35 protein-coding genes (1 of these 35 running past the window's edge) are annotated in these 57,671 nt (G+C 62.0%); 13 read left to right on the forward strand and 22 right to left on the reverse strand.

Annotated elements, in window-relative coordinates:
* The coding region (locus EA473_RS12075; RefSeq protein ID WP_124195916.1) for an aldehyde dehydrogenase family protein at nucleotides 1-513 on the forward strand (513 nt) is incomplete at its 5' end.
* A 399-nt stretch (nucleotides 514-912) separates the two neighbouring features.
* Here EA473_RS12075 and EA473_RS12080 read toward each other — a convergent pair.
* Genes EA473_RS12080 through EA473_RS12095 form a run of 4 tightly spaced genes read right to left on the reverse strand, consistent with a single transcriptional unit; the run spans nucleotide 913 to nucleotide 7,154 of the window.
* Nucleotides 913-3,150 carry an ABC transporter ATP-binding protein gene (locus EA473_RS12080; protein ID WP_124195917.1) on the reverse strand — a complete coding sequence of 746 codons (2,238 nt, stop codon included), beginning with the start codon at nucleotides 3,148-3,150 and terminating at the stop codon, nucleotides 913-915.
* A 3-nt stretch (nucleotides 3,151-3,153) separates the two neighbouring features.
* Nucleotides 3,154-4,182, reverse strand: coding sequence for an ABC transporter permease (locus EA473_RS12085; protein ID WP_124195918.1), 1,029 nt, complete (start codon nucleotides 4,180-4,182; stop codon nucleotides 3,154-3,156).
* Nucleotides 4,183-4,221: 39 nt separating this feature from the next.
* On the reverse strand, nucleotides 4,222-5,235 hold the full coding sequence (locus EA473_RS12090) for an ABC transporter permease (RefSeq protein ID WP_124195919.1): 1,014 nt from the start codon (nucleotides 5,233-5,235) through the stop codon (nucleotides 4,222-4,224).
* 53 nt (nucleotides 5,236-5,288) lie between these two features.
* A complete protein-coding gene (locus EA473_RS12095) occupies nucleotides 5,289-7,154 on the reverse strand; it encodes an ABC transporter substrate-binding protein (protein ID WP_165875273.1) in 1,866 nt (621 codons plus the stop codon).
* Nucleotides 7,155-7,498: 344 nt separating this feature from the next.
* Here EA473_RS12095 and EA473_RS12100 point away from each other — a divergent pair, with 344 nt between their 5' ends.
* Together EA473_RS12100 and EA473_RS12105 are read left to right on the forward strand one after the other, a co-directional pair.
* Nucleotides 7,499-8,419 carry an NAD-dependent epimerase/dehydratase family protein gene (locus tag EA473_RS12100; protein ID WP_124195921.1) on the forward strand — a complete coding sequence of 307 codons (921 nt, stop codon included), beginning with the start codon at nucleotides 7,499-7,501 and terminating at the stop codon, nucleotides 8,417-8,419.
* Nucleotides 8,420-8,555: 136 nt separating this feature from the next.
* Nucleotides 8,556-9,734, forward strand: a complete 1,179-nt coding sequence (locus EA473_RS12105) for an aminotransferase class I/II-fold pyridoxal phosphate-dependent enzyme (protein WP_124195922.1) — start codon at nucleotides 8,556-8,558, stop codon at nucleotides 9,732-9,734.
* Nucleotides 9,735-10,019: 285 nt separating this feature from the next.
* Here EA473_RS12105 and EA473_RS12110 read toward each other — a convergent pair whose 3' ends face one another.
* Both EA473_RS12110 and EA473_RS12115 read right to left on the reverse strand, forming a co-directional pair.
* Complete coding sequence (locus EA473_RS12110; protein ID WP_124195923.1) at nucleotides 10,020-11,213, reverse strand: Gfo/Idh/MocA family protein; 1,194 nt, start codon at nucleotides 11,211-11,213, stop codon at nucleotides 10,020-10,022.
* Nucleotides 11,214-12,607: 1,394 nt separating this feature from the next.
* Nucleotides 12,608-13,402: an IclR family transcriptional regulator gene (locus EA473_RS12115; protein ID WP_124195924.1), complete on the reverse strand. Its 795-nt coding sequence runs from the start codon at nucleotides 13,400-13,402 to the stop codon at nucleotides 12,608-12,610.
* A 162-nt stretch (nucleotides 13,403-13,564) separates the two neighbouring features.
* Between EA473_RS12115 and EA473_RS12120 the strand changes: the two genes are divergently transcribed.
* Nucleotides 13,565-15,271, forward strand: coding sequence for a thiamine pyrophosphate-binding protein (locus tag EA473_RS12120; protein ID WP_124195925.1), 1,707 nt, complete (start codon nucleotides 13,565-13,567; stop codon nucleotides 15,269-15,271).
* Here the strand turns inward: EA473_RS12120 and EA473_RS12125 are convergent, their stop codons facing one another.
* Nucleotides 15,272-15,865 (reverse strand): HD domain-containing protein, encoded by a 594-nt coding sequence (locus EA473_RS12125; protein WP_124195926.1) that lies wholly within the window; start codon nucleotides 15,863-15,865, stop codon nucleotides 15,272-15,274. It lies immediately after the preceding gene.
* Nucleotides 15,866-16,040: 175 nt separating this feature from the next.
* On the opposite strand from EA473_RS12125, the gene EA473_RS12130 reads away from it, so the two are divergent.
* Nucleotides 16,041-17,063: a TAXI family TRAP transporter solute-binding subunit gene (locus tag EA473_RS12130; RefSeq protein ID WP_243645244.1), complete on the forward strand. Its 1,023-nt coding sequence runs from the start codon at nucleotides 16,041-16,043 to the stop codon at nucleotides 17,061-17,063.
* Between the two features lie 67 nt (nucleotides 17,064-17,130).
* Nucleotides 17,131-19,107 (forward strand): TRAP transporter permease, encoded by a 1,977-nt coding sequence (locus EA473_RS12135; protein ID WP_124195927.1) that lies wholly within the window; start codon nucleotides 17,131-17,133, stop codon nucleotides 19,105-19,107.
* An 87-nt stretch (nucleotides 19,108-19,194) separates the two neighbouring features.
* On the opposite strand, the gene EA473_RS12140 is transcribed toward EA473_RS12135, so the two are convergent.
* Nucleotides 19,195-21,234: an AMP-binding protein gene (locus tag EA473_RS12140; protein WP_124195928.1), complete on the reverse strand. Its 2,040-nt coding sequence runs from the start codon at nucleotides 21,232-21,234 to the stop codon at nucleotides 19,195-19,197.
* A 735-nt stretch (nucleotides 21,235-21,969) separates the two neighbouring features.
* Between EA473_RS12140 and EA473_RS22790 the strand changes: the two genes are divergently transcribed.
* Both EA473_RS22790 and EA473_RS12150 read left to right on the forward strand, forming a co-directional pair.
* Nucleotides 21,970-22,275 carry an AbrB/MazE/SpoVT family DNA-binding domain-containing protein gene (locus EA473_RS22790; protein ID WP_124195929.1) on the forward strand — a complete coding sequence of 102 codons (306 nt, stop codon included), beginning with the start codon at nucleotides 21,970-21,972 and terminating at the stop codon, nucleotides 22,273-22,275.
* Nucleotides 22,272-22,709 (forward strand): PIN domain-containing protein, encoded by a 438-nt coding sequence (locus tag EA473_RS12150; RefSeq protein ID WP_124195930.1) that lies wholly within the window; start codon nucleotides 22,272-22,274, stop codon nucleotides 22,707-22,709. The genes EA473_RS22790 and EA473_RS12150 overlap by 4 nt, the downstream gene beginning before the upstream one ends.
* A gap of 15 nt (nucleotides 22,710-22,724) precedes the next feature.
* Here the strand turns inward: EA473_RS12150 and EA473_RS22560 are convergent, their stop codons facing one another.
* Genes EA473_RS22560 through EA473_RS12175 form a run of 5 tightly spaced genes read right to left on the reverse strand, consistent with a single transcriptional unit; the run spans nucleotide 22,725 to nucleotide 40,275 of the window.
* On the reverse strand, nucleotides 22,725-25,247 hold the full coding sequence (locus EA473_RS22560) for a lamin tail domain-containing protein (protein ID WP_207890175.1): 2,523 nt from the start codon (nucleotides 25,245-25,247) through the stop codon (nucleotides 22,725-22,727).
* Nucleotides 25,247-31,846: an Ig-like domain-containing protein gene (locus tag EA473_RS12160; RefSeq protein WP_124195931.1), complete on the reverse strand. Its 6,600-nt coding sequence runs from the start codon at nucleotides 31,844-31,846 to the stop codon at nucleotides 25,247-25,249. The genes EA473_RS22560 and EA473_RS12160 overlap by 1 nt, the downstream gene beginning before the upstream one ends.
* Nucleotides 31,847-31,904: 58 nt before the next feature.
* The gene (locus EA473_RS12165) at nucleotides 31,905-35,525 is read right to left on the reverse strand and encodes a hypothetical protein (protein ID WP_124195932.1); all 3,621 of its coding nucleotides are present in this window, start codon (nucleotides 35,523-35,525) and stop codon (nucleotides 31,905-31,907) included.
* Nucleotides 35,522-39,043, reverse strand: a complete 3,522-nt coding sequence (locus EA473_RS12170; protein WP_124195933.1) for a DUF6603 domain-containing protein — start codon at nucleotides 39,041-39,043, stop codon at nucleotides 35,522-35,524. Before EA473_RS12170 ends, EA473_RS12165 begins: the two co-directional genes overlap by 4 nt.
* Nucleotides 39,040-40,275, reverse strand: a complete 1,236-nt coding sequence (locus tag EA473_RS12175) for a hypothetical protein (protein WP_124195934.1) — start codon at nucleotides 40,273-40,275, stop codon at nucleotides 39,040-39,042. The genes EA473_RS12170 and EA473_RS12175 overlap by 4 nt, the downstream gene beginning before the upstream one ends.
* 289 nt (nucleotides 40,276-40,564) lie before the next feature.
* On the opposite strand from EA473_RS12175, the gene EA473_RS12180 reads away from it, so the two are divergent.
* Complete coding sequence (locus EA473_RS12180; protein WP_124195935.1) at nucleotides 40,565-41,539, forward strand: deoxyhypusine synthase; 975 nt, start codon at nucleotides 40,565-40,567, stop codon at nucleotides 41,537-41,539.
* 1,203 nt (nucleotides 41,540-42,742) lie between these two features.
* On the opposite strand, the gene EA473_RS12185 is transcribed toward EA473_RS12180, so the two are convergent.
* From EA473_RS12185 to EA473_RS12195, 3 genes are all read right to left on the reverse strand, one after another.
* Nucleotides 42,743-43,744 carry an ornithine cyclodeaminase family protein gene (locus tag EA473_RS12185; RefSeq protein WP_124196016.1) on the reverse strand — a complete coding sequence of 334 codons (1,002 nt, stop codon included), beginning with the start codon at nucleotides 43,742-43,744 and terminating at the stop codon, nucleotides 42,743-42,745.
* 446 nt (nucleotides 43,745-44,190) lie between these two features.
* On the reverse strand, nucleotides 44,191-46,494 hold the full coding sequence (locus tag EA473_RS12190; protein ID WP_124195936.1) for a N,N-dimethylformamidase beta subunit family domain-containing protein: 2,304 nt from the start codon (nucleotides 46,492-46,494) through the stop codon (nucleotides 44,191-44,193).
* On the reverse strand, nucleotides 46,491-46,856 hold the full coding sequence (locus EA473_RS12195) for a hypothetical protein (protein WP_124195937.1): 366 nt from the start codon (nucleotides 46,854-46,856) through the stop codon (nucleotides 46,491-46,493). The genes EA473_RS12190 and EA473_RS12195 overlap by 4 nt, the downstream gene beginning before the upstream one ends.
* A 154-nt stretch (nucleotides 46,857-47,010) precedes the next feature.
* Here EA473_RS12195 and EA473_RS12200 point away from each other — a divergent pair, with 154 nt between their 5' ends.
* Nucleotides 47,011-47,766, forward strand: coding sequence for an IclR family transcriptional regulator (locus EA473_RS12200; protein WP_165875274.1), 756 nt, complete (start codon nucleotides 47,011-47,013; stop codon nucleotides 47,764-47,766).
* A gap of 26 nt (nucleotides 47,767-47,792) precedes the next feature.
* On the opposite strand, the gene EA473_RS12205 is transcribed toward EA473_RS12200, so the two are convergent.
* Nucleotides 47,793-49,097 carry an amidohydrolase gene (locus tag EA473_RS12205; RefSeq protein WP_124195939.1) on the reverse strand — a complete coding sequence of 435 codons (1,305 nt, stop codon included), beginning with the start codon at nucleotides 49,095-49,097 and terminating at the stop codon, nucleotides 47,793-47,795.
* 86 nt (nucleotides 49,098-49,183) lie between these two features.
* Nucleotides 49,184-50,524: an aminotransferase family protein gene (locus EA473_RS12210; RefSeq protein ID WP_124195940.1), complete on the reverse strand. Its 1,341-nt coding sequence runs from the start codon at nucleotides 50,522-50,524 to the stop codon at nucleotides 49,184-49,186.
* 238 nt (nucleotides 50,525-50,762) lie between these two features.
* Here EA473_RS12210 and EA473_RS12215 point away from each other — a divergent pair, with 238 nt between their 5' ends.
* A complete protein-coding gene (locus EA473_RS12215; protein ID WP_124195941.1) occupies nucleotides 50,763-51,935 on the forward strand; it encodes an NAD(P)/FAD-dependent oxidoreductase in 1,173 nt (390 codons plus the stop codon).
* A gap of 33 nt (nucleotides 51,936-51,968) precedes the next feature.
* Here the strand turns inward: EA473_RS12215 and EA473_RS12220 are convergent, their stop codons facing one another.
* The 4 genes from EA473_RS12220 to EA473_RS12235 all read right to left on the reverse strand — a co-directional run bounded on the left by EA473_RS12220 (nucleotide 51,969) and on the right by EA473_RS12235 (nucleotide 55,509).
* Nucleotides 51,969-52,667: a cysteine hydrolase family protein gene (locus EA473_RS12220; RefSeq protein ID WP_165875275.1), complete on the reverse strand. Its 699-nt coding sequence runs from the start codon at nucleotides 52,665-52,667 to the stop codon at nucleotides 51,969-51,971.
* A 70-nt stretch (nucleotides 52,668-52,737) separates the two neighbouring features.
* Complete coding sequence (locus EA473_RS12225; RefSeq protein ID WP_124195943.1) at nucleotides 52,738-53,868, reverse strand: dipeptidase; 1,131 nt, start codon at nucleotides 53,866-53,868, stop codon at nucleotides 52,738-52,740.
* A 47-nt stretch (nucleotides 53,869-53,915) separates the two neighbouring features.
* Entirely contained in the window at nucleotides 53,916-55,100 is a 1,185-nt protein-coding gene (locus EA473_RS12230) for a threonine synthase (RefSeq protein ID WP_124195944.1), read from the reverse strand.
* A 61-nt stretch (nucleotides 55,101-55,161) separates the two neighbouring features.
* Nucleotides 55,162-55,509, reverse strand: a complete 348-nt coding sequence (locus tag EA473_RS12235) for a nuclear transport factor 2 family protein (protein WP_124195945.1) — start codon at nucleotides 55,507-55,509, stop codon at nucleotides 55,162-55,164.
* 91 nt (nucleotides 55,510-55,600) lie between these two features.
* Between EA473_RS12235 and EA473_RS12240 the strand changes: the two genes are divergently transcribed.
* Both EA473_RS12240 and EA473_RS12245 read left to right on the forward strand, forming a co-directional pair.
* Complete coding sequence (locus EA473_RS12240; protein WP_124195946.1) at nucleotides 55,601-56,314, forward strand: cyclase family protein; 714 nt, start codon at nucleotides 55,601-55,603, stop codon at nucleotides 56,312-56,314.
* 147 nt (nucleotides 56,315-56,461) lie between these two features.
* Nucleotides 56,462-57,671, forward strand: partial view of a hydantoinase B/oxoprolinase family protein gene (locus tag EA473_RS12245; RefSeq protein ID WP_124195947.1) — the 5' portion only. 614 nt of this gene lie beyond the right edge of the window; 1,210 of the gene's 1,824 nt are visible here — the first part of the coding sequence; its start codon is at nucleotides 56,462-56,464; its stop codon lies off the right edge, out of view.

Here is a 57,671-nt window from a genome sequence, read left to right on the forward strand (position 1 = left end):
CACAACGACCTCGCGCGGAAAGAGGGGGCGGAGGTGCTGGTCGACCGATTCGAACTCGAGAACGAGGAAATCCCGGACGACCACGAGGAGGGCCACTGGGTCGGTCCGTTCGTCTACGAGATCGCGTACGACACCGACCTGCGCTGCCTGAAAGAGGAGTGTTTCGGCCCCCACGTCGCCTTGCTCGAGTACGACGGCGACGTCGAACGCGCCCTCGAGATCCACAACGACACCCCCTACGGACTCGCGGGTGCGATCATCTCCGAGAACTACCGCCAGATCAACCAGTTCCGTGATCACGCCGAACTGGGGCTGGCGTACGCGAACCTGCCGTGTATCGGCGCGGAGGTCCAGTTACCGTTCGGCGGGGTCAAGAAATCGGGCAACGGCTACCCGAGCGCTCGAGAGGCGATCGAAGCCGTCACCGAGCGAACCGCCTGGACGATGAACAACTCCACAGAGATCGAGATGGCCCAGGGACTGTCCGCCGACATCGTCACTCGAGAGGAGTAGGACGGACTCCATTCCGATTTGCCGGCCCGGCCGGTCTTCGGTCGCTCCGAAGCTGCCTGACGGCAGACGTCCGAACCGAACCTCACGGCTCCGAACCTCATACAGCCGATCACCGGTTCTCCCGATCGATTACTCACGTGACGCCGAGCCACGACTGGCGACGTCGTCACCAGTTGTCGCGTTCTTTTCGTCGACCGTCGTGGCTGTTCGATAGCTCGCGCTGTTTCGGTATCGAAAGCTACGCCGGAGGGTGGTGGTTCACGTCTGCGAACTGCGAGAAACTGACGACGCGGCGTCCGGTGGTACGACCCTCGACCGCGTGTCGGGAAAGCCCGTACCGATCTACCGGTTCAACCGCAAGCCGTCTGCGGTCGGTCCGGCAGTGCAGAAAAGTCCGTATCAGTCGTCGGACTCGATTTCGGCGGCGTCGCTGCCGTCGGCGAACAGATCCGTACTCTCTCCGTCGTCGATCGGTTCGCTCTCCCAGTACTCGTGGCTCTGGTCGTACTCGCGGAAACAGGCGACCCTGTGTTCGTCGTCGCTTGCGTGTTCGTCGAGCGACGGCTGCTGGCGTGCGCAGGCTTCGCGCGCTTCGGGACACCGGGTGTGGAACCGACACCCGCTCGGCGGATCGACGGGATCCGGAATGTCGATGCTACTGATCGGTGGTTCCTCGACGTCCTGGTCGACCTCGAGGTCGGCCGTCGACCACTTCAACACCTTCGTGTACGGGTGTTTCGGGTTCGCGATGATCTCCTCTGCTGGCCCGATCTCGACGATTTCGCCGAGATACATCACGCCGATTCGACCGCCGGCGTTCCCCGCGAAGTACCGTGCGTTCGAGAGGTTGTGGGAGATAAACAGGTACGACGTGTCGAAGACGTCCTGAAGCTCGAGCATCAGGTCCATCACTTCGACGCGCAGGGAGACGTCGAGCGCGCTGACAGCTTCATCGGCCAGGATGAGATCGGGGTTCATCAACAGTGCGCGAATCAACGCGACGCGCTGTTGTTCGCCGCCCGAGAGCTGATGGGGGTATCGACCGGCGTAATCTTCCGGTGGCGACATTCCCACGTACTCGAGCATACTGAACACCCGTTCTTTACGGTCTTCGGCGTCCATTCCCGTGTTCCAGTGTTTGAGTGGAGCCTCGAGACTCGCCTGCACCTTGCGGTTCGGGTTCAGCGAACCGCCGGGATCCTGGTGGACCATCTGGAGCGATCGGCGAATCGCTTCGAACGGCGTCTCGACGTCACCGACGCCGTCTTTTGCGTCCCAGACGTCCTGCTCTCGATACGTCACGGAGCCGCCGGTGGGACGCTGAGCCGCGATCGAGGTTTTCCCGAGCGTCGTCTTCCCACAGCCGCTCTCGCCGACGAGCGCGACGACGTCGTTTTCGTAGACGTCGAGGGACACGTCGTCGACGGCGTGGACGAGGTCGGGGTCGTCGAAGATCGAGAGCAATCCGCCGTCGGCTTCCTGTTCGAAGTGGACGTCGACGTCTGTAAGCGAGACGACCGGATCGGCGGACTGTTTCCCGACGATCTCTGCGTGTTCTGTCTCTCCATCGGTCGTCAGCGAGAGGACGTCGCTGGCTTGCTCCCAGTGGAAACACGCGGCGACGTGGTCGTCGCTGTCGTCGACCGCGTGATAGGCCGGGTTAGACGCGCGACAGACGTCGTCGGCGAGCGGACAGCGCGGGTGGTACGAACAGCCCTCCGGAACGTCGACCGGATCCGGGGCCATCCCCTCGATCGGTTGCATCTCCTGTAGCGGTGTATCCAGATTTGGAACCGCTTTCAGCAGCGACCGCGTGTACGGATGGGTCGGGTTCCGAATAATCTCGTCGGCAGGTCCGACCTCCGCGAACTCGAATGCGTACATCACGGCGAGTCTGTCCGCGAGCCCGGCGACCAGCGGCAGGTCGTGGGTGATGAAGACGACCGTCAGATCGTACTTCTCCTGGAGGTCGTTCAACAGGCTGAGAATCGACCGCTGCATCAACAGGTCCAGCGCGGCCGTCGGCTCGTCCATTACCAACACGTTCGGCTCGAGTACCAGCGACAGCGCGATCAGCGCGCGCTGTTGCATGCCGCCGGAGAGTTCGTGGGGGTAGGCGTCGAGGACCCGGTCGGGCTCGAGGTACAGGTCCTCCAGCAACTCGCGGGCGTGTGCCATCCCCTGGGCCATGTCGTAGTTGTGTGCTTCGATGGTCTCCTCGAAGTGATCCCGGATCGTCGTCGTCGGGTTGAACGAACTCTGGGCCCCCTGGAACACCATCGAGATCTCTTCCCATCGCAGTTCGCGCAGCTGTTCGGGCGAGAGATCGAGGACGTCGACCGATCGGTCCGGATCGGGGTGGTAGGTGATATCTCCCGAAAGCGTCCCCGGATCGACGACGGCGTCGAGCAGCGCCGAGGCGAACATCGATTTCCCGCTTCCCGATTCGCCGACGACGCCGAGAATTTCGTTTCGCTGTACGTCGAGATTCACCTGATCGAGGACGCGCGATTCGCCCCGATCCATGTCGAACGTGACGGACGCGTCGCGCATCTCGAGGATGGGGTCGTCGACCTGGATCGCCGATACGTCTGCTTTCGTTGCCTCCGACCTGCCCGTGAAACTGTTATCAGACATAATTTACCCCTGAATGTGTGTCGAGACCTTTCCGCTGTTTTCGTCGGCGTCGTCGCTCGAGTTCGCTCCGGCGTTGTTCTCGTGGCGAGCCCGAACGCGTGGGTTGAACAACCGGTCCGTCCCCTGTGCGAACAGGATGAACCCGAACGAGAGGAGGACGATCGCCGCCATCGGGACGAGCAGCCAGTGGGCGGCTCTGAGCGTATACAGCGCGCCCCCGGTCGTGTACGCGAGGTTCATCATCACGCCCCAGTTGTGGTTCGTAAACGGCAGAATACCGAGGAAGTAAAGCCCCACGGAGGTGAACACGACCGTCCGGGCCGAGTTCACGAAGTTGACGAGGATGTACGGCATCAACCCGGGAACGATGTCTTTGACCAGAATCGTCCGGGTCGGCAGCCCCATCAGGCGCGAGGCTTCGACGAACGATTCCTCTCGCATCGTCAGCACCTGCGACCGGATCGCTCGAGCGAGTCCCGCCCACGCGTTGAGTGTGAGGATGATTCCGATAACCCACGGCTCCCGTGGCTCGAGAATCACGGCGATGACGATCACCAGCGGGAGTCCGGGGATCGTCAGCAGGATGTCGGTAAACATCATCAACAGCTTGTCGGTTCGTCCTCCTTTGTAGCCGGAGAACGTGCCGACGATGGTCGCCATCACGGTCGTAAACAACGCCCCTGCGACGATCATCTCGAGCATCGGCGGCGTCGCGTGAACGACCTGAGCGAAGAGGTCGTTGCCCATACTGTCGGTTCCGAGCGGATACGACGGGTCGGTAAACGGGGGGATGAGCCGTTCGCCCTCTCCGATTTGGGGGGCGTCGACCAGCCACACGCCGACGGTCCCCATCAGGACGTACAGGAGCATGATGAGCGTGCCGACGCGAGCGCGCCAGTCGCTCCACAGGATCCGTGCGGGGACGAGGATCCACTCGTCGATAGTCGCCCGGATCCGTTCACCTCTGGTTACCTCGCTCGAGGAGACGGTTTCGAACGGAACGTCGTCGGGCGTTCTATCGTCGGCTGTCATCGTCTCCACCTCGTCGCTGATCCGTCGCCAGCAGCGATCTCAGTACGACTCACGATTACCTCCTTGTCCAGCACGTGGATCGATCTTTCCATATGTGAGGTCGGCGACGAAGATTCCGAGGACGACCGCGATAGTGATGATGAGAAACGCACCCATCATCAGCGGATAGTCCGACGCGGAGATAGCGCGGAACATGTAGTAGCCGACGCCGGGGTACGCGAAAATCTCTTCCATGATGATCGAGCCGCCGAACATGAAGCCGATGGAGATCATCATTCCGGTGTACATCGGCAAGATCGCGTTCCGTCCGACGTACTGCAGCGCGATTTCACTCGGCGGGATTCCGCGAAGTCGGGCGACGCGAATGTAGTCCTCGCCGAGGACGCGGATACTGTTCCCTCGCATCGTAAGCGCCTGAATTCCGAACCCGGTTACGACGAACGACGCGATCGGTAACGCGGCGTGATAGATCGCACTCGCGATGAACCCGAGGTTGAGCCCGACCGTGACGTCGCCACCGACGAGCCCGCCGATGGGGAACCAGTCTAGCTGGTAGCCGAGTGCGTACACGAGTATAATCGCCAGCACGTAGTACGGGATGGAATTCAGGAATATCGAAATCAGTGTCAGGCCGACGTCGAATCGACTTCCTTCGACGTACGCGGTGAGCGCACCGAGGGAGATGCCGATACCGAAAGTCAGGACGAGCGAGACCGACATGACGAACACCGTCCACGGAACCGCCGCCGCCATGATTTCGGAGACGGGGGTGCTGTAGTACATCGAGGTACCCAGATCACCCTGGGCGACCGAGGTGATGTAGTTGAAGTACTGAACGTACAGCGGTTCGTCCGGTCTGACGTTCGTGTACGCCTCGACCAGCGTGTTTATCTGTTCCATATCGACGGAGCCGCTTTGCTGGGCGAGTTGCGAACGGACGTAGGAGGTCGGTCCGCCGGGAATTTGTCTGATGAGGACGAACGTGATCGTAATGACTGCGAAGACGGTAAAGATGGCCTGCGCAGTTCGTTGGACGTAGTAGCTATTTATCATATATTTCCCATCTGTCTTCTGTGACCACACGAAAACGCCGGATCATGTGTCCCTCAGAGACGACCGCGTGGCCAGCCGCGCAGGAACAGCTCTTCGTGAGCCGTCTCCATTTTCTGGTCGTACGCCTCGAGGTCGAGCCACTCCCAGTCGGACGTGTTGATGAACGCCTGGCCGTATCGGGACCAGATCGGGATCTGTGGCACCGTCTGGTTGTACACCCACGCGAGCTCTCTGGTTATCTCCTGGACTCGCTCGTCGTCACCCGCCGTCGAGAGTTCGTCGAGACGGTCGATGACGTCGATCGATTCGACGTCGCCGCTCGTCTCTCCGACCGGCATCGGCACGTCGACGGTGTCGGGATGGTTCGTCGTCTGGAAGTCCCGGGGTGCGTCGTAGAAGGGCTTTTGATACATGACGTACGGCGTCATCCCGCCGCCCCAGTAGCCGGTGCCGACGTCGTAGTCGCCGTCCCAGAGGTCGTCGAAGAACGTCGTCGACTCCTGGGTGATGACCTCCACGTCGATCCCGAAGTCGGTGAGTTGCTCCTCGATCGACTGTCCGGCTCGCACGAACTCCGAAAAGCTGCTGATGACCTTGAAGTCCATCGAGAGCGGTTCGCCGGAACTGTCGACCCACATGTCGTTCGAATCGCGTTCGTAGCCTGCTGACTCGAGCTCCGCTGCGGCTTCGTCCGTGCGCTGCTCGTCGTAGCCGTAGTCGGTCAGCGTTCCGATGAACTCGTCGTCGAGGAACGCCTCGACACCGATGTTGATGCCGTGGAGGTCCTGCTGTGGCTCGCGGAGCCGGCCCCACTCCCCTTCGACGTACCCACCGGCCTGCGTCGCGGCGTCCCGATCGAGTGCGTACGCAATCGCACGGCGGACGGGCGGATCTCGCCACACCTCGTGGTCGTAGTTGAACGTCACTGCCAGGTGGATGAGGAAGATGTTCTGGAACATCTTGTCGAACGTGTCCGTCTCCAGGATCTCCTCTGCCGTTTCCTGGGGCGTCCCGCCGGCCATCATGTCAACTCGCTCGCTGAGTGCCGACTGCCACGAGGCACCTTGATCCGCGTGCGGGAGGACCTGGAGACCGTCGATGTCGATCTCGTCGGCGAGTGGATGTCCGTCGTGTGGTCGGTAGATAAACTCCTGCTGGCTACGCTCTTCGAGCGCATACGGTGAGGTCCCGACGGGCTCCTCGAGGTTCCAGCCGGCGAGATCGCCGACGATCTCGTTGATTTCGTCCTCGGTCGTCGCGTCTTCGACCTGCTCGAGCCACTCCGCGTAGATGTCCCGTTTGGTATCGAGGTTGATCGCCGTGAGTTCGTGGGTGAAAACCGAGGGGTTGACGTCCTGGCTGAGCGTGAACTCGACTGCATCACCCGTATCTTCGATCGAGTCGATGTACTGATCGATCGCGTTCCCGAACGCCATGTCGAGCCGAAGCTTGGTGTAGATGTCCTCCGACGTGATGGCATCGCCGTCGTGCCATGTCCGATCGGTCGGCGGCGTCACCGTCACTGTTGCGCCTTCGACCGGCTCGTCGATGGTCCAGTCGCCGATCGCTCTTGGCATCCACGATTCCACGCCGTCGTCGATGAACCGTCTCGTTTCGAAAGCGGCGAAGTCCTCGAATATACCAAGCCCGTGGAACGTCTCGATGTTGTACGGGTTAAACTGCAGGTTCATGGGATCCGCTGTCCCGACCCAGCCGGAGATTCCGAACAGGTCTTCGTCATCGCCTCCACCGTTCCCTCCCTGATCTGGCGCTCCAGCTTCCCCGTTTTCGTCGAAGTCCGAACACCCGGCGATTCCCACAGCACCTGCGACACCCGTAGCCTGAACGAAGCGGCGACGCGAGATCGCTTTCGCTCGCTTCTCGTTCCGATTGCTGCCTGTTGACCTAGTAAACCGCATGGCTCCTGATTGATAATACACCATTATAAATATAGGGGGTACCAGAAATATCCGACTCGAGTCCCCGTCGCAAGGGGAAACGTTCGTTCGAACCGCGAGCGACCGTTTGCGCGATCAAATCACTCCCCGATACTACATCGCTTCCACGAATGGCACGGCTCACTGCCGGTTTCGTTCTCTTTTGCAGTCGATCTGCGGTTACCGTCTTCGCAGTTTCCGTCTTCGACTCTCGCTTCGTTGCGTCTGCACGGGCGAATCAACTAGATCACATCAAATTACCGTCAACAATTGGTGGTTACTAAATGTATAAGCGTCCAGGTAGGCGTAGTGATCGACGTGTGTCTATGGAGACTGTACTAGTCACTGGAGCCTGCGGCCAGATCGGTTCCGAACTGACCGCGACGCTGCGCGAACGATATCCCGGGGTGACCGTCGTGTCGAGCGACGTCAGGTCCGATTCGACTCTCGCCCAGCCGTACGAACGTCTCGACGTAACCGACCAATCTCGTCTCGAGTCGGTTATCCGCGAGTACGACGTCGACACGGTGTTTCACCTGGCGGCGATCCTCTCGGCGACCGGAGAAGACGATCCTCAGACCGCCTTCGACGTCAACGCCGGCGGTCTGTACGCCGTCCTCGAGGCCGGACGCAGGGAGAACGTCGACCAGGTAATCGTTCCGAGTTCGATCGCCGTCTTTGGCCCACAGACACCTGCCAACCCGGGGGAGAAGACGGTCCTGTCGCCATCGACGATGTACGGCATCACGAAAGTGTTGACCGAGCGGCTAGGTGAGTACTACGCCAGTCGGTACGGCCTCGACGTCCGGGGGCTTCGCCTTCCCGGATTGATCAGCTACGAAACGCCGCCAGGCGGCGGGACGACCGACTACGCGGTCGACGCGTTTTACGCCGCAGCGGCCGGGGAGGAATACACCTGTTTCGTCCGCCCGGACACCAGACTGCCGATGATGTACATGCCCGACGCCATTTCGGCGCTGATCGACCTCGCGACGGCCGACGAGGCGGACCTCCGATATCGGTGTGAGTACAACGTCTCCGCGCTGAGCTTTACCGCCCGCGAACTCGTCGATCGCATCGAAGACCGGGTTCCCGAGTTCGAGGCGTACTTCGACCCGGACGACCGCCAGCGAATCGCGGACTCCTGGCCCGACGCCGTCGACGACTCCGCAGCCCGGGCCGACTGGGGATGGGAGCCCGAGTATGGCCTCGAGGCCGTCGTCGACGACATGCTCGCGAACCTTTGATGATGAGCGAGCCGGACCGAAACCTCCTGTTTCGGCAACCCAGATCGATCCGCCGACCCGGGGATTCATGTCGGTACGGCGAGAGCCCTCGACTAACGCACCGAACTGAGACCGGACGAACATTCCCACCAGACAGATGACCCAGAACACAGACTACCTCCGTGAGAAGTACAGAGAGATGGACGACCGCGGCGAGACGTGGCCGCTCAATCAGCTGGAGACGGCGACGCAGGCCCGACCGACCGTCGAGGGACGGGAGGTGATCATGCTGGCCTCGAACAACTACCTCGACCTCGCGAACGATCCGCGACTGCAGGAAGCCGCGATCGATGCGATCGAGCGCTTCGGCGTGGGTGCCGGTTCGGACTGGTCGATCGCGGGCTACACCATCCTGCAAGACGAGTTACACGAGACGATCGCGTCGTTCAAAGGCACCGAAGCCGGCCTCTCGTATCAGACCGGATTCGCCGTCAACGCGGGGCTGTTACCGCAGCTTCTCGAGGCCGGTGACGTCTACGTCTCGGACGAACTCAACCACGGCAGTATCATCGACGGAATCAGACTCTCGCCGGCGGACTCGCTGGTCTACGACCACTCCGATATGGCCGACCTCGAGGACACGCTGCGGACCGCCCGGGAGGAGTACGAGCGGATCATCGTCGTCACCGACGGCGTGTTCTCCATGGACGGCGACGTGGCGAAACTCGACGAGATTCAGACGCTGGCCGAGGAGTACGACGCGATGACCTACGTCGACGACTGCCACGGCGAAGGCGTCCTCGGCGAGGGACACGGCATCACCGCCGAGTTCGGCCTCGAGGACGACGTGGACTTCCAGATGGGGAGTTTCTCGAAGGCCTGTGGCGGGTTCGGCGGGATGTTGGCCGGCGACCAGCACGTGATCGACTTCGCGTACAACACCTCGCGGACCTGGCTGTTGAGCGCGGGCTACCCACCAGCGATCGCCGCGGCGAACAAACGCGCCCTCGAGATCGTCGACGACGAACCCAGCCGGGTGCGGGAACTGTGGGAGAAACGCGACTACTTCGCCTCGGAACTCGAGTCGATCGGGTTCGATACCGGGAACAGCGAGACGCCGATCGTGCCGGCGATGGTCGGGGAGAGTACGGCGGCACAGAAACTGGCCGAGCGGCTGTTCGAGGAAGGGGTGTTCGCACTGGCGATCGTCTATCCGATGGTGGCGCGGGGCAAAGCGCGGATTCGCAATCAGATCAACGTCGGGCTGACCGACGAGGATCTGAACGAGGCGCTTCGGGTGTACGAGGACGTTGGCCGAGAACTCGACCTCGTCTAACGCCGTCCCATCACTGTCACGATTGCAGCGATAGTAGCCGCCTGGTGGCGCACAATAGGCAATACGCTCGCTCTTTCTCGCGAACGCACTCTTATCGGCCGTAGGCGCCTCGACGGCGGCGACCGAAAATCGACTCGAGTCGTCGCCCGTCACGCAGCGCAGTCGCTCGTCGTTCCGACCGCGTTCGGTCGGTCGCGGGGTCGTCTCATACGGATTGCCGTCACTGTGTACCGGCGCAACCGGGCACAGTCTCGCGGTCGCTCCGGTAACGACTGCCAGTCCGTATCAGTTCCAGTCGTCGTCGATCGCTGCGGGACGTTCGAAGTCGTAGTTGTCGTCGATGTGGATGACCTCGCTCGTCTCGACGGCGGCTTCTGCGGCCAGCGAGATTGCATCTGCACATTTCGCGTCCTCGACCGTTGCCGGCGGTTCTGCTTTCCCCTGGAGACATCTGAGGAATCGTTTCGCCTGGATCAGATCGGCCCCGCCGTGTCCGCCGCCGGGGCTCTCGACGTTGATCCGGCTCCGTGAATCCTGGCGATACAGGTCGATCGTCGCCTGTTGGCTTGTCACGCTGTTGCTGTCCGTCGTTCCGTCGGGCGACCGAAGGATCCCTTCGGACCCTTTGAACTCGTACAGCCGCGTCCGCTGTCGGAACGGCGTGTACATACAGAGATCGAGGATCGCTTTCGTTCCGTCATCGTACTCGACGAGGACGTTCCCGTGGTCGAGCACGTCGCTGTCCTCGTCGAAGACGTGTTGTCCGCCGAACGCGGCGACCCGGCGCGGATCGGACTCCGCGAACCAGTTGAACAGATCGAAGTCGTGACAGTTCTTATCGAGCAGCGTGCCGCCGCTTACCTCCTTCGAGAAGGAGTACTTCGCGTGGAAGTGGCCGCGACTCTCGATGCAGGTGATCGTTCCGAGGTCGCCGATCGACCCCTCGGACACCATCTCTTTGAGCTTCATGTAAAACGGCGCGGAGCGAAGGTTAAACGCGACGTAGTAGAGTGCGTCCGACGATTCGACCGCCTCGATGATCCGATCGTGTTCCTCGAGCGTGATCGCGATCGGCTTCTCACAGAGGACGTTGACGTCCGCTTCCAGCAGCCTGATGCTTTGCTCTGCGTGGACGTCGTTCGGACTCGAGACGACGACGCCGTCGTACTCGCCCTCGAGGAACGAGTCGAAGTCGTTGTACGTCTCCGGTTCGTCACCGTGTTCACGACAGCGCTCGACGGCGTCGGCTCGAGCGTCCGAGTCAGGATCGAAAACTCCCGTTATCGACACGTCGAGATCCGAGACGTCCTCGACCCACGACGGATTCGATTCGGCGTGGTCGTCGTACGTCCACTGTGGGTACTCGATCGCGTTATCGCAGTCGAAGTAGTTCCACTCCGAGACCGTATACAGGCTCGAGAGGTGCGATGCAGCGCGAAACCCGGCACCGACTAGTCCGATGCTGAACGTTTCTGGCACGAATGAGGGTAGACAGTCCTGGTATTAATATATTCCTCCCGCGACAATATGGCCACGGTCGACCGGTGGGCCTCTCCTGAAGTCCGACTCGAACGCCGCCTTTGGGTTAGGGCCGCTCGTCGTCTCTCGTCAGTCGAACCTTTGAGCGTCCCAAAGGACAGGGGTAGACCCCTTTTTGACACACGAGCGACGGTTGGACGGCCGCGTACGGCGGTTCGAACCCCTACCCGGCCGTGACAGTACGATGGTTCGTCGTTCGAACGCCCGTCGAGCGTGCCCGAACCCAGGTACGTGAGCCGTATCGGCTGGTTCGCTCGATCGATTGCCGGCCCGGACGCATTGCGTCTCGATGGGGTGGTCAGACCGCCAGGGATACCGATTACTATCCTGAATTATCGGCAGAAATTGAATTTGAAGAGCTCAAATCTATCTTGGCTGGTGAAAAAGGACCGGTCGATCGGGTCGTGGGCCCCGCTGGAGTGCGCTGCCGACTGTTTCACACCATCGAAACGTGTGATCCCCTCTCGAGGAACGCGCCCTCGAGATATCGAGGACAGGTCGACTGGGGGAGTCGCCGAATGTACTGGACACCCAATCGGCTGATTGTGGTGGAATTCGCCTCGTTGGAGCCTGTACGCCTCTGGTACTGCCGGACGGCCGTGTGGTAGGGGTTGGCGTAACCGGTATCGTGGATCGGCAGAATCCGGTCGCAGATCGGCGGTCGGTGACTCCAACAGTCCCCCTGAGTGGGACCGAGTCGACTCCGTGAGGGCGTCGTCGAACCGATCGCTCGTCGCGTCACACGAGCGGTCGACGGGCCGAAGTGGATCGGGACGGTTCGATACTGGCGATCGGTCTCGAGCGATCTATCCCTGATCGCCGCCCACCTCGACGCGAGGGGGTCGTGGGTCCGGTGCATCTGTCCCCCTGCTTTCGTTTTGGAACGCCGCTTCGGCCACGACGAGGCGGACGAAGCGGAATCACCTGGGGAAACAGTTACAAATGAAAACCAGTGGAATTTGACTGTTTCAAATTGTGGCGAGAACTCGAATCTACGCGGCTGATACCGTCGATAGGAACGGCGTGTCGAAGTCTGTGACCTGCCGATACCTGGTCGTGTGTCGCCTGTTGCGTGTCGCCCGCTCGGTCCGTGCCTCACACGGTTTGCTATAAATCATTACCGGCGCACCCGCGATCCGGGCGACGGGTGCGCCGGTACACAGTTACAGTAACCCGTATCAGTCACCGTGCCGGCGGCGTTCGTGGACGAGTGCAACTGGAAGTGCGCCGCCTGTGTGCCAGCCAGCACGCCACACAATTACGCCGGTACGAGTGTAAAAGGATGCTTACTCGTGCCTTCCCAGCGACTGACCGGGATTCGAGCATTACGAACGTTACTCGAGGGGATACTCGTCCTGTCCGCCGGCGTACTCCATGTTGATCTCGATTTCGTTTACCGTCTCGATCAGGAGTTCGGCGATGTCGGACTCCATCTCTTCCGGTTGCAGCCGTGCGACAGGGGCTGAGATGCTGATCGCCCCCAGTGCGTACCCCGACTGATCGGTGATCGCTGCCCCGACCGCGTTGAGACCGACTACCGACTCCTCTTCGTTAAATGCAACCCCTCGCCGGCGTGTTTTTTCGAGCTCTTCGAACAGTTCGTCCGGGTCGGTTATCGTCTGATCGGTGATCTCGGGGAGTCCGTGGACCTCGATTATTCGTTCGACCTCTTCTCGAGGCCGGTTGGCGAGGATGGACTTTCCAGCGGCGTGCTGGTGCAGATACGTCAACTGCCCCGGTCGAGCGTACGTCTGGACCGGACTGGTGCCGGACTCGCCGTACAGGTGGACGCCACGGCCGTTCTGTTCGACGATACACCACGCTTTCTCGCCGGTTTTCTCGGCCAGATCGGCGACTCGATCGCAGGTGTAGCGGTATATCGGGTTGGCGTTTCGCGTCGCGATTCCAACGTCCAGAAACCTGAGCCCGACGCGATACTGAGCGCCGTCGCGGACGACCCACCCCTGTTCCGTGAGCGTCATCAGGTGGCGGTGGACGGTGCTCTTCGCCAGGTCGAGTTCCGAGGCGAGCTCCGTGACGGTCGCTTCTGTCAGATCGCGGAGCGTGAGAACGATCTCGAACGCGGTCTGGACCGTCTTTACCGGCCGGGTTGGCGCGTCGTGATCCATACCCCTGCTCGTGGCTCCACCGACAAAAGGTTGTTCGAAGCGCTCGAACGACACTCGACGACCGACGACCTGGACTCCGACGAGTTCGATCGACAGAACAATTACGGATCGGAGTGACAGTAGTATCTGCCCACTTACGACAGGTGAGGGGCGCTGATCAGTATGAAAACCGCCGAGAAAATCGTCTCCGAACTGGAGGAGTTGAACGTATCTCACGTCTTTGGCTATCCGGGTGGTCGGGCAATCGAGCTGTTTACCCACCTGTCCGACAGCGACATTACGGTCGTTCGCCCGAGAGACGAACGAGAAGCCAGCGTCATGGCCGAGATGTACGGCCGGTTGCGCCGGGAACCGGGCGTACTCACCGGACAGGGGCCGTGGATCGGGAGCCTGGGAGCGATCGGACAGATGGAAGCCCGACTGGGGTCTTCGCCCATGGTCGTCCTCACCGAGGCGAGCGAACGCGGCGAGTACTCGACGCTCGCACCGTACCAGCAGGCCCGGGGCGACTACGGTGGACTCGAGTTGCCGAAGATCCTCGATGCGATCACGAAAGAACACTGGTTCCCTCGAACGCCGACGGAAACCGTACGGAGCTTGCAACTGGCGTTCAAACACGCGACAGCCACCAGGTCCGGACCGACGGCGGTCATCTTCGACGGGGACGCGATCACCGACGAGTTCGACGACGACTCGATTCCGGGGGTCTGGGACTCTGATCGGCAGGTCAGAAACTGGACCGCACAGCCGAGCGAGACGGACGTCGACCGAGCGGCGGATCGACTCGCCGACGCGGACCGCCCGGTCATCGTCGCCGGAAACGGCGTCCACAGCGCTCGAGCGTACGACGAACTCGAGGTGGTCGCTGACGAGTACGGCTGCGTCGTCACGACGTCGTATCTGGGTAAGTCGACGATTCCGGAGATCCACGAGCGGGCGGCCGGAGTGATCGGATCGTTCGGTCACGAGGGCGCAAACCGGGCGGTGTCGGAGGCGGACGTGTTGCTCGTCGTCGGCTGTCGACTCAATCCGATGGACACCAACTGGCAGGCGGAGTCGTTCATTCGGCCGGACGAGCAGACGATCATCCACGCGGATATCAAATCCGAGAACGCCGGCTGGGTGTATCCGGCCGATGTCGGCCTGATCGGCGACGCGGCCGAGTCGCTTTCGGCTCTCTCCCGCCGGGCACCGGACGGGGACGGTTCGTCTCACGAGTGGAGTCTGTCCCGTGCGGCGGACGCACGCGAGTGCTTCCACTCGTCGGTCGGATCGGAGACCGACAGCCCGATCCCGCCACAGCGGGCCGTCGAGGCGATCGAGGCGCACATGGACGCGGAGACGATCGTGACCGCCGACTCCGGAAACAACCGGTTCTGGCTGTTGAACTACGCCCAGACGACCGCGACCGGGACGTACTTCGGGAGCGGCGGCGTCGGCGCGATGGGCTGGTCGGTCCCCGCGGCCGTCTCCGCCTCGCTGATCACCGACGACCGCGTGATCGGCGTCACCGGCGACGGCGGGTTCGCGATGACGATGACCGCCCTCGAGACGGCCGTCGATCACGGCGTCAGTCCGGCTATCGTCGTTCTCAACGATCGGAGTCTCGGAATGGTTCGCCAGATGCAGTCGGAGGGATCACCGATCGACGGGGTCGAGTTCCGGGATACCGACTTCGTCACCGTCGCAGAGGGACTCGGCGCGAACGCGACGCGGGTCGAAACGGCGGCGGCGCTGCAGACGGCGATCGGCGACGCCTTCGAGGCGGACCGTCCCACCGTGATCGATGCGCGTATCGACCGCGACGAGGAGATGGAGGAGACGCTTCAGTCGTCGTTCTACGCGTCGGTTGGCGGTCTACACGAGTGACTACGCGACCTGAGAGTATTCGTCGATCCACTCCTTCAGGGTCAGCCCCATCGCGGCCTCGGTGATCGCGTTGGAACTGGCGCTGTTTGCGCTTTTGACCAGTTCGGCCTCGAGCGTTCGGACCGGTACTTCGCCGTGGTAGTGTGGAATCGCCCGCTGGACGGCGAGCGGACAGCCCACCTCGTGTGCGAGCGCGTAGCCGCTTATCGAGTGTGGGACGTCCGAGGAGACGTACGTGGGATCTGGCTCCTCGAGGAGGTCGTCGTCGACGTGGGTGGGGTACTCGTAGCATTTGCCCACGTCGTGAAGCAACGCCGCGGCGACGATCACGTCTCGATCGGGCTCCGCCCCGTGGAACCCCTGTTGGACGTCGGCGGCGTCGAGTGCGATCTGGGTAACTCCTCTGACGTGCTCGACGTTCGATACCTCGTGGATATTCCAGGCGTAGGGAATGTCCTCGATGTCGTGCCACCCTCCACGCTCGAGGCCGAGCGACCAGGCCTCGATCACCTGTTCGCGCAGTTCGACATCCGAAATCTCCTCGAGTTCGGGCAACGCGTCGCGAATCTGTGTCACGTATTCAGTCTCAGTCATCGTCGGATCAGCTCCCTCGTTCGATTCCGAACGATTCCGGGCGCTGGTTCGATGGATGGGGACGAGCGTCAAATACGTTCTCATCTCGCTGACGCTGATCCGTCACCGTGTTCCCAGCTGACTCTCGGAAATAGTTAATTATTAATACCCGAATCTACAATAGTCGCGAGAGGATATGAGTCGAAAGAGCACGATTTCTCGGCGGGAAGCAGTGCAGGGGATGGCTGGCCTCGGATTGCTCGGACTGGCAGGATGTCTCGGAGACGACGACGAGACTGACGTCCGGGTCGGAATGGGGACCGGTGGCACCTCAGAAGAGATGACCCAGGCGCTCCAGCGCGTCGTCGACTCCGAGTCGGAGTCCGCCCGGATCATCACCCAGGGTACCTCCGGCGATCCGGAGAACGTCAGACTCTACAACGACGGCGATATCGACGCACACACCGGCAACAACTCGAGTATCATCGCCGCGATGAACGACGAGGAACCGTTCGCAGAGGAGCCGGTCGACGAGGTCGCACCTCAGGGCTTTCTCCTCCACACGTTCCACTTCCACTGGCTCGCAGTCGAAGGAAGCGGAATCGAAACGACGGACGACCTCGCCGGCCGAGACGTCTGGCCGTTGCAACCCGACTGGGGGATCCGACAACTCGCCCAGGACGTCCACGAGAACGCCGGCATGTGGGAGGACCTGGAGGGATCGACGGTCGACATCGACGCAGGTGACGTCGCCGGCGCGATCGAAGAGGGACGCGTCGAGGCGTTTATCGGATACGGCGCGAACTTCACCGGGCTCCCGGGCTGGCTGACCGAGGTCGACGCTCGAGCGGACGTCTACGCCGTGGAGACGACCGACACGCTCCGTGATGGCATCGACGCGACCGAGGGAATGTCCGCGAACGAAATCGACGTCTACGGCTACGACCAGGACGTCGGTACCGATACGCTCGTGACCTGGGACGAACCCGGTCAGCTGTGGATCAGCGAGGACGTCGACGACGACGTCGCGTACGAACTGGCGCGGGTCAGTCACGAATACGTCGACGAGATCAGGGAGGGACAGGCCGATTATCCGGACCACTCCGATATCGACATCATGACCTCGGGGTACATGTCGGACGTGCCGGTTCACGCCGGTGTGGCCGACTTCCTCGAGGACAACGACGCTTGGGACGACAGCTGGGACCGGTCGTCGTAACCCCTAGCGATTCGGACGGGACAGCGCCGAATCAGAACGTATTTCGGATATCACACCAACTCCGCGTATGAGCACTCACCGACCCACGTTTCCCGACTCGCTGCCGGACGTAGCGTACACGCTCTTTGCCGTCCTGTTCTGGGTGTTCGTGATCGTCTTTGCATACACGCTGTTTCTCCCTCGCAGACAGTTCGGCGTCGTGTTTCTCGGGGCGATGATCTGTCTGTACGTCCTCTCGGAACTCAGGACCGCAGTCGAAGACGGGCCGACGTACGACGTCGCGTTGCTGATCTTTTCGGCCGTTTCGACCGTCGCCGCGACCGTCTACGTGACCTATCAGTTCGAGTTGCTCATCACCGTCCGGTCCGGATACGCGTACACGCACGAGTACGCGATCGCGGCAGCGTTCGTCGTCTCGGTCCTGTATCTCACCTACCGCGAGTTCGGCGTCTCGTTTCTGATGGTCGTCCTCGCGGCGATCGGCTACGGCTACCTCGGGCCGTACTTCCCCGGGTTGCTCGCACACGGCGGATACACCACGACGCGGCTGCTCAACATGCTCGTCCTCGACGTGAGGGGGTTCTACGGGGAACTGAACGAGATCGTCGCAGCGTGGGTCGCGCTCTTTCTCCTGCTGGCGGGACAGCTGAAAGCCTACGGCGCGTTCGACCTCATCCTCCGGCTGGCGTTCCGGGCGGGGACGTATCTCAGATCGGGGGTCGCCCAGTCGGCGGTCGTCGCGAGTACGATCATCGGGTCGGTAAACGGATCCGCGGCCGCGAACGCCGCGATGACCGGTTCGTTCACCATCCCGCTGATGAAAAAGAGCGGTCTTCGGTCGGAAACGGCCGGCGGAATCGAATCCGTGGCGTCCTCCGGCGGGCAGTTGCTGCCGCCGGTGATGGGCGCTGCCGCGTTCGTGATGGCGTCGCTTCTGGGGATTCAGTACGTCGACGTTCTCGTCGCCGGCCTCTTCCCGGCGGTTATCTTTCTGGCGTCGGTCGCCGTCGCGGTCCACTACACCTGTATCCTCCAGATGGACTCCTTCGAGTTCGACGTCTCGAACCACCTCGACGAGGAGCGAACGACGGGCGAACTGCTGACCGAGGGAGTTCGGTTCGCGATCCCGTTCGTCACGCTCATCTACTTCCTCGGAATCGCACAGTGGACGATTACGAGCGCCGCGCTGGTCACGTGTGTGATCATGTTCGGGACCGGAATCGGCGTCCCGCTCCTTCGCAACGCGTACACTGGCGAAAGTGGATGGAGCGCACTGCTGTGGCAACTCGGCGGGGAAACGGTCGACGGAGCGCGATACGGCGTGACGACGCTCGCCCCAATCGCGATCATCGTCGCCTCGATCAACGGCGTCGTCGACATCTTCGTCTCGACCGGCGTCCCCGGGTTGATCTCGCTCGCACTTATCGACCTCTCCGGCGGCGTCATGGCCGTCGCCATCCTGCTCGCGTTCGCCGTCTGTATCCTCCTCGGACTGGGGATGCCCACCGTCGCGGCGTACACGATCGTCGCGCTGTTGATCGCGCCGAGTCTCACGACCGACTTCCTGCTCCCCGATCTGGCCGCCCACTACTTCGTCTTCTACACCGCGATACTCTCCGGACTCACGCCGCCGATCGCGGTGAGCGTCGTCGTCGCCGCTGGCGTCGCCCAGTCGAACTTCTGGTATACCTGTAAGGAAGCGCTGAAGATCGCGGCCCCTCTCTACGCGTTGCCAGTCGCGTTCATCTACAACCCCGAGATCGTCACCGGGGGGATAACCGTCGCCACGCTCGTCTCCTCGCTGGTCGCACTCGGCGGGGCGATCACCATCGTTCACTCGCTGAACTATCCGATCCTGGCGGCGAAATCGCGGGGGCTACAGTACCTGGCTCGAGCCGTCCTGCTCACCGTCGGCTTCCTCGCGATGGCGTACCCGATGGGCCCCGTTCGACTGGCCTTTTTCGTCGCCGGCGTCGCGTTCATCGCCGTCCACGTCAACGGCGCGTTCGATGCGATACCGGGTCGATCGTCGCTCTCGAGATAACGTCTTCCGCTGATTCGGCTCTCCGACACTCTTAGAAACGACGGCAGGAAGTAGGCACCCGCTCCGACCAGCGCTTTCTCTCCGCAGTTACGACGCCTCTTCGAGTTTCTCGATGGCGTCGGGGTTTTCGATGCTCGAGAGGTCGCCGAGTTCGTCGCCGGTGTATGCGGCTTCGACGATCCGGCGGACGATCTTCCCCGACTGAGTCTTGGGGAACTCGTCGACGAACAGCAACTCGCGCGGCCGGAACGGCTTGCCGAGTTCCTCGCCGACCTGCTCACGCAACGCCTCGCGGAGGTCGTCGCTTTCTTCGTAATCGTGCTCGAGGACGACGTAGGCGACGACGGCGGTACCGGTGGTTTCGTCGGGTGCGCCGACGGCGGCGGCCTGGTTGACCGCCTCGTGGTCGATGAGCGCACCTTCGACTTCGGCGGGGCCGACCTTGCGGCCGGCGACGTTGAGCGCGTCGTCGGCCCGCCCGTGGAGGAACCAGAAGCCGTCGGCGTCCTTCTGAGCCCAGTCGCCGTGGTCCCACACGTTCTCCCAGGTCGACCAGTACTCCGCTCTGTAGCGTTCGTCGCCCGACCACAGCGATTTCGTCATCGAGGGACAGGAGTCGCGGGCGACGAGATATCCGCGCTCGTTGGCGTCGGCGACGGAGTCCCCGGAGGCGTCGACGATATCGATATCCATGCCGAGTCCGGGGCCGCCGAGCGTACAGGGTTTCATCGGCTGGTTGGGCATCGGCATGAGGAAACAGCCACAGATTTCGGTGCCGCCGGAGATGTTGATGATCGGGCACTCGCCGCCGCCGACGTTCTCGTAGAACCACCGCCAGGATTCGGGATCCCAGGGCTCGCCGGTCGATCCCAGAATCCGCAATGAGGAGAGGTCGTGTCCCTCGAGCCACTCGTCACCGTGTTTGCGGAGCGCGCGGATAGCCGTTGGGGAGATACCGAACTGCGTCAGCGAGTGCCGATCGATCATTTCCCAAAACCGGTCGGGGTCGGGATAGTCGGGCGCACCTTCGTACATGAAGACGGTGCCGCCGAACGTGTGGACCCCGATCAGGGTCCAGGGCCCCATCATCCAGCCGATGTCCGACACCCAGAAGAAGCGATCCGCGGGTTTCAGATCCATCCCGAAGTACAGTTCCTTGGCACACTGAACCTGGACGCCCGCGTGGGTGTGGACGATTCCCTTCGGTTTGCCCGTCGTGCCCGACGAGTACAGCAGCATCGACTCCTGGCTCGAGGGCAGCGATTTCGTCTCGTAGGCGTCGGATTGGGACTCGACGGCGTCGGTCCACCACTCGTCGCGGTCGTCGGTCCAGGGGATCTCGTGATCGCCGTTTCCATCTCCGCGGGAACCCAACCGGTCGAAGACGATCGTGTGCTCGACGTGTCCCGCCTGGTCGATAGCCTCGTCGGCCGACGACTTGAGATAGATGGGATCTCCCCTGCGATAGAAGCCGTCGCCGGTGAACAGTACGGAGCACTCGGCGTCGGCGAGGCGGGTGGCGACGGCGTCGACGCCGAACCCGGAGAAGATCGGAACCGCGATCGCGCCGACCTCGAAGCAGCCGTAGAGGATCGAGACGACTTCCGGCACCATCGGCATGTAGAGACCGACCGTGTCGCCGGTCTCGATCCCGCGCTCCTCGAGTGCGTTCGCCACCCGGTTCGACTGGCGCTCGAGTTCGTGGTAGGTGAGTTCCCGAACCTCGCCGTTTTCGCCCTCCCAGATGGTCGCGACGGCGTTGCGGCGTGGCTCGTCGACGGCGGCGTGGCGATCGACGACGTTGTGAGCGATGTTGAGTTTTCCGCCGGGATACCAGTCGGTGAACTGGGGCCCCTCGGTGTCGTCCCGGACGGCGTCGTAGGGCTCGTCGAACTCGATGTCGAGGTAGTCGACGACCTCGTCCCAGAACCACTCGAGGCCCGACTCCTCGATCACTTCGCGGTCGGTGGTCGTCCGCTCGATCAACGCGTCGTAGTCGTCGATGCCGTACTCGCGTGCGAACGCGGCGACGTTGGTCGACTCGGCGAACCGGTCGTCCGGCTCGTGGACGATCTCGTCGATCTCCTCGAGGCTCGAGTCGGTACCGTCGCTGGCTTGCTCGCTCATTAGGATAGATCACGGACCGCGAATATATTCACTGTTACGAAACCTCGAATATCGGAGCGGATCGGTTCCGTCCAGGTTGGTACCTCCTGGAATATCATAAGCAAATAGTCATTATAGGAAAATTGCGGAATTAAATTGTATAGTTCAATCAATACTATGTCTGACAGTGGTCGACTCCCGTCCAACGAGTCGTGAACGCGGCCAGTCCATATCTCGAGTGTATGAACTCACCTGTCGAACACCGTTCGACCGGTGTCGCTACGCCGTCATCAACCCTAATCGGTAGGCTGGTGGAGAACTGCCGGTTTTATCGACGAGAAGCCGTCTTGGAGGGATCGTGTTTACCGATCGGTCGGTGGAGGAACACAGCAACTGGATCACCGTTTTGTCGTCCAGCGCCGCGATATCGACAGTGCAGAAAACTAAATAAAATGCATATTTCTCACAATATTGTGAAGCATCAAAAACAGCAATTATATTACCCTTCTGTCTCCACAGGGGCTTTGTGTTCTCGGCGAGTCCGGAATGCTGTCAGACAACCGATGAACTAATTCACACATCGATATCTGAGGCCGTGAAACACAGATATCGACTTTCTCCGGGGGCGTGGTAACGAAGTTTCGAAAGAGGTGGTGGCCCAGCTGAGTCGGACTCCGATATATGTGGGTGGTGATTAGAGAGGAGAGTGGCCCCACCGACAATCAGTAGTACGAAGCTTCCGTAGTACAACTCAATATACTGGGTAGTACCAGAGATCCGGAAGTCGTACGCGTCTCACAGAAGGGACAGACGACGATCCCGAAGGCGCTTCGAGAGAAGTACGGGATCGACACCCCTGGTGGGGTGTTCATTTACGAGGAAGACGAGCGAATCGTCGTCGAACCGATTCCGTCACTCGAGGAGTTAGGCGGGATTCACGCTGACACTGATCGCGACCGTGGCGACGTGCTCGAGCGCGTTCGCGAGTTGAAACGCGAGCAACGCCGGCGTGAGGATAGCCGTGCCGACCGACTCCGACCGACTGATTCGGAGGACGAGTGAGCGACCGGTACGTCTTCGACATTGAAGCGATCATCGCCTACCTCTACGACGAGCCGGGTCGGGACGTCGTCGAAGCGTATCTCGAAGACGTTCGTGACGGTGTCGTCGACGGGCTGTTGGCAGAAACCAACGCTGGTGAAGTACTGTCTCTCGTTGCCCGCTTCGAAGGTATCGACGACCAGCCAACGACGGACTCACTTCGAACTGCCGATCGCGATCTCCGTGCACTCGAGCGGTGGGGGATTCAGATCGAACGTGCTGACTGGCGGCTTGCTGGTGAGGTGAAAGCGGACGGATACATTTCGTTTGCGGACGCTCACGGCGTTGCGCTCGCCTACGAGACGGATGCGACACTGATCGCCGGTGGTGACGACGACTTCGAGACGCTCCCGATCGATGTCGATGTCGTTCGATTTCGGAACGAGAGTGTATAATGGCTGGGGCGCCACTTAGTAGGACTCACGGAGGACGAGTTTACCGTCCTCGTCGTAGAGCGAAATCGTATCGCCATCGTTGTTCCAGACGGGGCGTCCGTAGCCCCAGTACACGGTCGAATCGGTGTCGGTCCCGGATCCTGTCCGGAGCGTGATCGTCTCGCCCGGTGCCAGTTCGGTCCCGTCCGGGAACTGGTAGGCGTGGTTGGCATCGTCCTCGACGCGCCAGCCCGCTAGATCGACGGTTTCTGGCCCCTCGTTCTCGAGGGCCACGTACTCCTCGGTGAGGTTCTCCCAGTCGTTTCCTGGCGCGTCCGGCTGGAATTCGGCGATTCTAACCGGCCCGTTCTGGACGTCTGTGGGTGGGGTGGGATAAGCGTGTTCCAGGACGAGTTCCCCGTCGGCGTTGGAAACGGTCACGACGTCGCCGGTTTTGTTCCAGATCGGGCGACGATACCCCCAGTAAAAGTCCCCGTCACCGTCCTCGCCGACTCCGGTACGAAGCGTTATCGTCCCTCCTGGCGAGACCTCAACACCATCGGGGAACTCGTAGGCGTGGTTCGCGTCGTCCTCGACACACCACCGCGAGAGGTCGAGCCAGCCGCCGCCGGCGTTCTCGAATCGGACGTACTCGCCGTCGAGATGCTCGAAAGGCCCACCCGGTGACTCCGGCTCGACGTCCGTGAGGACGAGTCGCCCCGTCGGGGGAATCGCCTCACCGTCGGGCATGGAGTCAGTATCGTCGACGGGTGGATCTCCGTCCCCGACACGGGGGTCGACGAGCTGGTCGAACGCCAGTCCGCTGTCTGTCCGACCGCGGTCAACGTTCGTGTGCCGGCCACTCCAGAGGTGGACGGTGCCGTCGGTCCACCGCGTGTACTGGTAGGTCCGCGAGATGGTCTTGCCCCGGCGCGGGACCTCCCGTTTGGGGATCGAGAGCTCTCCCGAGAGCAGTCGACCGATCGGTGCGGGTGGCTCCTCGCCGTCCGTGAAGACGCGTCCCCTGTCGAGGGTGACCTCTCCGAGGTCGACTCGCCGGGGCAAGAGCGGGAACCAGTTCTCGGGAACGGCAGACGAGAGCTGGTAGGCGACGTCGGCCTCCTCGCTCGTTGCCACCGGTTCCGTGGACTCGTCGTCGACCGCAGTCTCGGTCCGCCGATCACGGGCCTGGCCGACCGTGCCCTCGACCGAGCGCTCGATCGCCCACCCGACGTTCGCCAGCTCGTCGCGGCCGAAGGCGATCTCCTCGACCGTGTCGCTCTCGATGGTCGATCCGAGTACGGGCGGGAGGAACAACCCGCGATCGTCGCCGTCCGGTGACAGCGGGAACGAGTAGACGTTCCAGTTCGTCGTCGGGTCGTCGTCGACGTCGACCGCGTCCTCGACCTCGATCGTCTCGTTGAAGGTCGTCTCGAGGGTGAGGTCGGTAACCTCGGCGATCGAACCGACGTGCTGGTCGATCGGGAGGGTGAACCAGTCGTTCCCGTAGACCAGGCCGAACTCCAGGAGCAGGAGCCGCGAGAGGTCCTCAGGGGCGGCTTCGACGGCCGAGAAGTCCACCCCGTCGTCTTCGATTTCCCACCACCGGTAGGCGGGCATGCCCTTGAACCGAGAGGGCGTCGGAATCCGGTCGTGTGTGTCCGTATCGCTTGCCGGTCCACTCTCGTCGCTCGGTTCCAGGCCGGCATCGTGCTCGACCGAAAAGTCATCCCAGTCGAGGCGTCCACCCTCGTAGGAGCCGGAAGCGAGGACGGTCTCCCGGTCGCCGCTGCCGGTCGAGACGTCGAATGCGTACTCGAGGCGCTCGTCGTCCCACGTGCGTTCGCCGTCTTCGGGCTCCTGGTAGGCGTCGTCGTACCAGTCTCGGTACTCATCGAGTCGGTCCCAGAAGGCGTGAAGATCGTCGTCGCCGTCGACCTCCTCGGGGTCGAAGGTTTCCGGAACCACCGTGTCCGGGAGCGCAACCTCGAGGTCCTCCGCTGTCACGGCCGCTCGGAAGTCCCGCTCGTCGTCGTAGCCCCAGGCCGACCGAATCTCGTCCCCGTCGACCGTCCTGCCGGCCATGACCGAGGCGTACCGACGGCCGTCGTCGGCGTCGGTCTCGTCGACGAGCAGGGCCGGCGGGAAGTCCTCGGCCACCAAGCCGAAGCGATCGGAGAGGAGTCGGAGGAAGTGCGACCCAGCCTCGGCTGCCAGCCGGAGGTCTTTCTCCGGCTCGTCGGGCTCGGTTGGCCGAACGCGCTCGCGCTCGACCAGCGTCTCGAGTGGTGGCTGCGTCGATTCATCACCGTCGAAGACGGTATCGACGACGGAATCGTCGCTGTTGTCGGGGCTGAACCTGGCCATCGGGTCCTCGGTGATCTCGATTGACGCGTCGACGAGCGACCCGGCGTCCTGGCCGGTCAGTTCGCCGGTTTGCCACTGGCGACCGAGCAACCAGAGGGGGTCGTGAACGGGGGCCTGCAACCCGTCGACGAGATCTCGGTCTCGCGTTCTGGGCTCGAGACGCGACCAGGTCGTCACGGACCGTGGATCCATCACTCATCACCCCCGTCGACCCCGACGGACGCCCAGTCGGCCAGGAGGTCGTCGGGATCGATCGAGGCAGTGTCCGGCCCCGCGGAATCTGCGCTCTCGTTGGTCGCAACGGCCAGACCCGGGAGGACCTGCCCCATCCCATCGATCGCGTGGCGATCGACCGTTCGGAGCTTCGCCATGTCGACGCTCTCACGGACGACGTCCGCGAGGGTCTCCACGCTCCAGTGGTCGCCGCCCGCGTCGTTTGGCGGGACGGCCAGCAGCATCGACTGTGGTGCCTGGTTCGCGGGACGATCGTAGTGGACCGACAGACCTGTCGTTTCGCTCTCTGTCGGAACCGTCTCGACGAGTTCGTCGACGAACAGCCCGACGCACGTCCCGCTGGTTATCTCGTTTTCGAGCGATCCGTGGACGTACGAGACGACCGACAGCCGACCGGTCGGGTGCTCTCCGTCCCAGGCGTCGGGGAGGCCGACCCACGTGTCGTCGGCCTCGAACGGGAGCTGTCCAACGGCAAACCGCGATCCGTCCGCCGGCGAGAGTTCGCCGAGTGCCTCTCCGTAGGCGAGCAGTTTACCGAACCGCCGGGACTCGTCCCGGACGCGCGCGATCCGGTCGAACCAGGTTTCCACGGCCAGCGGGTCCCCCTCCTGGAGCGCGTCGCTGTGGTCCGACTCGAGGGCGTCGCCCAGCTCGCCGGGATTGGTGGGTTCGAAGGGAACGAGGACGGTGAACGTCTCGCCGAACAGTGCCTCCAGCCAGTCTACGTAGAAGTCAGGATCTGCCGGAGTCTCGTCGCCGTCCGGGCGCTCGTCGAGCGCGTCGAGTCGATCCACTGCCTCGTCGTAGACGGAGCCGCTCTGTCTGGCGAGCGTTTCCAGATCTCGGCGGGTGGATCCCGTCGCCGAGAGCGGGACGCTCCCGTGAATGCCGTAATCGGCACACAGTTCGAGGGCTTCGCGTATCGCCTCGAGTGTGCCCGGGATCAGCATCTGGGTGGGACGACGCCCGGCAGCTTCGACACCCGCGACGACCGTCTCGGCTCCTCCGACGGTCTCGTCCACGAGGTCGGCGAGATCTGCCGTCGACGGGACGCCTGCTTCGAGGGCTGCCTGTTCGAGGCGCTCGGGATCGAGGTCGTTCTCCGCGACGGCACGGGCGACGATGGCGATTTGTTCCCAATCCGCGGGCGCGTCGAACCCTGGAAACGAGGCCGACGGTGTCGCACGCACGGCGTCGAGGTCGGCAGCCGCGTCGTCGGGCCAGTGCTCCTCGTCGAGCTCGCCAGCGGCACCGTCGACCGCGCTTTCGTCCAGCGTTTCGTCTGCGGCCACTACCGGCTCGGCCGATTCCACGATGGGTTCGAGCAGGTCGACTACCGCGGCGAACGCCTCGAGTTCGGGCCAGTCGATCGCGTGGGGCGGCCGTTCTCCGTCGACGTACGTCGCGGTGTACTCGACTCTCTCTCCGGACTCGTCCTGGACGGTGATGGTGACTTCGTCGCCGGGTTCCAGGCCGCCAGTCTCGAATTCGACCTCGAACTGACCGTCTTCGTCGGCGGTGGCCGTCCGTATTTGCTGTCCAGGGTTCTGCGGCGAGTTGTTCTGAAGATGTACGCTGACCGTTTCGCCCGGATCGGCCGTTCCCTCGACAGTCGGGGTCTCCGAGCTGATGACGACCTCTCCAGCGTCGGTTTGTGCGACGAGGACTCCCGACCCGGCGACCGCTGTCGCGACCGTCTCCAGTTCGGTCTGGAGTGCGTCGATGTCGATCTGACCGAGGGTCGCCTCGATCCCGTCGAGGTCCTCCGTGGGGACCTCGAGCAGGGCTTCGATAAGTTCGGTCAGGTCGTCGATGGTCCGGTCGTCGGTCTCCTGGTCGGCCGCCAGCAGCGCGACCTGCGGGCCGAGCGTTTCGACTGCGTCGGCGAGCCGTCCGTAGGCCACGTTCGCCCGTTCGTCGAGGTCGCCGACGACCTGGCCGTCGTCCGTCGCCTCGCCGGGAACCGACAGATCCCGGGCGTCGACCGATCGACTGTGGGTGAGAACCGATCGAACGCCACGGGCTACCTCGAGGAGTTCACCGAACCCGATACTGTCGTCCGGATCGACGCCGAGGGCCGCGGCATCCGGCCACTCCGCGGGCTGGGCAAACGAGAGTCTGATCTCGTGGTCCGGCCCGACGTTGGCGTAGGTTCGCTGGAGGTGATAGCTGACGCGTGACTCGAGCTCCGAGGCCCAGGCGGCCTCGTCACCCTCGACGAGCGAAACCACGTCCAGTGACGAGAGCCCGAGTTCGGTCAGCCACACCGCGGTCACCTGCCAGTCGGTCTGTTCGTCCACGTCGTCCCCTCCGTCTTCCTGGACGTCGTCCGCTTCGCCGTCGTCGTGTTCCTCGCCATCGGCGTCTTCCTCGAGTCTGTACGCGGCCCGACAGGCGACCCTGGTCGGGTCGCCCATGAGGGTGCCCACCCAGTCCTCGAGGGTGGGTTCGGCTGCCGCCCGGGGAGAGCCCGTCGATTCCCACGGGCTCTTGGCTACGTCTTCTTCGAACAGGGAGACGAGCCGGTGGGTGCAACTGGTCCCGGACCGTGGCGTGTCGAGCACTTCGATATCTTCGATGGCCTCGCCCCGCGCGAGGGCGTCGAGTGCCGCCCCCGCGCGCTCGGGACTGTCCCGGACGAGCTGGTAGACACTCTCTGCGGCGAGAACGTCACGCACCGCGTCGTAGGCCGCTTCGATCGCCGCCAGTTCGTCCGTGATCGCCTCGTACTCCTCGATTTCGGTCTGGTCGTCCGACTCCGGGTCCGGTAGGTCGAGCTGTTCTGAACCGACTTCCTCGCCCCACGGAATTCCCTCACCGTCGCCGCCGTCATCTCCTCCACTGCCACCTCCGTCGTCGCCGGTTTGCTCGTCTCGCCACAGCTCGTACAGGGCCACGCCGTCGACGACATCGCGCTCGGCGGCGGCATCCGAGTCCGCCATCTCTTCGCGGTCGATCGACCCCTCGATTAGTGGTGCGAGCGCACGGAAGCCAAAGACGTACTTGTTCAGTTCGGCGTCGTCGTTCTCGTGGAGGCCACGCTCGAAGCGATACCCCAGCAACTCCCCCAGCGGATAGCCGGCGCGGACGCCCGCAAGCAGATTTCTGGCGTCTCTGACCCGCTCGGCCGAGAGGTCGACCGTGAACAGGTTGCCGTACTCCTCGGTCTCGGCCTCGTGGGCGCTTCGCATGACCGCGGCGGCCGTCGCCTGATCGATCGACGGGGCCTGAATGTACCCCTTCGACCGGTCGTCGTCCGATCGCTGGAGGTTCTCGACGTACCCGTAGGCACCGACGTAGAGCCCGTCACCGGCGGTCTCGCGCATGCCCTCGAGGCGACGGGTCGCAAGCGACGTCGCCCAGGCGTCGTACCGGTGACTGGCCAGGTCGACCGTCTCTCGGACGCGTCGCTCGACGGCCGTCGGGTCCGCGTCCTCTAGTGCTTCGAAGGCGTCGATCAGTTCGGCGAAAGGCCGATCGATCTCCGGGAACTCCCGGAGCATGTCGCCGATCGCCCACTCCGACCGGTAGCCGGGGTGCTCTTGCAGGGAGGCCGGGACGCGCTCGTCGAGTGCGTCCCACATCGTCAGGTCGCCGTCCTCGTGGACCTGGGGTTCGGGAAGCAACGACCACGCCGAGGACGCCCAACCCGCTTCGTCGCTCGGATCGGGATGGCCGTGTTCGTAGTGGGCAGCGATCCGGATCCGGGCCAGTCGGTACTCCTGGAGGATGGCGTGGTAGCACAGTGCCTCCGCGACGGACGCGTCGGCTCCACCGAACAGCACCCGAATAATCCAGGTCCCGTCCTCGAGTTCCTCGGTAGTCGAACCGCCGGTTCCGGGGATCCCCTCGCGGAGCCCACCGTGGGGCGTCGTCCGAAGGGCGCGAAGCGTCGCGTCGAAGTCGTCGCCCACGACCGACGCGTCGACGACCGGCGCTTGCTGGTCGGCGAAGAGGTCGCCGACGCGCGCGACGGCGTCCTCATCGAGGATCGACTCGAGGTCGTCGGAGGCGGCAGTCTGGAGCTGGTCGGCCGTCGCGTCGTGGGCCGACTGTCTCTGTGCCTGGAGGGCTGTCCCTGTCATCAGACACGAGATCGCCTCGCCGCCGGTGAGGTCCCGTAGCCGGTAGCCGTAGCTCGTCCCGGACATCTCGAGTAATTCGGAGCCGACGAGTTCGGGATCGTCCGCCGCGTCGACGCTCGGGACGTCCGCGCTCGCGTCTTCCCACGTTTCCCAGAGGGCGTCGAGCACTCCAGCGAGTTGTTCGGAGACGTCTTCGTCGGCGTATCGCTCGAGCGGAAGCCCCGACGAGGAGGACGGAACGATGTTCTCGGGCGTCGTCTCGAACTCGTCGATGGGTGACCAGTCTTCGTAGGCAGTCGTCGGGACGATCCCGTACGGCTGGGAGCCAACTCTGATCGGTGGAAGGGGGCCACAGCCACGCACGTACTCGACGAAGTGTCGCCTGACGTTCTCCAGCCAGTACAGGAGTGCTTCCCGCCACTCGACTCCCGGCCCCCAGTCGAGTGGAACGAGCAGGTGTGGGACGTAGTACCCCCACGTGGCGGACCACAGGGCGGCGTTGGTCGCCCGGGCGGTCGCGTCCGCCGTCCCCGTCCCACCGGCCACGCGGTCGAAGACGAACGGTCGGTCGTCACCGATCTGTTGTGGATCGAGCCCGAGGAGCTGGGCCGCCCGAACGGCGTCCGTGTCCGCTTCGTCCGCCCGGACCGGTGACCGCACGCACTCTCGTTCGTAGACCGACTCGTCGCCGGAGGATGTCGTCGCTGCGGGGTTCTCGCGCGTGTCGTTGGTCGGCGTTCCGCGCTCGAGGATGGACAGTCCATCGGTGTAGCGATGGGCCTCGACGAGATCTGCGAGCTCGACGGTGGCCTCGTCCTCGTCGAGTCCCGTCGAAACGCCGAGGACCGTGAGTCTGTCGACGCCCGCAGCTACCTGGTCTTCGGTCAGGTCGAGGCGTAGCGCCATACCGACGTCCTCGGCGACGTCGAAGTCGAAGACCCACTCGATCTCGCCGGACCTGAAGTCGTCGTACTCGCTTGCGGTCTCGGCTGCACTCTCCATAGATCCCGGGTCCGGACCGATCGAGAGCGGCGGCTGTACCGGCTCGCTGGTTGCGGTGACCTCCGTGCCGTCCGTCTCGGCGAAGGCGATCCACTGGTCGGGCAGCAACCGTGCTCGCGGCGGTCGCGTCCACGACCCCGGCCGTCGGTCGACCCCCGAACGGCTGTCTGCCATCTCGTCGACGAAGGCGGCGACGTAGTCCGCCACGTCGGCTTCGTCCTCGGGGAAGTCGACCTCGTCCGGACCGGCGAGCAACCGGTCGCCGCGTTCGGGTGCCAGCTCGCGTTTGACCCACGACGCCCGTTCCGGGCCGAACCGGTCCGCCAGTTCGTTCCAGGCTCGTTCTTTCACGGCGGCGTGGCGCTCGTCGGCGTCGTCGGGCAACGCCTCGAGGTCGAGACCGTCGAGCAATCGGTCGGGAATCGCTTCGACGTGGGAGCGGTCTTCGTCCAGGTGGCACCCCGTCCAGACCCGTTCCCAGAACCGAGCACCGTACTCGACTTCCGCGTCGGTCAACGACTGCTCGTGAGTGTCGACGTGGAGGTCGTCCGGGTAGACCCGGACTAGCAGCTCGTATTCCGTCGGATCCGAAACCTCCTCGCCGTCCTCGTCGGTCCGTCTGACGAATCGCGTCTCGAGTCTCGTCGGTGCGAGCAAGACCGGCGTCTCGTGGTCGAGGTCCGTGTGTGGCGTCGAGTGATCGCTCGGGTACGCATCGGCGAGGTCCTCCGTCACGCCGTGGAGTGTCTCCCGACGTCGGCCAGCGAAGGTGTCGAGGGCTCTGGCGGTGCGCTCGAAGGGACGCCGCGCGGCAATGTAGCCACCGGGGTCTCCGGCCTCGATGGACTCGACGAGCGCATCGATGGCCGCGGACCGGTAGGCGTCGTCGTCACGGACAGCGAGCAGGTCGTCGCCATACGAGACTCCACGTTCGGCCTCCAGCAGATCCTCGAGGTCGGCTTCCGTCCGGACCCCGTCCGCAAAGAGCGCGCCGACGACCGCGGCCGTTCGCTCCTGGTACACGTCGGCTAAATCGTCTTCGAAGGCCACACCCAGCTCGTCGAGGTGTTCAGCCAGTTCCTCGTCCGGATCGCCACCGGCCGCGTTGACGTCGCGGAGACAGGCCAGGAGGTCTTCGAACTCCCCCTCGAGCCCATCCCGAAAGACGCGTTCGAGGGCCTCGGCGACGTCTTCGGTCCGCTCGACGCCGAAATCGGCGAAGGTCGGTCGCGCGGCGAGCAGATCGGCATCTTCGAGGGCTGTCTGTGAATAGCCAAGCTCCTCGACCAGGGCCAGGTGGGATTCGACGGTCGTCGCGACGTCCTCGACGGAGTCGCCACGACGGGACGCGTCGAACAGCGCCTCGACGTGTGAGAGTTCCGTCAACAGCTTCGATCGGTCGGCTTCGGCCCGGCGAACGTCGTCGCGGGCCGCGACGTAGTCCGACCGGAGCTGGTCGACGGCGCTCATTGGCCGCCCCTCCGGGTGTCGGTACGCTGGCGATACGACGGTCTCGGCAGATTCGCGTTCATGTTGGTTCTCCGTCTTCCGGTATCATGTTGTCGGCGTGAATCGCGGCCCTGAAGGGCCGAATCCACGTGATCGATCCCATATGTGCGCCGTTTTTCGCCCAGTCGTGGGACTCGGGTAGCTCCTCGGGAACGTCGTTTGAGTCGTCGCTGCTCGGTGTTTCGTCCACCACGGAAACGTAACTCTCGGCGGTCACGTCGTTCCAAGTGAGGTTCTGCCAGGTCCACTCTGCGTCCTCGTCGCGGTCTTCGTCGACCTCGAGGCCGAAACTCGGCCCGCTGGGTGGCTCCTCGATCACGAAGAACCAGCCGTGGTCGTCCTCGTCCTCGGGGTCCGAGAGGGCTTCGTCCTCATCTATGTCGAACCCGAAGAAGGTGACGTCGGGGTCGAGCGTGCCCCGGAAGATCGGGTGTTCGACCGTTCCCTCCACGTCGTCGTCGAACGGATCGGGAAGGAGGGGCGTTCGCGTCAGGTGGTCTTCGTCCTCGGCCGAGTCGCCCTTCGCGGCGTAGACGTGGGTGTTGGGATAGCGGTCGAACAGCGCTCCGCGAACGAGCAAGACGAGCCGACCGCTCGAGCCCTCCTCGTCGTCACCCGCGTCATCGGTTCCATCTCCGTCCGTCTCTTCGCCGTCGGCCGCCTTACCTTTGGCGTCCATCTTCTCGGTGTAGTTGTCACCCAGATCGTAGTCGTCGGCCCACCGGTGGACGTACTCGATGTCCCACTTTTCCTCACCGGTCAGTTCGGGGTCGCGGCCTGCCGGGTCCCAGAACTGTCTGAAGTACGTCCCGCGAAGGTCAGTCGGGTACTCCCGCCACCGTAACTCACGGGCCATTTCGTGATTGAGGCCGAGCAGGTAGGCTTCGACGAACGCCGGGTTCGTCTCCAGGACGCCGACGCTGTCCAGGGGAACGTCGCCGACGCCGGGGACGAGGTTCTCCTGGGAGAGATCCCGGAGTGGTGCGTACATCGGCTCGTCGAACTCGGGGTGGGCCATGATCTGTGCCAGGGGATCCGTGCGATCCCGGATCTCGAGGCCGCCGAGCCGGGCCGCCATGCGTTCGGGGATCGTCTCGGCCGGGTCGGTCGCCTCCCGGACCGCCTCGGCCGTCCGTTCTAGATCCAGCTTCGGACTCGCATCTGGCGTCGGCCGGGGACACGCACTCCCGGCGAGCGCGTCGGCGACCGGATCGGTCGGCGCGTCTGCCAGCCGTCGGCGAACCAGGGTGACGTACCACTCGATTTGCTCACAGGTCTCTGACAGCGGTTGGCCGTTACCGTTGGCGTGGTCGGCTACCACGGCGAGGCGGGCCTCGGCGAGAGCCAGTATCCGCGCCATCCTGGCGACGACCGCACGGATGTCCTCGACGGCCCCGAGGGCAACGGAGTTTCGTAGCTGCGTGACCGAGCCCGCGGTTCCTTTCTCGTCGCCACACAGTGCGGTACAGAGGTCCTCGAGTTCGGCGACCGCTCGCTTCGCCTCGGAATGATCGACGTCGAGGGCCGCGAGTTGCTCGCGGGCGGTTGTGCAGGCGTCTTCGAACAGCACTTCGACGACGATCCGAAGCCGAACGACCGCGAACATCGCCCGAAACTCCTCGTATGCAGTTGTGACTCCGGGATCTTCCTCGAGCACGGCGGCGAGTGCCGGATCCGACTGTGACAGCGTCTGGAGCGCCTCGTGGTCGTCAGTCGCCTCGGACAGCCGTCGTGCGATCTTCCCGAGTGTCACGTCGACCAGCGACCAGTCCTCGGCGGCGACCCCACTCGCGAGCGAACCGAGCAGGCCTCCGCGGTCTTCATCACAGACCGATTCGAGATGCGAGAGGAACGTTCGGAGCCGATCGAGGGCTGGCCCCTCGTACGCATTCATCGCTGCTTGCGTTCGCTCGCGTACGACCTGACAGCGGCTACCGAGTGTCTCGACGATCGCCTCGAGTGTGCCCTCGCCAGCCTCGCCGAGGACCTCCCAGTCCGAGTCCTCACCACTGCGCCCGAGCGCAGTCGAACAGACGTTCTCGGCGAGATCGGCGTCGATGACCTGTGTGCCGTCAGCCGGAGTGCCGTCGTCACCGAGGGTGATCGTCCCGTCGTTTACCTCCTCGACGATCCGCTCGCGTCGAATCCCACCGATTCGACGCGAAAGCGGTCCGTTCGGGCGGGTGATACGCCGGAAAGCAGGCGACAAGACGGCCGCAGGAAGTGCGCTGTTCTTGACGGTGGCGGCGACCGTCTGGCCCATCCCTTCGTCGATCGTCCGGCGATGAGCGGGTTCGGTCAGCGACAGGACGGCGGCGGGATCCAGTTCGTCCAGCCGATCGTGAATCTGCTGGCTTGCCCCCCGGGCGAGGCGGGCCCGTCGCAGGAGCTTGTTGGCCTCGCGGATGTCCCCGACCTGTCGCCAGGCCTCGGCCATGAGTTGTTCTTGCTGGTCCTGAACGACGTCGGTCCCGAAGGCGGCCGGTGCCCGGTATCGCGGATCCTCGTTCAGCTCACGCAGCCAGGTCGGTTCGTCACCCTCGTCGGGGATTTCGTCGGCCGCGGGGGGCCACTGGCCGTATATCGGCGGTCCGAGGATGCGATCGGTGCCGTCGGTGTCGGCAACTGCCGTCTCTGGTGCGAGCGCACTCGCCTGGCCGACGAGCTCGACCAGCTCGTCCTGGTAGGTGTAGCTGTCCGTCGAGATATCGAACGATTGCATCGCACCCTCGACGGTCACGACCTCTCCGTCGTGATCGAGCGCCTCGGGGCCGAGCGCTTCGGGTCCGGGGTCGCCAGCGTCGACCTGCCGGACGCCGACGTCCTCCAGCACCGACGGTTCGAGCCGACGAACGAGTGCCTCGAAGTCGCCCGACTTGCCCGTCGAGAACTCCCAGTGGTAGTACACCGGGAGCCGAATCCGTTCGGGCGGCTCCTCGAGGTCCCAGGCGTCGCCCGTGACGTCGATTCGGTTGCCCTCGTCGTCGTGCTCGAAGGGATCCTCGCCGATGCCCGCGAGTCGTCCCGCCTCGTAGGTCGGGACGACGCAGGCGTAGTAGTCCGTTTCGGCGTCGAGATCCCGCGGCGAGAGGAGCCGCGAGAGGGTAGTATCCGCGCGATTCGCCTCGAGTGCACCGTCGGTGTCGTCGTCGCCGACCACCTGGGCGTGGGTCCACGCCCAGCTCTCGGTCGGATCCGGCAGGTGGTCTGCCGGGGACGCCGGATCGTCGATCGCGAGCACGGCACCACCGTCGTCGGGTGCAGTCGACAGCGTGACGCCGTCGGTTTGCTCGACCGTGATCAGACACATCCACGGCCGGAGCTTCCCGTCGTCGTCTTTGATTTCCGGCGAGAACAGCCAGGGGAGTTCCGGGCGGTCGAACTCCACGATCGGGAAGTGATTCGGCGGGAAGTCGCTCGTTCCCGGCGTGGGCTCGGTTCGGATCACCTGCCTGCGGTCGATACCCGTCACCTCGCCCGGCCCGTACAGCGAGAGATCCACGCCGACGTCTTTCGTTTTTGAGTCGCCGTCTCCTCGCCCCTCGACGCTCAACTCGACGCGGATGGTCCCGCCGTCGTCTCTCGGCCGGTACCCGTCACGGACCCAGGGGACGAAGGTGTACTCTGCGCCCCCAGTCATGCGTTTACCCCCACTGAAAGCGTCTCGTGAACGCCACAGATCTGATAGTCGTCGGGGTCGCCACCGTTCGAATCGAGGTAGCCCGAGAGGGCCTCCTCGGCCTCCCGTTTGGTCGTTCCCGCCTCGGGCAGGTCGAGGTCGACTCGAGTCAGGTCGTCAGTCCGCGCGACCACGTAGTTCGGATCGCCCACGGTGACGCTGGCGTCGACGCCGGTCGGTCCCGTCTCCGTTTCGTCGACCGCGAATCGCTCCTCGCCAGTCGTCCGGAGCGCCCCGCGAGCCACGGCGCTGACCGATGCGAGACAGGCTGCCGTACTCTGGGGCATTCCGACCGGATCGAGGTGAATCGGGTCGAACCCGTCGGCCTGGTCGTCGATCACCGCCGTCTCGTACTCTAAGACGTCGCCCCCGAGCAGATCCTCGTCGTCCTCACCTCCCCAGCCGAACCCGGTGTTCGAGAGGTGTGTTCCTGCTTCGTAGCGTTCGAACTCCGGTCCTTCCAGCTTTTCGTCGTCGCTCAGATCGAAGTACTCGCCGCGAGCGAACTGTTCTCTGGTCGCCTCGGAGGGATCCTCGTCGGCGTCGCCGACCGAGGCGTCGACGATCTCGAACCGGTCGTACTCGGCCGGGGACGAGCCCTCGTACTCTTCGATTGTGATGCCGAGTGGTGCCACCGTCTGTCGGACGCTACACTGGCCGAGCGGGTGGGCGAGGACCTCCCCCTCTCGGGACTCGACCTGTCGAAGCGTCACGACGGAATCGCCGTCTTCGGGCCGCTGTGCGCTCCAGTTGCGTTCGTCGCCGAGCGCGTCGACGACCTTCCCGAAGACGTCTGCCGGGGGTAACCCGTCGGCGGATTCCGACTCGCCGAACTCCTCGTCGACGGAGATTTCGAACTCGATCGGCCAGATCTCGAACGTCGCGTCGCCGGTAACGTGCCACGGTCCCGGCCCCGCGAGGGTCCCGTCGACGTCGACGGCCATGATCGTCGAACCGCCACGCATCAGGGCGAACCCGGCGTAGAAGTCGGCGATCAGCTCGAAGGGATCGAACCGGAACAGGGTGTCGAATCCCATGTCGCCTTCGAAGGAAAATCCGCCCGCGGCGGCGTAGACCTCGACGCTCGCTCCGACCTGGACGGTGTTTGCGGTGACGGCGAAGTACCCTTCCCAGCGAATCCGCGGGTTGCCGGGCCCGAGCGTCAGCGCGATACGGCGCAACTCCGGGAAGTCTTCCGGCGGATCGTATCGGGGGTTGAAGCCACCGACCGAGAGGACGAACTCGGGGTCACCGCCCCAGCCGGTCTTCATCGCCATGTCGCCCGTGAGGGTGTACGCGAGTATCCGGGAGTCGTACAGCGACGCCGCGGCGCTGGCCTGTTGCTCCCCGATGTCGATGGCCCCGATGACGTCCATGTTGAAGACGACGATACCCACCTCCTCGTGTGGTAGACCGGCGTGGACCCGCCCGAGGATGGCGACGCGGATGGGATCGGGCAGTTCCAGCAGGACGCCGAGGCTCGCCGACAGCATCGTCGGCGTTCCCCAGGCAAGCTTGCCCATCGGCCCGAAAACGTGGTTGCCGGCGGCGACCGGGAACCCGTTCCGGAGGTCGCTGATGATCTGGGGCGCGTTCCGGACCGGGTCGTCCGGGAACATGATCGAGCTGACCGTCCCGTCGCTGACGCCGGCAACGAGGTAGTCGACGTCCATCGTCCGGTTGATGCCGAGCAAACCGCCGACGCCGTTGAGCGTAAAGCCGAACCCGAGCTGGACCGGCGGGAACTCCCCGGAGATGATCAAAAGCAGCGAGAACCCGTCTCGCCCGCCGGGAAGTTGCGTCGTCAGCAGACCGACCGCGCTCAGTGTTAGCTCACCGACCTGCAACTGGAGGACGCCGGCGTACCGCTCGTTCTCGTGGTCGAACTCCAGGTAACCACCGCCGACGACGGCACTGGCGTCGACCGAGAGGCCCGCGCCGTCCGGTGGCTTGAAGCCCAGATCGACGTCGAGAGGGCCGAGGTTGCCGTCGTTGCCTTCCGGGAACGCGATCTCGGCCTCGAGGCCGATACCTTCGACGGTCGCATCGATCGGGCCGAGCGAGACCTGCGGGTTCGCGGCGACCTGGACCGGAACTGTCACCGTCTCGCCCGACGTGTCCGGTTTCGCAGCGAGGTGGAGGGTGTCGACGGTGAGGACGTCCGCGACGTTCAGGCCCACCGGGAGGTCAGTGTCCAGGCCCGATCCACCACCCTGGAAGTACAGACCGCGCTCGGTACTCCAACCCAGTCCGGCATCGAAGTCGATGCCGACGCCGTCTTCGGGAAGGACGTGTTTGATGAAGGAGTCGCCGTCGCCCGGAGCGACGACGAGTGATGAATCGCGTGCGTACGCGGTGGTGTCCGATTCGACTGCGGTGGCCGTGGCGGTTGTGGCGCTCTCGATGCCGAGTTGGCCGACTTCGAATCGCGTTCCTTCGTTGGCACCCACGACGAGCGCCGATTCTGTCCCATCAGTCGACTGTTTCTCCAGTCCCACCGTTGCCGAGAGCGCGGGTTCGTCGTCTGCGTCCAGGGGTTCGATCCCGTCGGGTGTCAACAGCGATGGCGGCGTCGATCCTCCGAGATCGACCTGAACCACCCAGTTGCCGAACGGGACGTCAGTTCCGGCCTCGCCACTCGTCGAGAGCAGCAAGGCGATGCCGTCTTCGGTCAATGTGAACGCGATCTGAACTCGTAGCGTGGTATCCTCGCTGATGGGAACCGACACCAGAAGCGTCGGCGAGCAGCGTGCGTCTACCCCGTCGTCCGCTTCGTCGAGGTCCGTCGGTTCGGCCCCGACGGAGACGTACAACCCCATCCAGTTTGCAACCGCGGCGAGCCACTCGATTCCGTAGACGGTGATCGAGTCGAACTCGTTCTCGGAGAGGTCCGCTCCAGTGACGTATTCCTCGCGCAGCGCCTCGACGGGATCCTCGAGTAGCGATCCGATCTGCTCGAGGTTTAGTTCGACGTCTCCGTCTCCACCAGCGTCGTACGGATGGGGGTATCGGGGTATCGCGTCCTCGTCCGGCAGATCCGGTTGGGAGACGCTGAAGACGCCGAGGAGCGTCGCCACGAAAAACCCACTGGGTCTTTGGCGCTGAACGTAGACGACGGTCAGGTACTCGACGAGGTGGGGGACGACGTCCTCTGCGTCCACGAATGCGCTGTCGTCTTCGATCTGCTCTATCGTCTCGAAGACGTCACGGGCCGAACCGAGCGCGGTCGCGACCGCACCGAGCGAGTCCGATTCGCCCCCGCCGACCGAGTCGTCCAGGGCCTCTATCGCCCCCTCGAGGGGAGAAAGCGAGGATTGTACCGTCCCGATCTGGGATTCGGTGACCTCGACGCCGATTGCCTGAAAAATCGATACCAGCTCCTCGCGCCCTGCGGGCGTGTCCTTCGTGGCGAGGACGAGCGGCTGGAAGAACACCTCGAGTTCGTCCGTCAGTCGGTCCAAAACCGTCGGCGAACTCATTCTGCGGTCCCCACTAGCGAGAACATATACAGCTCGTTGAGGTGCTCCCAGTATCCCTCGATGGTGTGGCGCGATCCGTAGCTGTGAGCGTCGAACGTCAGGGCCTCTTCGTCGACCGTGTCTATCGTTTCGACTTCACTCACGAGCGTGATATCGTGGTCTGCCGTACTCACCACCCGTCCGATGCTCATCCACGTCCCGACGTCATCGGGCGGATCGTGAATGTCGTCGAGATCGAGGATGTCACTCTTCACGGCGAGGATCGCGAAGCCGCCGTTTTCGACTGCATCGGACGCCTCCATCAGCGTCTGTTGGCTCCCGACCATGCTCTTCCCGACCCAGCTGACGTCCTCCATGGGGATGAGATCCCCAGTGAAACTGATCGACTGAATCGGGTTGTACCCTCCGAGATCCTCGTCCATCGTCAGTTCGTCGGACGCCGTCGCTTGCCGGAGCGTGGACAGGAACAGCCAATCCAGGTCGTCCAGGCGTACCAATCCCTCGCCCGGGATTCGTCTCTGTGGTGCGGGTAACGTGTGAAGGGTCTGCTGGCCGCGATACACGTCTGACGTGCCGAGGAACCCGTTTGTCTCGTAGATCGACCGACAAATCTCCGCGAACCGGCGAGGGAATTTCGTGGCGATCACGAACCCGATCGCCGTGATCACACAGTACGGGGTATTCCCCTGGTCGAACTCGAACGCAGGATGGTCTTCGTCTTCCGGATCGAACGACTCGGTCACCATCGATTCGAGACGGTCGACGATGTCCGAATGATCCAGGTGCCTCCATCCGCTGAACTCGTCGGAGTCGACGACGGTTTCACCGGCTTCGAATTCCTCGACGGCCGCCTCGATGGGATCGACGTCGACGTCACTCTCGACGCTGTACTCGAACCAGACCTTCAAATCTCCGTCGTCGGATTCGTGATTTCCAGCGTAGAATCCGTCGTAAACCGGACTGTCGATCGTGATCGAGACGCTTTCGGAGTCGTCGAAAAAGAAACTCTCCCCACCGACCTGGAGGGAAATCTCGATCTGGTCGTCGAAGTAGTAGTTTCGATCGAACGGGTCCGCCAGATCGAACGATATGTCGGTTCCGGTGACTCGAGTTTCGAGCAGGTACGGTTCGCGGACGGATGCACCGTCGATCCAGACCGTCGCCTGACAAACCGAGGGCAGATCGACGGCGGTTTGGTTTATTTTGATCGTCGAAAACGAGAACTTGTTCACGGCCGGGACTCACCCTCACACACGTCGACTGACCCCGAACCTCGGTCGATACCACTGCGAGCAGGATTCCGTGACAGGCTCCAGCCGTCACCCACTTCACCTACCATTTGAGATGCGCTCAGTTCTCAATCCGCTATTATAAATGTATCGACGATCCAATATTATACCGTCGCTGCAGTATATTTTGCGTTCCTCTGCAAGTAAAAGTCTCTGCAGCTCCGGTATCCGGACGTCACGTCGCCGGCCGAGAACTCGAATGATTCAAACCGCCGGGCGACCGCTAGCCGATATGGACGAGGATTCATCTCGAGACCACGTCGTCCCCGGCAGCGACGAACAACTGGAGACGGCGGACGTCCGCGGCTGTGACTTCCGCGGCGATGTCGGTCTCTCGGAACTGCTCGCGTCCTACGAGACGACGGGATTTCAGGCGACCCACCTCGCGGAGGCGATCGACATCGCAGAGCAAATGAAAGAGGAAGAGGCGACGATCTACCTCACGCTAACGTCGAACATCGTCTCCTCCGGTCTGCGGGAGGTGGTCGCCTCCCTCGTTCGCGACGGCCACGTCGACGTCATCATCACGACGTCCGGATCGCTCACCGAGGACGTCATCAAGACGGCAAAACCGTTCAAGATGGGCGAGTGGGACGCCGACGAGGCGGTGCTTCGCGAACGCGGAATCAACAGACTCGGCAACATCTTCGTCCCCTCCGATCGGTACGTCTGGCTCGAGGAGTACCTGTACGACTTCTTCGACGATTTCTTCGCCGAGGAGTCGATCCGGACGCCGAGCGCGTTCGCCCGGGAACTCGGCGAGACGCTTTCGGACGAGGATTCGGTGTTGAAACAGGCGGCGGACAACGACGTCCCGGTGTACTGCCCGGCGCTGACGGACGCGGAGGTCGGGAACTTCCTCTACTACTGGCGACAGGCGAACGACGGCGACGTCGGAATCGAGATCTTAGACGACTACGAGCGGCTCATCGAAGACGGGATGCTCGCCGATACGACGGGGCTCATCGCCGTCGGTGGCGGCGTTCCGAAACACCACGCCATCATGACGAATCTCTTTCGCGGCGGTGCGGACTACGCTATCTACATCTCGACGGGCATGGAGGGCGACGGCTCGCTGTCGGGTGCCCCGCCGAACGAGGCGGTCTCGTGGGGCAAGATCAAGGCTGAGAACGGCACGAACTACACGCAGATCGAAGCCGAGGCGACGCTGGTCTTCCCGCTGCTCGTCGCGGAAGCGTTCAACTGACTTCCGTCCGGTGCAGAATCACCTTTTCGTCTGTGCCGTCCGAGTCGTTGAGTTGGCCGTGACTATAACAACTATTAGATTAAACACTCGATTTGATACAGAGAGCGACAAATCCCCGCATTTATCCCGATAGTATGATCTACGAAAGGGTCGGAGAAGCGGTTTCTAATTACTAATTATTACTGCCCTAAGCACTCTGTGGCAGGATGTGACTGGTGGAAACAGTGGAAATGTTACGAAGACGAGATCGCCACGGACGCTATAGTAGCCACTGCACGTCATCGCACTCGTGGTCGCCAGACGGATCAGTGACCAGTGTGTCAACCGGGACAGTTGCTACTATAGGTTCGTGGCAGCTCCCCCCTGAAAATACTCCATTCTATCCGCCACGATAACCAGAATACCTTTGATATATTATCATAATGTGGATATGGTACTATTTGGTTTCCGAGACGATGCATCCTTCGAATGATAGGAAAAGTGATCACTGGTTTCGGTAACCGCGCGTAAGATACCCGTCCGCGTCGTTTGCGAAAGTCGGTAAACGATCGTGTGCCCTGTGGAAACCACCCGGCTCGACTTGAACAGATTTCTTGGTTTGATGGATACAGCCTACTGTGCCGGCTAGAGAACCGACTGAAACGATTCACACACCGGTCCCACAGCCATCGTGCGATCAGGTGTATATTAGCGTGCAGTGGCTACTATATTTCACGCTGCTTCGTGAGTTCTTCCCACGGATTCTGACGGCTTGATCTCCCACTTCCACAATCATCGGTAGTTCGAGACCGAGTACTTGTCCTCGAGCATTCGAGGTACTACGGCAGGAGCACCGTCACAGCAAACATGACTTCCATTGGCAACTCGCGGATAACCTCTCAAACCCCTATTATACATATTCATTATCACATGTTGATGATTTCCCCCTCTTAACAGATATACCATATGAAGTGTAGGCCCCTAGGATCGTTATAGCCGGATTGCCTGGGTCCGCCATAGATTGTGCGTCGCTGGCCGTTCTACCGTCTATAGTATGGCTAATAGACGTTTTTAGACGATCGCCGTTTCGAACCAATTGACCCCGAGGAGGATCACTGCGTTTAGCAACAGCACTTGAGTGGAACGTCCTGATGGTCATTATAGCACTTCAGGAGTGTCCCCTGGCGTCGAAATGAACCCACAAACTACAGCAAAGGGTAGCTTTCAGCTTCGATTTTCGGCGATGCCGAGGAGATCAAACTCGATGCCGATGTCGGTATTGCGGGCCGTTTCGTAGACGACGTGGGCGGCGGCGACATCTTGGATGGCCAGTCCGGTCGAGTCGAAAACCGTCACGCCTGATTCCGCATTTCGACCGGGGTAATCGCCAACAATCAGCATACCAAGTTCGGCGGCAATGTCGGCATCAGTAATCGCACCCCCTGCGTAGGGAACGTTGATCTCTCCGGAGTGGGTACACTGGTCGTAGTCGTCAATCACCAACGTCGCCTCTTGGAGTAGGCTCGTCTGGAGTTCCTGTTTCCCGACTGCATCAGCTCCCATCGCGTTGATGTGCGTAGTCTCGCCAACGTCCTCGAGGTCGACAATCGGGTCGATCACTGGCGTAACTGTGGAGAGAACGTCACAGTGGCCAGCTTCGGCGATAGTGCCTGCGTGGACATCGAACTCGTCTTCGAATGCATCGATAAACCGGGTGACACGTTCGTCGTCTTTATCAGCGACGACGACCTCTTGGATCGGACGTACTTCGCTGATCGCTTCGAGTTGTGTGTACGATTGAGCACCGGCCCCGACGAGACCGAGCGACTCGGCGTCCGGCACTGCTAGATGAGCGGTCGCGACTGCCGCTGCCGCACCGGTACGCTGACGAGTTAATTCCGTTCCGTCGAGGATTGCACGGGGAAGCGCAGTCTCTGGATCCGAGTAGATCATCGTTCCCATGACCGTTGGCAACCCGTGTTTCTCGGGGTTGTCTGGATGAACGTTGACCCACTTCAGCCCGGCAGCATCCCATTCGCCGGTGTCGAGATACGCTGGCATTGACCGGAAGTCGCCGTTGTACCGTTCGAAGTCGATATATGATTTCGCTGGCATCACTACCGCGTTGCGCTCGTACGCGGCAAACGCTGCCTCAACTGCTCGGACGACTTCCTCCGGTTGAGCGGCCGATTCGACATCTTCTCGGTTCAGTAATAGCGTGTGCATATTCCCGATTGTTTCGGGGATGGTATAATAAGTTCGACGGCGGCCACTCGTCTTAGAACCGTTGCGACGGCATCCATCTTTCAGCCTCGTGGTTTCGTGTGTGGAAACTTTATATAGGAGAAACAGATCGATTAGCGGGCTCGTTCCCAGTAGAACCAATCGAGACCGGATCAACTCCCCATGTGTTAAGGTACCAATTCACACTTTATTGATGATCAAGCGCCGATCGAGAATTACGTCCGTACTCTTGTAATATTGGTTCCGGTCGATTACCGTGATCGGTCGGAATCGGTGACGGTGACGAATATGTTCGCTTACGGCGAACTTTTTATATAATATTCAATCATCTCATCCGGGGACGGACCTCCCCAAACAATCGATCGGTCTACCTGTGCCGCGACGCATTCGAAGCCGATAGGCCTGACCGAGACGGCCCCTTCGGTTGTTTACTCGTTACCGGGCAGGGGCTCATCGGCCGCGAACGCCTCTAGGACATTGCCAGTTATCCGAGCAACATCGTTGTCGAAGCCGTTCACCGGCAGGCTGCCAAGCCAGGCCATCGATCCGGTGGAAAAGACGGCGCCGCCGCCGGTTCGAAAGTACACCATGTCGGCCCGGACGGCAGCCGACGTAGGTCCATCGAGGAACGGTTTTGGCGACTGGTTTTCGTCGATGAGCCGCCGGGCGTACACCGAATGTCCCTCCGAGGAGGCAAGTACAAACGCGTCCTCAGGGGAGCCGAGCGTCCGGTCGTACCGGTCCATCTCTTGCCCTGCGGCAGCACCAGTGATGAACCCGTCTCGGCCGAACGTTTCGGCGTCGACCCCGTCAAAGATGAACTCCACATCCTCGTGGTAACTGTCCTCGAGCCGACGATAGTAGCCACCACTCGGTTCCCACTGGGCGCTGAATCCGACGCCGGTTAACTTCTGTGGGTGTCGATCTCGTGACCACCACATCCCGCCTTTTTCGCCGTTGAAGGCGTGATGTATCTCGCCCGCTTGCCCCGTCCAGATCATGTTTGTCTGCGGGCGACGAACCTCGAGGATCGGTTTTCCGTCGGGGTGGAACTCGGCGGCATGATAGAAGCCGTTTCCGCCGAGGTAGAGCAAGCGACCACCGGTTTGGGTGTAGTCGGCGATCGAATCCAGCATCCGTTCAGAGCAGTACTCCGGATGGGAACCGGTGACGACGGCGTTGTACGGTTCCAACAGGTCCTGCCCGTGTTCGTCCAGTTGATCGTCGGTGATAACGTCGTACTCGAAACCACGATGTTCGAGCCACGCGATGAGATACAGGTCCTGAGCGAACGCCTGGAGATTACTCGGCGGTGCATGTCCCCAGATGAACGAAGGCGAGACGTTGATCAGCGGTCGGAGTCTCGAGGAGTACATGCAGCCGTGTCCGTCGGTGTGCAGGTCGTACAGCGAGTTTCCGTACTCCGGATGGGCGTCGAGGAAAACGCTCGATTCGTCTAGGATCGGTGCCATCCCGATCGCGTTCTCGCCGCCCCCGCCGTCGTCGGCAAACCGGTAGTTCGCGTACGCGAGATACGTCGCTGTTGGTGCCAGGACGGCGATGGGGGCCGTCCCGGTCGCTGGTTCCGGGGTGACAAAAAAGGGCACGTAGTACTCGTCGGTATTCGTCTGGAGTTTTACTGCGTACACGCCGCTGTTGAACCCCTCCGGGATGGTCCACTCGAAATCGACGTCCCAGTCGGCGTCGACCAGGTCATCGTCGTGAAAGTGAATCGCGCCGAACTGGTCCGGATCGCGAGCGAAGTCCTCCGTCTCACCGGTCCACGTAACTCCTGGAACTCCTCGGGTGGGCATCTGTACCGCCTGGCCGTGGTGTCCATTCGGCCCGACATCGACAATCAGATCGTACTCGTCAATACCGCCATCGGAGAGCCCCGAAGCAAAGTTCCAGGCGGCGACGAGTCCGTCGGTCGGCCCCTCCCGGTCCGGCTCCATTCCCGTCCGTATCGTCGATGGCTCAAGGACCCTATCATACACACGCGGACGTTCAATCCTACCGTTGAACCGACCTTCGGCAGTGTGGTGGCTCGTCGACAGCGACGTGCCGGCAATGCGGACCGGAGTGTCGGTTACGGTCGCGATTGCTGCTCCGTCCAGCTGCCGAGTCTCCGTTTGCTCTGTCCCCGTGCGGAGCGTCGGGTGTGGTGGTCCGTCGATCGGCACCTGCCAGACTCCCAGCCGCCCGTCTTCACCATCGAAGGTCGCCGCGAGGGCGTACCAGTTGTCCGCTTCGAGCGCCGTCCCGGTCGAAACGGCGACGCTTTCGCCATTGTTCTGGAGTCCCACCCGAAACGCCGCCGACCCGTCCGCGTCGATGTGCAGGTCGTAACCGGTTTGCGTTCGTTCATCCCACTTCGAGAGCAGGCTCTGGTGGCCCGCGTCTGGTGTCGTCGGGTTGATGAACGTAAGGAGCGTACAACCGTCGATAAGATCGAACGCGGGGTTGTGGGGTATCTCGACGTACGATCCGGCGTGTATCTCCTGAGTCTGGCCGGGATAGGTCCCCGATATTGATGTCTCGATGGTATGCTCTTCGGTAGGTGGCGCGTCCGGATTAGGATCGCCGTGAACGAGTCGGACGACCTCAGCGTGGTAGCTTGTGGGCACACAGTTAACCATGAACTCGATGGTCTCCCCCGGCCACACGGCCCATCGGTTACAGTAGCCGGTCACGTGCTTCTCGCCGAACGCGCGGTCATCGACGGACGTCATCGGTTACCCTCCTTGGAGTAGTCGGCTCCGAATCGTTCTCGGAACGCGTTGATTCGCTTTCGAAAGATGGCGTGTTCGGCCTCCGCCTGGCTATCGTAACGCTCATCGAGCAATTCGATCGATCCGTTGGCGTCCCGCTTTGCGAGCGTCCACTCTACGTGGGGATCGGTTGCCACGATGAAATACTCCAAGTCGGTCGTTCGCCGCAGAAACCACAGTACGCGGTGTAGATCGTCGCTATACCCGTCGAAGGGGCTCTCGCGGTGTTCAGTGATTAACTCCTCGCTGATCAACGGGAGTATTTCCTCGCTCGCGATCCGTCGTCTGTGGTAGTCGGTCAATGCAGCGTTTGTCATTGGCATGGTATCCCACCGAACGAACTGTCGGTACACCCTCCAACGAAGGCATTCGGTATAAACCTGATCCGATTTGCCCATCCGTGGTCCAGATTGGCCGACCGCTCTCCCCTGTTTCTCCATAATGAACTTTATATGGGTTAGTCCACATAACTCCACTATGCGACGCCAGAGCGACTCACCATCCCTGCAAACCGTCGACAACTGCTTCGATATCATTGAGGCCTTAAAAGAACTGGACGGCGCTCGGGTTACGGAGGTGGCTGATCACGTGGGTTTATCAAAGAGCTCGGTACACAAGCACCTGATCACGTTGAAACGTCGGGGCTACGTGACGATGGAAAGCGACGAATATTATGTTTCGTTACGATTTTCGAATCTGGCGGAGTACGCGAAGTACCGGACAGCTTCGCGGCGGAAGCTGTTTCAATTCTCGAAATCACTGCCGGAGTTCGCCGGATTACAGGTCGGTGTAATCATCGAGGAAAACGGTCGAGGCAGCTACTTGAAGCCCGAATTAGACGAGAACCCCTTTACGGGTCCGCAAGCCGGTTCTCGAGTATACTTACACGGGACCGCGGCTGGGAAGGCGATACTTGCGACGCTCCCCGAAGAAACCGTCGATAGGATCGTGGACATCTGGGGGCTGCCGCAGTTGACTTCCCAGACGATCACGGACCGTGAGACACTGCGAGCGGAACTGAAGTCAATACGCTCCAATGAGTTTGCGTTCAACAACGGGGAAAATAATGAGGGCATCCGCGCTATCGGCACCGCCATCACCGACTCCAATGACACAACTCTGGGGGCAATTTCGGTAGGCGGTCCCCAGTATCGCATCGACGACACCTGGTTCGAGGAAGAACTCCCGTATGACCTTCTCGATCGGGTAGAGGAGTTCGAACGGGAGTTATAACGACCGGGAGCGACTGGGAAACCGAATCAGTCGGATACCGTTTCTGCCTCGAGCGGTCCGTCGTCGAACGAGGCGATGGTCCGGGACAAGACGGTCGTTGCGATTGCGATCGATCGTTCATCGACGTCGAACGTTGGCGTGTGATGGCCGGCAGGGTTGTCGGCACCGACGCCGACGTAGGTAGCCTGACCACCCTGTTTCTGGACGGCCTCAATCAGGTGGGTGACGTCCTCACTCCAGAGGGGAGAGTCGATCGTTTCGAACCGATCGACGACGGACGTTCGGGCGGCGGCGGCCCTCACTCGCTGTGCAAGCGGACCGTCACAGGTCGCACTTGGCGTTCCGGGACTGAACGAGACGTCGACCGTACAGCCGTGCATCGACGCTGCTGCCTCGAGACGATCGATCACGGCGGTCTCGATAGCATCGGTGCCGGCGCTGGTTTCGGCGCGGAACTCGCCGGTTATCACCGCCCGTTCGGGAACGACGTTTGAGGCCGTACCGCCGTCGATTGTGCCGACGTTGATGCGGGTGGCGCCATCGGATCGGCGAGGAATTGACTCGAGTGCGGATGCAGCCGTACTCGCCGCCTGTATCGCGCTCCGTCCGTCCTCGGGTGCGAGTGCCGGGTGTGCTGACTGTCCACGAAACGTCGCCTCGAAGCTCGTTATCGAGAGAAAGGTGTCGATCCGAGGTACCACGGTGCCGGTTTCTAGCCCGAGACCGACGTGGGTCCCCAGGAAGTACTCGACGTCGTCGAGACGACCGCCGGACACGAGTGATCTGGCACCGTCACCGCGTTCCTCGGCTGGTTGGAAAAAAACCTTCAGCGTGCCACCGAACTCGCTCGATACGAGTCGTCGGACGACGCCGACCCCGATGGCCGCGTGTGCGTCGTGCCCGCAGGCGTGCATGTACCCATCGTTCGTCGATCGAAACCCCTTCGCCGCCGGTCGATGATCCGACGCGGTCGACTCCGACACAGGCAATGCGTCAATGTCGACGCGAAGCCCGACAACCGGCCCGGAACCGCCCTTGACGGTGGCCATCGCACCTGGTATGTCGTCTACGATCGGTGCTAGGGAATCTGGGTCAACGTCCGTCGCTTCGGCCCGTTTGATCCAGTCCGCTCGTCGCTCGGGATCAGGATCGGCCGTAATCCGGTCGGTGTCGAAGACCGCGGAACCGGTCGCAACCGAGTCGACCTCAACGGCTCGCAACGCTTCGACGATCCTTGCCGTCGTGTAGAATTCGCACCAGGCGGGTTCCGGGTGACGATGTAACGCTCGTCGCAATCGACGGAGTCGGTCCGCTACCAACGAATCGCTCATATACGGTAGTCGGAGCCCGATGTAATATATCGTTCGCCTGTCGCCGGATGGGTACCGTCGAGAAAACTCCTCACGCGACGGGTTGGTCAGGACTCGAACTGGCTCGTGACCGCACTGGAGAAGGCGTCGATGGCCTCGTCGATATCGCTTTCGTCGATGCAAAACGGTGGCGCGACCATGAGCTGAAACGACGGTTTTCCGGGACCGAACATGACGTTGTGTTCGGCAGCCGCGGTCCGCAGTACCCCCTTGACCGGATCATCTCCCTCCTCGTACCGGTTATCGAAGAATGGCTCTCCGGTTTCTGGATCGGTGAACTCGACTGCCCAGTGGAGGCCACGACCCCGAACGTCACCCACGACATCGTGGTCCGTTTCGAGTTCCCGCAGGCGGCGTTCGAGGTAGGGACTTAACTCTTGTACTCGGTCGAGGTAGTGACGATCGTACTCTTCGACCGCGGCCACGCCGGCCGCGCAGCTGACGGGATGACCGCCCCACGTCTGGCCGATGTCGATGCCGTCGTCGTCGATTTCGGTCGCGATGTCGTCGTTCACCATCACGCCGGCGAGGGGCGCATACGATCCCGTTACTCCCTTGGCAAAGGTCAGTATGTCCGGTTCGACACCTTCGGTCTGAATGCCAAACCAGTCACCACACCGGCCAAACCCGGTCATTACCTCGTCGACGATCAGCAGGATGTCGTAGCGATCACAGATCTCCCGCAGGCGCTCGAAGTATCCCTCCGGGGCGGTAAATGCACCGCTCGATCCGCCGATCGGCTCGGTAAGAATGCCAGCGATCGAATCCGGTCCTTCGTTTTTGATAACGTACTCGACGTGGTCGGCAGCTTGCTCCGCGAGTTCGGCCTCCGAGTCGGCGTTGAAGGGCGACCGATAGGAGATCGGCGGGAGAAAGTGTGCACGTCCGGTCGTATCGGCGTACTGGCTGAGAGCGTTTTTCGTCACCGGATCGGTTGTTAGCGTCCCCGCCCCGTAGGTCGAGCCGTGATAGCTGCGATAACGGGTGAGGATTTTGTGACTATCGGAGACGGACCGCGCGATATGCGCCGCGGCCTCGTTCGCGTCGCTGCCGGAGATCGAAAAGAAAACATCAGTCAGTGAATCGGGAGCGATATCGAGCAGACGGTTCGCGAGTTCGTCGCGGGTATCGTTTTGCTGTGCCGAAGCGACGTACGGCACGCGGTGTAACTGTTCGTTCATCGCCTCGATGACGGCCTGGTTGTCGTGACCCAGGTTCGTACAGATGAGTTGGGAACAGAAATCGAGGTACTCGTTCCCCGACTCGTCGTACACGCGAGCGCCCTCGGCCTCGGTGATCGTCATCGCCGATCGCTCTGGGGAGTGCCAGTGCGGTATCGCCGGAAACGATGAACTCGCCTCACTGGAATCAATTGTCTGTTTCGACATATCTTGAGTGTTATGCCGTAGCATAATATAGATTGTGTTGAATTGTGGTCACATCTTCCCCGATCGTCGTTCGATCGACTGCCGATTGCGTTCGTTTTCCTTCTTTCGCCGATCATCAAGTGATGTCACGGCACTGGATGTGATGTTCGTCGTATTGAACCTGTATCATCCGTTGACCGAGGTGACGAATCACTCGCAAAAGTTTTTATTCCCCCGTTTCACATGTGGGAACGTGGAAATGCCTACACAGGAGCAGCTACCCGACAGTACGGATATCGTCATCATCGGGGGTGGAATCATGGGAACTAGCGCCAGTTTCTTTCTCACGCAGCGAACGGACAAGGACGTCCTTCTCCTCGAAAAAGACGCAATAGCGTCGGGGGCAACCGGTAACTCCTCGGCAATCCTGCGCCACCACTACGACGACTCGGAGGTATACGCGGAAAGTGCCTGGTGGAGCCACGAGTTCTACCGAGAGTTCGAACAGCGCGTCGCCGAACCGTTATCGATGGCGAGCGCCCCGCTCGTCAAGTTCGCCCGAGAGGACACCGCACGGGCCGAAGCGGTCAGTGCCGGCTACGACGTGTTATCGAATCTCGACATCCCCGTCACCTGGCACGATCGATCATCGATCGAATCCCGATTCCCCATGTACGATACAGACGACGTAGCTTTCGGAGTGAGCGACGATACGGCAGGTTACTCGGACGGTACGGACGCTGCGTCCGGGTTCGCCCGGAGCGCCAGGCGAAATGGTGCAACGGTACTGACCGACGTTGGCGTCACCGACATTCGAGTCGAAGACGGCGCCGTCGTGGGAGTCGAAACCAACAACGGAGCGGTAGCCTGCGAGGACGTTCTCATCGTGGCGGGTGGCTGGTCACCGGCGATAGCCTCAACGGTCGGCGTCGACGTGCCGCTTACGCGGACTCGTGAGCGGGTGTTCTTGCTCGACCCACCCGAAGAATTCAAAGAACACCACCTCGATGACCTGGCGACGGGCAAACCGCCGGGCATGGATGATTGGTACGTCCGCCAGGACTTCGGCGAAGGTGTTCTCGTCGCCACTCACCACTCCATGGACCACCCGGTCGACGACCCGGATAAGCCACTCGACGATCCCGACGAGGAAGATTTGCTACAATTGATCGACAGCCTCGAAGCTACCATTCCAGGCCTCGCCGACGCCGGTATCGTCGGGAAGTACAGCGGGATATACTCGAACACCCCGGATCACGACTTCATCATCGATCAAACCGGCCCGTCTGGTTGTTATATCGCGTGTGGGTTTTCCGGGCATGGCTTCAAACACGCCCCTTCAGTCGGACGCATCGTGACAGACCTCATCACCGAGGGATCGACTGACTTCCTCGACATCAAACCGTTCTCGATCGATCGGTTCGAAGAATGAGTCTCGAGGGCGAGACGGTTCTGGTCGATCGGGTCACCGTCTAGCCGACGGATCGACGGTTCCAGTTTCCTTGACGTGTCGAACGATCGCGTTCCCCTCGTACGTTTCGAGCGACCCGATAACGTCTGCGACCGACTGGAGGCTGTCGGGCTGGAGGTACTCGATGAACTTCAGACCAGCCTCGTGTAGATACTCCGTCGGTGCAGCGGTACACTCCTCGGGAACGCGGACCGCGTAATCGCGCTGGTGTGCCCCGTGGGCCGTGTAGTGCACACAGATGTTTGTCATGATGCCAGTGACGATCACCGTATCGATGTCGTACGTCTCGAGAATATACTCGAGGTCCGTCCGGAAAAATAGGTCGTAGCGTCGTTTGGTTACCTCGTATTCGGCCGGACGGGAGACCGGATCGTCGACGTCCATGGCCGAGGCGAGGGAGACACCCTCCGAGTTTTCGAGTGCGTGTATCGGTTCGCTGCAGAGGAACTCGGCCCCGTAATCGGCCAGATCTGGTCGGTGTTGTTCTTTCCCCCAGATGATAGGTACGTCCGCGTTTCGTGCCGCTTCGACCAGGTCGTTCGTGTATTCGGCGACCCGATCCAATCCGCCATCGACGGACGTCGCGGTACAGGCCATCGGGGCGTCGGAATCGGCATTGAACGCCCCACATTGCATATCCACGACGAGTAACGCCGGATCCGAACCGGCCGGATCGGTCGTATCTGGTATCATGCATACAGGTGCGCGTTGGAAACCCATAAAACGATTCCGGTACTCTCCACCGTCGACCCGAACCGACGCGCTATCCGACGACCCGCTCCCAGAACTCGAGGAAGTTACCGCCGAGGAATCGATCGATCGTCGCCTCGTCGTATCCACGGTCCGCGAAACTCTCGCGGATAACGGGCCACTCTTCGTAGGATCGAAATTCCTCGAATCCCTCGTCGAATCGGTCGGGCGTCAACGGCTCGTAATCCGGCGTCTTCTGTCGCATGTTCGCCGTTTCACGATAGAACGCCGCAATCGCGGACCGAACCGGCCACGGAACGTCCGGCGTCGTCGACCACCAGTCGGTTGCGATACCGATCCGGTCGGGACCGACGATCGATTTAGCGTGCTCGAAGTGTTCGAACACCGCATCGAGAGTGGGTTCGTCGTACAGTGTCGGATAGGCAAGTATCCCGACATAGCCGTCGGCCGCTGCCAGGTGTTCGAGTTCAACGTCGGTTTTCGCCCGTGGCGAGGAGTCAAGCGCTGCACAGTGGACATGCGTGAACGCGACCGGATCCTCGCTCACATCGATCGCGTCGATCGTCGTCTCGCGGTTACAGTGTGAGAGATCGACGATGCCGCCGTAGTCGTTCAACCGGTCCACGACGGCGTGACCGTGGGTCGACAGCGCCGATCCTGAGTCGTCCGTACACCCTGCCCCGATGCTGTTCTGAGTGTTATACGTCAACTGGAATATCCGGATCCCCGCATCGAACAGCGCGTCCACACGATCCAGTTGCCCGTCGGTGAACGATCCGAGGTCCTGAACGTTGAGAATCATCCCGACGTCTCCCGCGTCGGATACGGATCGGGCGCCAGCCGGCGCGGTCACCTTCTCCATCCACTCGAGGGCACTGAACCGCGCCTCCCATCGGGCGAGATCACGGTAGACTCCTTCGACGAACGACAGTCGTGGGTCGGTACTCCAGACCGTCGGACTGAGGAGGTCGACCGTAGATCGCTCGTATATCGATCGCACCTCGTCACGATATGCGTCGTCCGTACGAAGGTGTGAGATCTGTGCGTCGAGCATCGCGTCCCACGCCACAGCGTCGCCGATTCGACCGCTCGTTGCCGTCTCGATCGCTGCCTCGATCTCGCTGGTCGTCTGCGGTGGAACACCCGTGGGCACGTAATCGAACGTCGGGGACGATCCCGCCATGCTCCCGAGGTCACGCCGCTCTCATTTAGGTGTTTCCCACCGGCTGATTAGTCGAGCGCAGCGGCGAGCTTACGGGGCGTTTTACACCCACCTCCCGTGTTGATTACGACGACATCGTCATCCTCGGTAAACTCGCCGTCCTCGGCCAGTGCTATCGTGCCGGCGAGGGCGACAGCCGATTCGATGGACATCTCGACTCCATCGGTACGAGCGACCTCGAGTGCTGCATCGAGGGCCGCCTCGTCCGGGACGGCGACGCCGTAGCCGCCCGAGCGTCGGACTCGTTCGATGACGAGGGCTGACGACTTGGGATTTGGTATCTCGATTCCTTTAGCGATCGACTCTGGATTAGACCAGGGCGTGTGTTCGTCGGCCCCGGCCTCGAGGGCACGGACGATAGGTGCTGCCCCGTCGCTCTGGGAGACGGTCATCGCCGGCGGAGACGAGTCCTCGAGCCATCCGAGCTCGTCCAGTTCCCGGTACCCTTTCCACAGCCCGAGCAATCCAGTGCCACTACCGGTCGGGTACACAACGTGGTCCGGCATCGTCCAATCGAGGGCGGAGGCGATTTCGAAGGTCATCGTCTTCATACCGTCGTGTTTATGCGGTGTCTGATACGTGCTAACTGAGTGCAATCCCTGCTCTTTGGCCTCTTCGAAGGCGGCCGAGGCCTCGCTGATATCTCCCTCGAGGAGGTGCAAGGTCGCACCGTGCAACTTGACCAGATCCTTTTTCAACTGATCCGCCTGATCGCTCATAAACACTTCACAGTCGATACCAGCCCGTGCGGAGTAGAAACTGGCGGACTGTCCGTCGTTACCTGCCGACGGGATGCCGACCGCCCCGACGTCGTGAGCGTTCGCGACGGAGATTGCTGCGGACTGGCCGCGGTCCTTGAAGGTGTTCGTCGGGTTCTGACCCTCGTCTTTGAGAAATAACCGGCCGACACCGATCCGGTTGGCGAGACGCGGACAATTGACCAGTGGAGTCCCGCCCTCGCCGGCAGAGACGATGTCCGCCGAGTTCTCGACGCCAAGCAGTTCACCGAACTGCCACATCGATCCACACCGTCGGTTCCAGTCGGACCGATCGACCGCCACGTCGTCGTATCGATACTTCGGGTCGAGAATGCCGCCACACGACGGACAGGGATACGAGGTCAACGTCGGATCGAACTCACTCTTGCAGGAGAAACACCTGTATCCGTCGAAGACGCTCACGAACGGTTCCATAATGCGTATGATTGGCCCGGTGCCCTAATAGTTTCTTCCCGCGGCGTCGGCGCTGTCGAACTTACCGTCGACGGACGTACACAGAGATGTGAGTTATGTTATCGTCCGCGAATTCGAATCCGATACAAAAGTTCGCCTCGAACCGACCGGTGTCGGGCAACTGTCCCCACGTGTGCCCCTCGGCGAAGCTTACCTCGTCTGTGTGGACGTACCGATCGATTTCATGGACGGTGTCGCTGGCGTTGCGCTCGGTCTCGTAGAATCGTTCGACTTCCTCGAGGCCCTCGAAATCGCCGACCAGTGACGTATACTTCACGTCGTCGGCCAGGTGCGGTCGGAGCAGTTCGAAATCGTCCTCGTCTAACGCGTCCATGTAGCGATCGATCAGTTTCTCTCGGCTTTCGACCATAGACCATATTCTATGGTAGGCCCCTTGGTTTTATAGTATCCGGTGAGATTGCGTGCAAACATTTAATTAGAATGTGATAGCAGTTCAACCCATGTTGCAGGAAACAGCGGATGCTCGTATCGTCGATTTGAGTACGCCGATCGAGGAGCGAATGGCCGTTTACTCCTCGATACCTGATCCGGAAATCGAGCGGGTTTTGACGGCCGCGGCTGATGGCGTCACGTCGCATCATTTGACGATTTCGACGCACATCGGGACTCACATCGACGCCCCCGCGCACATCATCCCCGGTGGCAAGATGATCGACGACTATCCCATATCGAAGTTCATGGGACGAGGGATCGCCCTGGATATGAGCTATCTCGACCCCCTCACAGAGATCACGCGCGAAGATCTCGAAGCCTTCGATGACGAGATAGAGGATGGCGACGTCGTTATGTGCCACACCGGCTGGAGCAACAAGCGCGATATTACCGACGAATACCTGTTCGAGTATCCGTACTTCGACGAGAGCGCCGGATTGTACTTCCAGGAGCGAAACGCCAAGGCCGTCGGTATCGATTCACTGTCGGTTGGCGGGTTCGACGAATCGGTCCCGAATCAGGACGCGACTGCTAAGACCCCGACGGAGGTCAGTCACATGCGATTGCTGGAAGACGACATCATCCCCATCGAGGTCGTCAATAACCTAGACGATCTGTTGGCTGGGGCCGATTCACAGCGGGCTTTCTTCTTCTATCCGCCGTTGAACGTCGCACACGTCGAGGGGGGTCCGGCCCGAGCGGTCGCTATCGTCGAGAACTGAACCCGATCACTCGCTGCCCAAACCAGCGCTCTGGACCGTTCGGAGTTGCAGTATTGCTGCACGGAAAATTTAAGTATTTACTGTCTGTGTGTGACATCATCGGTTTGCAAGCCATGCTCCGGAATCAGCACGAGAGAGGAGAGACGTATGGAGACTGATCGGGAGACGCCGGCTATCGACGAGTATCTGTTGACGGTGTTGTCGAAGAAATTCGAGTCGGTTACCAGAGACATGACCCACAGCCTGCTGCGATCGGCACGGTCGGGTGTTATAAGCGTCGCTCGAGACTTTTCTTCGGCCATCACGCTGTACGACGGACGGCAGTTCATGATTGACGAGGGCATCCCCGTTCACGTGGGCAACATCGGGCTCGTCCCCGAGCACACGATCGACTGTTTCGACGACGTAGCCGAAGGGGACTGTTTCCTGACGAACTCGCCGTTCTACGGCAATTCACACCACGCGGACTTCACCTTACATGCGCCCGTATTTCACGACGGCGAACCGCTGTTCTGGTCGATAAACCGCGCCCATCAGGCAGACGTGGGTGCACCGGAGCCGTCGACGTACCTCCCCGAGGGCGCCGAGGTGTACGACGAGGGCTTGCACTTCCCTTCGGTTCGTATTCAGGAAGACTACGAGGACAGAGACGACATCGTCCGAATGTGCAAACAGAACATTCGTCTGGGTGAACAACAGTGGTACGGTGACTATCGTGCACAGGTCGCGGCAGTTCGGTCCGGAGAGCGAACGATACAGGAGATCATTGACGAGTACGGAATCGATGTAATCACGGAGTTTATCGACGCCTGGCTGTCCTACGGGGAAACCATGATGCGGGCCGAAATCAGCGAGTTACCGTCGGCCGAAAGCGAGTACACGTCGTATCACGATCCGCTGCCAGGCGCGCCCGACGGAGTGCCGATAACCGTATCGTTCGAGATCGATGCGGATGCGGAACGGATCGACGTCGATATCTCCGACAATATAGACACTTTACCCTGCGGATTCAATCTGTGTGAAGCAACCTCAGTAGCCGCGATCTACTCGGGAATTTTCAACAGCATAGACTCCAAAGTGCCGCACAATCACGGCAGTTTGGGTCGGATTCACGTCGAGATGGGCGAGGGAAACGTGGTTGGGAAACCAGAGTATCCGACCGGGACCTCGGTCGCGACCACGAATATTTGCGATGCGTTGTTCAACGCCGTTCACGGCGCTCTCGGCAAGATAGGAAGCAATATCGGCTGTGCGGAGGGGAACGTCGGGATGGGTGCCTACGGTGCCAGCATTGCCGGGACAGATTTTCGACGGGACGGTGCCGAGTACGTCAACCAGATACTGTTTACGAGCGGCG

The sequence above is a fragment of the Natrarchaeobius chitinivorans genome, assembly GCF_003841505.1.
Lineage (GTDB): Archaea > Halobacteriota > Halobacteria > Halobacteriales > Natrialbaceae > Natrarchaeobius > Natrarchaeobius chitinivorans.

Excerpts from the sequence above, each read along its gene's own strand:
- EA473_RS12080 (WP_124195917.1), bottom strand. The coding sequence starts at position 3,150 with ATGTCTGATAACAGTTTCACGGGCAGGTCGGAGGCAACGAAAGCAGAC.
- EA473_RS12085 (WP_124195918.1), bottom strand. The coding sequence starts at position 4,182 with ATGACAGCCGACGATAGAACGCCCGACGACGTTCCGTTCGAAACCGTC.
- EA473_RS12090 (WP_124195919.1), bottom strand. The coding sequence starts at position 5,235 with ATGATAAATAGCTACTACGTCCAACGAACTGCGCAGGCCATCTTTACC.
- EA473_RS12095 (WP_165875273.1), bottom strand. The coding sequence starts at position 7,154 with ATGCGGTTTACTAGGTCAACAGGCAGCAATCGGAACGAGAAGCGAGCG.
- EA473_RS12100 (WP_124195921.1), top strand. The coding sequence starts at position 7,499 with ATGGAGACTGTACTAGTCACTGGAGCCTGCGGCCAGATCGGTTCCGAA.
- EA473_RS12105 (WP_124195922.1), top strand. The coding sequence starts at position 8,556 with ATGACCCAGAACACAGACTACCTCCGTGAGAAGTACAGAGAGATGGAC.
- EA473_RS12115 (WP_124195924.1), bottom strand. The coding sequence starts at position 13,402 with ATGGATCACGACGCGCCAACCCGGCCGGTAAAGACGGTCCAGACCGCG.
- EA473_RS12120 (WP_124195925.1), top strand. The coding sequence starts at position 13,565 with ATGAAAACCGCCGAGAAAATCGTCTCCGAACTGGAGGAGTTGAACGTA.
- EA473_RS12125 (WP_124195926.1), bottom strand. The coding sequence starts at position 15,865 with ATGACTGAGACTGAATACGTGACACAGATTCGCGACGCGTTGCCCGAA.
- EA473_RS12130 (WP_243645244.1), top strand. The coding sequence starts at position 16,041 with ATGAGTCGAAAGAGCACGATTTCTCGGCGGGAAGCAGTGCAGGGGATG.
- EA473_RS12135 (WP_124195927.1), top strand. The coding sequence starts at position 17,131 with ATGAGCACTCACCGACCCACGTTTCCCGACTCGCTGCCGGACGTAGCG.
- EA473_RS12140 (WP_124195928.1), bottom strand. The coding sequence starts at position 21,234 with ATGAGCGAGCAAGCCAGCGACGGTACCGACTCGAGCCTCGAGGAGATC.
- EA473_RS22560 (WP_207890175.1), bottom strand. The coding sequence starts at position 25,247 with ATGGATCCACGGTCCGTGACGACCTGGTCGCGTCTCGAGCCCAGAACG.
- EA473_RS12160 (WP_124195931.1), bottom strand. The coding sequence starts at position 31,846 with ATGAGCGCCGTCGACCAGCTCCGGTCGGACTACGTCGCGGCCCGCGAC.
- EA473_RS12165 (WP_124195932.1), bottom strand. The coding sequence starts at position 35,525 with ATGACTGGGGGCGCAGAGTACACCTTCGTCCCCTGGGTCCGTGACGGG.
- EA473_RS12170 (WP_124195933.1), bottom strand. The coding sequence starts at position 39,043 with ATGAGTTCGCCGACGGTTTTGGACCGACTGACGGACGAACTCGAGGTG.
- EA473_RS12180 (WP_124195935.1), top strand. The coding sequence starts at position 40,565 with ATGGACGAGGATTCATCTCGAGACCACGTCGTCCCCGGCAGCGACGAA.
- EA473_RS12185 (WP_124196016.1), bottom strand. The coding sequence starts at position 43,744 with ATGCACACGCTATTACTGAACCGAGAAGATGTCGAATCGGCCGCTCAA.
- EA473_RS12190 (WP_124195936.1), bottom strand. The coding sequence starts at position 46,494 with ATGACGTCCGTCGATGACCGCGCGTTCGGCGAGAAGCACGTGACCGGC.
- EA473_RS12195 (WP_124195937.1), bottom strand. The coding sequence starts at position 46,856 with ATGCCAATGACAAACGCTGCATTGACCGACTACCACAGACGACGGATC.
- EA473_RS12200 (WP_165875274.1), top strand. The coding sequence starts at position 47,011 with ATGCGACGCCAGAGCGACTCACCATCCCTGCAAACCGTCGACAACTGC.
- EA473_RS12205 (WP_124195939.1), bottom strand. The coding sequence starts at position 49,097 with ATGAGCGATTCGTTGGTAGCGGACCGACTCCGTCGATTGCGACGAGCG.
- EA473_RS12210 (WP_124195940.1), bottom strand. The coding sequence starts at position 50,524 with ATGTCGAAACAGACAATTGATTCCAGTGAGGCGAGTTCATCGTTTCCG.
- EA473_RS12215 (WP_124195941.1), top strand. The coding sequence starts at position 50,763 with ATGCCTACACAGGAGCAGCTACCCGACAGTACGGATATCGTCATCATC.
- EA473_RS12220 (WP_165875275.1), bottom strand. The coding sequence starts at position 52,667 with ATGATACCAGATACGACCGATCCGGCCGGTTCGGATCCGGCGTTACTC.
- EA473_RS12225 (WP_124195943.1), bottom strand. The coding sequence starts at position 53,868 with ATGGCGGGATCGTCCCCGACGTTCGATTACGTGCCCACGGGTGTTCCA.
- EA473_RS12230 (WP_124195944.1), bottom strand. The coding sequence starts at position 55,100 with ATGGAACCGTTCGTGAGCGTCTTCGACGGATACAGGTGTTTCTCCTGC.
- EA473_RS12235 (WP_124195945.1), bottom strand. The coding sequence starts at position 55,509 with ATGGTCGAAAGCCGAGAGAAACTGATCGATCGCTACATGGACGCGTTA.
- EA473_RS12240 (WP_124195946.1), top strand. The coding sequence starts at position 55,601 with ATGTTGCAGGAAACAGCGGATGCTCGTATCGTCGATTTGAGTACGCCG.